Here is a 57,671-nt window from a genome sequence, read left to right on the forward strand (position 1 = left end):
AAAAATAAAACAATAAAAACCCTTAGTTTGTGTACGATTATTTTCATAAAGTAAAAATCATTCATTTTCTTAAAAGTCTATTTTAACTTATGTTATTCATTATAAAAAATTCAAAGCCAAACAAAGGAATAAAAGTTATCAATAACTATAAAATAAAGTCGGTAAACTGCATTTATTTCTGTTATATGGTGTTCAAAAAAGAAATGCGAATTTTTTGATTAAAAAAACTAATTTTGTTTCTATCTTAATTTTTCGAAAAACTCCAGCAATTGAAATAAAATACAACCCATGAAGGAAGTTTTCACAATTAAAGAAGCCGTCCAAAAGATAGAATATTTTTGTTCCTATCAAGAACGATGTCACGAGGAAGTGGTTGCTAAATTGCGCATAATGAAAATGGATTCGGACGAAATCGACCAAATAATGGTGCACCTCATTGCGTCCAATTTTCTAAACGAGGAACGTTTTGCAAGCAGTTTTGCTAGAGGAAAACACCGCATCAAACATTGGGGAAAAATCAGGATTAGTAACGAATTGAAGTTTAAAAAAATTTCTCAAACACTTATAAATAGTGCACTCAGAAAAATCACTCCAGAGGAATATTTGGAGACTTTTCACACATTGTCCGAAAGACATTGGGATTCCATTCGAGAGACGAATATTATAAAAAAGCGTAAAAAATTTTGTGACTATATGCTGCGCCGAGGTTTTGAAAGCAATATTGTTTATGATAAAGTGAAGGAACTGGAAGCATTGGCACACGGATGAGACGAATTACTATAGCAAAACACGGATAAAAACGAGTTTTATGTTATAAGCATATCAGGCATAAAAGTCATTTAAGGATTGAAGAGTTTGGAATAATCCATGAAAATCCCTTCTAAGAGTCAAGTATTTTATCCTTGAAGAACATTTTTAATTAATACTGATTTTTTTAGTGCTTTCGCCAAGATTTGTTTTGACTTTTACAATATAAATTTCCGAAGGTAGGTTGTTTATGGGAATTTGAATATTGGTTTGTTCCTTGTCTTTTACCACCCAATTCGCAATTTTTTGTCCTGTTATGTTGTAAAGTATCACCGTATTTACGGTTGCATCTTTAACATAATTTCGGATGATTACTGTTTTTAACTTATTTGAGTATAGAACATTAATTTTATCGATTGTTTGCAATTCTTGTAAACTCAATGTTTTGGCAGTATATCTCAACACAAAACGATCGTTAAAAGTTCCAGCAACAGTACTAAAAGTATAATTTCCGTGCTTTAAATCAAATGTTGTATTGGTCAACTTGTCTTCTACAAACACCGCTTGATTGGTCATTAAACCATCGAATTGATCTATGCTTATTGTAAATTTACCGTTGATAGTAGTACGATATCCTAAAGAGACTTCGTCATTTTCATCAAAAGGCAAAGCACGTGCTTGAATGGTTAAATTCTTATTCATGTTCACGCTATAAAAATCTAGGAAATCGTTTCCGTCATAGCTTTCACCATCAAAACGACTGTCATAATCATTGGTAGCATCTGTGATATAACCAACCAAGGTTTGTTTGAATGCGCCTTGATCATTAGACATATTCAACCAAACTCGATGTTTTTCTGTGGTAGAAATTGTTTTTGTTTTAGGCTTTTTAGATTTAAAAAAATTAGAATTGTTATTTGGAATTCCCAAACCATCTACTCGCATTTCATTAGTAAAAGCGACAGTTCCACCTGCAGCAGTACTAGTGGTAAAAAAACTTTGACCAGCAGCAATTTTGCCAGTTGGTTGAACTCCTGCACTAACCGCAACAGTTCCTCCTTTTACAAAAGTCACCCCGTTAATTACAACTCCTCCCGTAAGATTATAAACAGCATAATCGTTAGAAGTATAAGCTAATTTGCCTGAACCCGCAGTTGTTAATCCTGTAAATGGATCAATTGCAATTAAGTCTCTATCTTGAATCGCTGTGTTGTGTGTCCAGAAATAAAGCGTTCCATCTATTGCTGCTGCATTTGCAGACAAAAAAGTATCTGCATCTATTGCAGATGGATACGGATTTCCAATAAGATTTGATGTTTCTCCACCCGCGACTGTAATAGATTGATTCCCGTTATTAGGCACTCCTACAAAAATCCCAGATTTAGCAGGCAAAGGAGCTCCAGTAAAAATATACCCTTTCCCAATAGTCATCGTAGTAGATGATGGATTTTCTTTAACCCAATCATTTGCTCCTGGATCAAAAGTGTAAAACTTATTTGAATTTGCAGTAGGCGAAACGCCAAGTAAATTTTGTCCAGCTACAGGTGTTGACCAATAGGTATAATCTAATTCTCCACCTGAGTAATTACGTTTGTAAGTTATGCTACCTGTGTTTGATCCAGTATATGAGGTTTGCACCAAACTGGCATTATTCTCGAAAGTTAAAGTACCCGGCGTGTTTACGGTAAGTTTTCCTCCTAATTTTAAATAATTTCCTATCGGAAAATTTACTATTCCCGAATTTACCGTGCAAGCACATGCTGTAACATCTGCTGCTTCAGCATAATCTCCTGTGAATATTATATTTTGGTTGCTGTCTGTTGGATTGCCCACTGGCGACCAAGCCAATCCATTCCAAGTTTTAGTCACTAATCCTGATATTACTATACCTGTTAAAGTGGAAGATGTTCCACAAGAGTTCGTAAAATAAGCGCTGTAGGTACCTACTGACAATCCTGAAAACACTCCAGTAGCATTTGTAACTGATGCAACTGCTGGACTCGTTCCAGTAAGGGTATAGCTGGTAGCTCCAGAGACAGGGGTTGCTGTTATTGTTCCTGGTGTTGTACAAGTAGGTTGTGTTTGTGTAGTTACAAGCGCAGGTCTAGTATTTATTGCAACATTTATAAAACCGGTTGTATTTTCAAAATAAGTATTATCTACATATTGAGGGTCAGGATCTGGTCCAGATGAACCCCAACTGCCATCCTCTCTACCCAAACAACCCAGGGTAAGTGTGCCGATAAAGTACTGTATATTTGTAAACAAACTTGCCGAAGCTGTTCCTCTTATTGTCAAATTCGAGGAAATAGTTACATCAGCAGGGACGGTTTTTATTCCCGACCCTTCTAATACCAAATTAGTATAATTATAAGAACCCACAGCTTGATTTCCATCATTCGTATAATGCACTACTCCTAACGCAGGAATTATTGTTCCTCCTGTAATTGTACCATTTTCAATTTTTAATTCTCCTCCGGCGCCGGTGAACTCAATAGCATTTCTTTCGCTTGAACCGCTCATTGTTACGGAATTAAAAACGAATATAGCTCCAGTAGAAACTGTTATTTTAGAATCTATACTATCATCACCTGTATCTGACATATTTATGGAACCACAACTTAAAAATCCAGTTCCTACATTAATAGTTCTATTTGCTCCAGAGCGAACACTTATTTGATTATTAACAGTCACGGAATTAAACCCACTTATAGAGAGACTGCTACTAACTGGCCCATTAGAAAATATCATTTCTACGATTCGATTTGCGCCTGTTACCGTTCTATCACCAGTAATATGATGTGAATTTTCAATGTAAACAGCATAAGGTGATGAAAATCTACCAGGATAACCCTCAAGAGTTGTAGGCTCAACCCAAGCGCTTCCATTCCATCGTTCCCAAGTTGTTAAAACACTCCATAATCCACTTGCTTTTGTTCTGTAATCTCCTATCTTAGGATTTACGGTTAAGATTCCGCTTGCGTAAGTAATAGTATAATTAGAAGTTGAAAAAGTTCCTCCTGTGGCTGCCGATGGAAAAGTTATATAGCTTCCAATATCCCCAATGTATCCAGATGTACCCATTGTAATACTCCCTAAAGTCTCCCCGTTTTGTAAACCACTAGAAGTAAAATCTGTTGAGCCTATGCCAATTGTATAAACGTCTTTGTAGACTATCGTGGTAGTATTAGCGGTTATGGTCAACGGAGCTTTGGCAATTGTAAAGGCTGTTGCGGAGGAACTTCCCGCATTATAATTAGAATCCGATGTTATTGATGCAGTTATCGTATAGTTACCTGCAAGAATTGGTCTTGCTGCACTTGGTCCATAAGTTGGTATTACTCCTGAATAACTATAAGTGACTGTCCCTGTGGAGCCAGTTGTTACCGCATTTGGCCCTTGAGCCAAACCATTATAAATGTATATTCCTATTGTGGGTGATACTGTTGGCGCTGCTTTATTAATTGTAAAAGCCGTTGCTGATGAACTGGCTGCATTATAATTAATATCCGAAGCAACGGTAACTGTAACTGTATAGTCACCCGCAAGAGTTGGTCTTGTAGCACTCAGACCATAAGACAAGCTAACTCCTACATAACTAAACGTTTTAGTTCCTGTTGAAGCAGTAGTTGCCGTATTTGGTCCTTGAGCTGAACTATTATAAGTATAAGTTCCTACAATGGCTGTTATCGTAGGTGTAGCTTTATCGACTGTAAAGGGTATTGCAAGATAGGCAAAACCTGTCCCTTCTGGTACTTTTGCAAGAGCTAGGTAAGTGGCACTTACATTGATAGGACCAAGTGCTTGAGTTCCTGAAATACCACCACCAGAATAGGCATAAGTAATAGTTTCAATTGAACTAAATGTTGGTGATTTTCTTGTGCCATCATAGGTATAATTGTAAGGCGCGCTTCCAGTAACCGTTACTGCTGTTGAAGCTCCAGCAATAATACTTATATCGTCTATTCGTGCAGCATTGTTTGGATTAGTGCCTATTGCTCTTGCATTTTTAAAAACATTTAATATTAAATTGGCTTGAGGTGCAACAAAAGTGAAAGTATATTTTACATAACCATCTGCAGCTGCTGTTGGGGTAATATTAAATTGTAGACTAGGAGTAAGTTGGGTTCCGCTTCCTCCTGTATTATCTCTTATTGAAACATTAATACCATCGGTGCTACTCGGTAAAGTAGCATTAGTGAACTGAGCATAAAGCGTTAGAGTATAGGTTGTACCTGCAACAGCTGTAAAAGATTGACGAAATGGAACAAAATCATTAGGCAAAAGCAAGTTATTACTCCCTGATCGGGAATTAATTGCGTTAATTGCTGGAAAAGGTGCAGAAGTGTTAGGCGTAGACCAAGGGCTTGAAACTGTTGATAAATTTCCTAAAGCTAGTCCTTCAAATCCTCCATTTAAAAGAAGATCTTGTCCAAACGTAATTGACGATAGCGCTAAAAACGCTAAAAGGTATAATTTTTTAATAATCATTAAGGTTAAGTTAGTTTTAATTGAGTATTCCCTTTATTTACGATTTGTAATTCAATTACAAAAAGGAATAATCAATACATTTTATTATCATTTTTTCTAATAAAACAGGTTTAAAATACTTGGGGGTATTATTTTTGGTTTTGGTTTTAAAATATTATTTTACAGTTTGATTTAAAATTTTAAAAAAAAATAATCAATCGATTTTCTTTAAATTTTTATTCATTGTGATATTTATAAAATTAAATAATTTGAAAAATATTAAAAATGTCAAATCAACCAATTTATAGGTGCAAATCAATCTAAACAAGTAAATAAGTTTGTTTTGGGTTAATTATTGTTAGAAATTACAGTGCTTCAACAACAGCTCCGTTTTTTTGGTTGTATATTAGTTTGAGGAAATAGTGCAAACACGAATCCGTCTTACACATAAAGAAATCACCCAAAAAGAATATTTGGAGCTATTTCAAACATTGAAAATAAGTCATTGAAAATTCATTCGAGAAACGAATGTCTTAAAAAAAAATTCTGATTATATGCTGCGCCAAGGTTTTGAAAGCAATCTGGTCTATGATAAAGTGAAGGTCTAGTAATCTTCGAGTTCCCGAATTCTCGGGACATACTGACACTAAGGTATGGCACACGGATTTTTTTATTTTATCCATATAAGGCATAAAAGGTCTTTTAAGTTGGGAAGCTCGGGATTATCAATTTAAATCCGTTCGAACCTATGGCTAAAAACAGTGCTCTTTGTCTATAATTTGTGGACTTCGTTGTTAAACACTTAATAAAACACTCACCGCATTTCCGCCAAAACCAACTGAATTGACCAATATTTTTTTTATACCTCTTTCAGGGTTCAAAACCCTGACAGAGTTCAGATATGGAACACCAATAAATTTCTGATGTTGCATCATCAAAACCCCCAGTTCTATACTCAACATCCCCGAAGCACCAAAAGTGTGGCCAATTTTCCATTTGTTAGTAGTCAACATGGGCAAAGCGTCTTTAAAAACTTTTTGAATCGCTTTATACTCGGTTAAATCTCCTGATTTAGTTCCTGGAGCGTGCATTACAATGACATCAACTTCAGATAAATCAGTGTTTTGCAAAGCCATTTTCATTGATTTTTGGAAACAGGTCGCTTCTGCCGAAATGGATATGTTGTGTTCCAAAATTTCAGTAGCATAGCCAATACCTTCGATGTAAGCGAGAGCATTTTCCTTTTTGCCAATTTCCAAGCAACAAACAGCTGCACCTTCGCCAAGAATCATTGTGTTTTGTTTTTTATCTAAATCTAAAGCGCGACAAGGATAATCTTCGAGCTCCCGAAGTCTCGGGACGGCCTGACTTTCAATATTAGAATAAATTTTCAAGGCACGCATTTGGGCAATTGTAAAATCGGTTAATGGCGCTTCACTGCCACCAACCAAGAATTTATCGGTCATTCCTGCACGAAGCCAAGCTACACCATTTAACAAGGCGTGCAAAGCAGTAGAACAAGTGATGGAATGCGAAATTTCTGGTCCTGAACTTTGCAAATCGTGGGCAACCCAAGAAGAAATATTTCCCAAAGTAGTAGTTGGTGATGCCAAGGTTTGTGCCTTGCCTGTTTCTAAGTATTCGCGATAGTGCTTTTCGAATAAATCAGTAGCGCCACGAGAAGAACCAATGTTGATTCCGAAAACATCATTTGAAGTCCAACCTGCATTTTGTATGGCTTTTCGCGAAGCCACCATTGCAAATAAAACGGTTTTGTCCAGAAATTTGTATTTACTATCCGATTGTTTTAATGCCTCGATTATTTCAGTTGAATCAGTATCCAGTTTGGCAACTAGAGTCTTTTTATGATCCAAAAAATGTTCCGTAATACAATGATTGTTGTTTTGATACTTTTCCCAAATGGTTTTTGAATCATTCCCTAATGGGGAAATAGACGCTATAGATGTTATGGAGATAATTTGTGACAAGACTTTTATTTTAATGCAAAGGTCGTAAAAAATGGCAACTATTTAACCACGAAGAACACAAAGAAGGCGCAAGGTTCACAAAGTTTTATTTGAAAATAAAAATCAGATAACACGGATTATATTTTTAACTATATAAAATCATTTGAGTAGAATTTAAAATCTGTATAAATCCGTTTAATTAGTGGCATCTGTGGCTAAATAATAGTGACCTTTGTGCCTTCTTTGTCAACTTGGCGGTTATATTTTAAACTATTTCCAATGCTTTTTCGACTACTTCATATACTTTTTGCAATTGCTCGTCCGAGATAATATAGGGTGGCAATACATAAACTATATTGCCAACAGGTCTAATAATTATTCCGTTTTCAATAAAGAAATCATAGAGTTTATTGCGCAACGTTCCATAATAACTAGCATCACTTTCGGTTTGAATTTCCAAGGCGAAAATTACTCCCAACACTCGTGTTGTGGTAACTTTTGGATGGGATTCAATGTGTTTTTGAAACTCTAAATGACTTTTGTTTACTCGAGCGATATTCTCTTGCATTTCGTTGGTTTGTAACAACTCCAAACTTGCCAAAGCTGCTGCGCAACCCGTTGGATTTGCCGTAAAAGTATGTCCGTGAAACAACGCTTTATTGATGTCGTCATCGTAAAAAGCATTAAATATTTCTTGGGTAAATGTTGTAATCGCCATTGGGATTGTGCCTCCAGTCAGGGCTTTAGACAAACACATCATATCAGGCTTTTCGGTTAGATAATTACAAGCAAAAGTCTTGCCCGTTTTTCCAAAACCCGTCATTACTTCATCAGCAATCGTGAGTACATTATTTTTCTGGCAGATTTTAATTAATTTATCTAATGAATCCGCTTCATACATCACCATTCCTGCAGCGCCTTGAACCAAAGGTTCGAAAATAAAACCCGCACAATTATGGCTTTTTAGGACTTTCGCCAAAGCATCAAAACTAATTTGTTCCTGTCCTTTTATGGGAACTGGAATCCGAATGACATCAATCAACATCCCTTGAAAAGCTTCTGTAAAAAAAGAGATTCCGCTAGTTGCCATTGCTGCAAAAGTATCTCCGTGAAAAGCATTTTCGAAAGCAATTATCGTTGTTTTCTTTTCTCCTTTATTGAAAAAATACTGCAAAGCTACTTTGATAGCCACTTCAACAGCGGTGGAACCATTGTCGGAGAAAAATATTTTCTGTTGGTTTTTGGGTAAAATTTCCATCAGCTTTTCGGATAAAAGCACTGCAGGTTCGTGTGTAAATCCTCCAAAAAGTACGTGCTCTAAAGTGGTTAATTGCTTATAAATTGCATCGGCAATAAACTTATTAGAATGTCCATAAGGATTCACCCACCAAGAAGCGATGGCGTCAATATATTCTTTGCCGTTTTCGTCCCATAGCAAAGCTCCATCTCCTCTTTTTATTGCAATAGCCGGTTTTGAAGTTTTGTGTTGGGTATAAGGATGCCAAATATTTTTTTGGTCTTTTTCGGGTAGGTTCATTTGATAAAGAATATAGAAATTAGAGTATAGAAAAAAGACTATACACAACTATTTTCGACAAAGATAGGAAAGTCTATTCTCATTATTCTATATTCTATTGTCCTATAAACTCAATAGATTCTCACGAAACAAATCAGCATATTCTTTTATTACATTTTGATCAAAATAGGGTTCTTCTACAATTTTTCCAATGCATTTTAATCCTGTTTTATTCAGAATTATGGACTCGGTAGCTTGGTTTTCGTTTCCGCTAAAAATGATACCAGCAACGTTTAATCTTCTGCTTTTTAAGACTTCAATAGTCAATAAAGTGTGATTTATACTTCCTAAATAATGTCTGGAAACGACAATTACTTTATAATCGGGTTGTATTAAATCAATAATACAATCGGTGTCATTCAACGGTACAAAAACGCCTCCTGCTCCTTCAATTACAAGATGATTGTCAGTTTTGGGTTCGATAATTAGCTTTAAATCAATGGTAATTCCGTCTAATTGAGCCGCATAATGTGGACTCGCTGGTGTGTTCAGTTTATAGCTGTTTTCGTGAATGAAAGTTTTATCATTTGAAATATAACTTTTAATTTTATGAATATCCGAATTGTCCAAATCGCCTGCTTGAATGGGTTTCCAATAATCAGCTTGGAGTGCTTCGACAATGATAGAAGAAGCAATGGTTTTGCCAACGTCGGTAGATATTCCTGTGATGAATAGTTTCATAGATTATATTTCTGTAAAAGTAAAAAACCCATCTCAAAGATGGGCTTAAAATTTATTCTTCTTTTAACTCGTCAATTACTTTTTTAACTTGTTTAGCGTATTTTCCATATAACGACTGAACCCACAACTCTGTAAAAAAGGCAATTAATAATAATATAGCAATAAGGATGATAAGTAATATAATCAATTTACTATGTTGTATCTCACCATTAATTAACTGTGAAAGTTTTGGGGTTTTATAAGATACATAACCAATGAAATATAGTATAAAAAAAGGAAGAAGAGAGAAAGTAAATGTTTTATACAACTCCATATTTAACCTTATGTCAAAATAGGTTTCATATAAACTATCCTTTGTATTAAGAACAGTTTTGTTTAATCTATTATAGAATAAAAATAATTTTCCTAAATAATAAATACTTATGGCAACCATAATTGCATAAATCAAATAATATGGGGCAATCATGTTTGCTGGAAACCTTTCTACTAATGGAAGAAACCCAAATAGTGTCATTGCTATTGTCTGTATAACAAGTTCAAAACGTAAATTTTTTCTAACCTTATCAATAGGCATATTTGCCGATTTTAATTTGTCTAAATTGGTTGGAAGTACAACATTTTCAGATTTGTTGTCATTCCAAGCGGATTGTATATCATTAAAGTCCATATCCTTGTTTTTTTATAATTTCTTTTAATTTTTCTTTTGCTCTATTTAATTTGACTCTAGCGTTAACCTCAGAAATACCTAAATTTTCTGCAGTTTCTTTGTGTGAAAGTCCTTCCAACTGATAAAATATAATTGCTTTGTCAATCTTGTCCAACTGTTGAATCGCTTTGTAAAAATGATTCAACTGGACTTCTTTTATTTCAGAATCAGACTCTTCATCTCGAATATTAGTTGATGATAATTCGTATTTGTCAACTTTTCTTTTTTCTTTTTTCAAAAAAACGATGGAAGTATTTATAGCAACTCTGTACATCCATGTGGAAAATTGACTTTCGTTTCTAAAACTATCGTAAGCTTTCCAAAGCTGAAAGACAATTTCTTGAAACAAATCTTGCTGATCGTCTGCATTGTCCATGTACATTTTGGAAACCTTATACAGTATTCCTTTATGTTTTTCGATTCGGGTTAAAAATTCTTGTTCTTTTGTGTTCAAAACTTTTAATCTAATATTGGTTTTACAGTATAACCCGCTTTTCTTAATAAATTAATTACACCCATATTACCGGGTAAATGACCCGCACCTACTGCAAAAAACATACTTTTCTGATTCATCATTTCTGGCATAAGTTTTAACCAATTTGCATTTCTATTATCCAACATAAGTTCTTGAGACGCCTTATTCATAAATTTTTTATCTGTAACCATTTCGTATAAATTATTTATATTTTCTTGATTATAAATCTTAACCATTTCTGAAAAATAACTAGGATTATATTCAGACAACTGATTTAAAAAATCCTTGAAATTAAAAGATTTTTCAAAAGCATCCATTTGATCTTGGACTTTTTCTAAACCCAAAATTTGATTTTTTTTCTTCATAGCCATTTTCATAAATTCAAATTCATATACTTTTAGTGGGCAATTTAATGATTTCATCATAACAGTACTCATAATTGAAAGAAAAGTAGCGTTTTCAAATTGTGCAGCATTACTTCCAATAGTTGAAACTAAAAAATCGTTTAATTTTTTATATTCTTCTTTAGTTAATGTTTTGGATAATTGTTCGTCTGCTACCGTCATTTTTTGCATAGCTTTCAATTCATTTAAATCATCAAAATCTAATTCTAAAGCCAATTCTTCTGTTTTTTCAAAGGCTATTTTTACTTTTTCTTTAATTACGAAATCTTTGTCACACATCATATGCAAAGTGCCATATAAATAAGAAGATTTTTCTAATCCGTTTCCTGAAATTTCCCAAAGTAAAGAATTGTCAATTTTTGTTTCTTGAGAATTACTAATTTGTGTTGAAAATAAAAAAGTAATAATTGCTGCTGCTGATTTTAATAAATTTGTCATAATGTTGATTTTTTGATTGATGATTGATTGATTTTTATAGGTATTGTTGATTTTTTCTTGATAAAGAGATTGCCAATAAACAGCAACCAATAATTAAAATAATTGCGTTGTCTGGTTTATTGAAAATAAATTCTCTAGATAAACTATAACTTATTCCAATTGCTGATAAAAAAATGATTAAATTATTCATTTGTTTTTCTGAGTTTGTTTTTAAATTTTTCATAATAATTAAAAAATTTTGATTGATGATTGAAAATAATTTTTGATTAATGATTAAAACTCTAATTAATTTGATTCATTATTATGTTTTAATTTTGAAGTAACTCCCACCGAAAGCAAACAAATCATAATTACAAGCAATTCTATGTTTGATTTGTTATAAAAAATTTGACTAACTAAAGCATAACTAATTCCCATTGCTGCAATAAAAATGCTTGCATAATCTGCTTTTGATTTTTGTGAATCTGTTCTTGAAGATGTTTTCATATTGTTTTGTTATTTTTATTACGGCTCGTAAGTAAAAATAAAACAGAAACGTTACAAAAATTTTTGAAATATTTTATAAAAGTGAGTAAATACAATACATTATGGCCGAAATTTCTTCCTGACTATTATAACTATGCAAACATATTCGCAATCGTTCCTGACCTTCTGGAACGGTTGGCGACAGAATAGCTTTGACATTAAAGCCTTTTTCCTGAAGTTTACTCGCTATGGATTTTACGTTTTGGTTTCCAGGAATTATAGCACTTTGAATGGCTGATTTGCTTCGGACAAAAAGTGGTTTCAATCCCAAAATGTTTTTTTCTTGATTGAAGTGGATGATGTTTTCCCGTAAAGAATTGATGGCGTTTTTTTCTGTTTCCAAATGCTGATATCCCACTAAAATTGCGGCGACAGAATGTGGCGAAAGTCCCGTGGTATAAATAAAACTTCGGGCAAAATTGATAAGAAAATCGCACAATTCCTGACTTCCTACAATTGCTGCTCCGTGACATCCTAATCCTTTACCGAAAGTCATAATTCGGGCAAAAACTTGGTTTTGCAAACCCAACATTTGAACTAATCCTTCTCCTGTTGAACCGAAAACACCTAGCGAATGTGCCTCGTCTACCACTAAATAGCAGCCGTATTTTTCAGAAACGGCAATCAATTCCTCCATATTTGGGCAATCGCCATCCATCGAAAAGACACTTTCGGTGACGATATAAATGGAAGTTGGAAGTTGGAAGTTGGAAGTGTTTACCAAATTGCCCCTGTTGTCCCCATTGAAATTACCAATCAATCGTTCCAAGTCCTCAAAATCGTTGTGTTTAAACTTATACGACTTGGTATTAGAAAGCTGAATTCCGTCGCGAATAGAAGCGTGACACAATTCATCATACAAAATCAAATCTCTTTTTTGAGGAATTGAACTAAAAAACCCTACGTTGGCATCGTAACCCGAATTGAAAATCAACGCGCATTCCGTTTGATGAAATTTGGCAATATAATTTTCTGCTTCTTGATAAACTTTATGATTTCCTGAAATTAATCTAGAACCAGTAGCTCCGTTTTCAAGAATGTTATTTTCAGTTAAATAGTGATGCGTTTGTTCGAAAATAGTTTTGTTTTTAGAAAAACCTATATAATCATTGGAAGCGAAATCGATTAAATTATTAGGTAACGACAATTTACGGAGCGCATTGTTTAGCATGCGAGTTTCGAGTTTTTCTAATAAATTTTCGGGGAGATTTTTCATACGACACAAAAATAAGCATCTTTTTTGGTTTAATTAATTTAACTTTTTTTGATAATTTAATCCTTTAAAAACCCTCAAAAAAATCGAAATCGATTTCGATTTTATATTTTGTTAAAAAAATGTTAAAAAAAATAGGTTGCTCGTTAAGCCTTTCAAATCTTTTCTAACTTTCGAAACTTATGAAACGTATTGCATCCCTTTTTCTTGTAGTTGTACTGTTTTACAACATGCTCGGGTATTACTTAATTTTTGCTCAAAAAAAAGAGCAAGAATGGGTTGCGTCTAATCAAAAGAACAACGTTTCAACCTACAAAGTATTAAAATTAAATGCTTCTTTATATACATTTACCGAAGATACCGATTTTGAATATGTAAATGAGAATGTTGAAATTAACAACAAAATCTATCACATTTTTAAGAAAAGAATTCAGAACAATATCTTAAGTCTTTATTATTTACAAAACGCACATCAAGACAAAGTAGATAAGCAATTAATAGAAATTGTTGACAGTCAATTATTTGATACTTCGTCTACTAAAGAAATGCCTGTAAAAAAATTATTGAAATCTTTTATCAAAGATTACGTTGTGCATGAAGTAACAACAGTACCTATTCCTTCTAAAAATTATATTCATAAAGTAGCATTTACAACAACTATTACTCCCATTCGAGAAGGCTACTGTTCCTTATCCTATTCCCCACCAGATTTCGTTTAAATCTATATTCTATTACACAATTTATCTGCAATAATTTGCGCGTTTTTGTTTGTAAATATAATTTACAAACAAAAATTGTGGTGCAAACCAGTTGGTTTCTATTAAACAACTCATTGTAATAGATTTAAATATTCTATCCCTATTAGAGGTATATTTTAAAATCAACATCACTGTTATTTTAATATAATAAGTGCTGTATTAAACCTATCGTTTTAGTTTAACTACTTAAAAAAACCAAGTATAATTAAAGCAAAAATTCAAAATAATTATAATCTAAACTTTCTATAAAATGAAGAAAATTTATATAAACTGCCTCATTCTATTACCCTTATTTATGTGCGCACAAACTGAAATTGACGGTATTATGATGAGTAAAAATAATTTTTGTGTAGGTGCTGTATACCAAAACAGTAGTTGGAGCGAATACTGGGAAGGCAGTTTCAAAAGAGAAAACTTAAATTTAGGTACAGTCTCCACAAAATCTGTTGCGGTTATGGGAAATTATGGAGTTTCAGACAAATTAAATCTAATTCTAAGTTTGCCTTATGTACAAACAAATGCATCTGCCGGAACTTTAAAAGGTCAAAAAGGAATACAAGATTTTTCTGTAACCTTAAAATACATGCCTTTGGAAAAAACCATTGGAAAATCGACCTACTCAGTTTATGCTTTAGGTGGCTTTTCGACACCTGTTTCAGATTATACAGCAGATTACTTGCCTTTAAGCCTTGGTTTAAAGAGCAAAACTGCCACTTTAAGATTGATGGGTGATTATCAAAGAGGAAACTTTTTTTCAACTATTTCGGGAGCTTACCTAAAAAGAGCCAATATTACAATCGAAAGAAACTCCTATTTGATTAATGATGTACATTATATTTCTAATGAAGTCGATATGCCCGATGTTATTTCGGTAAACTTTAGAGCAGGTTATCGTTCTAATAGATTAATTGCCGAATTTGTAATAGACAACTGGGTAACACAAACTGGAGGGTTTGACATCACCAAGAACAACATGCCCTTTCCTAGCAACGCGATGAACGCACTAAAATATGGCGTAAATTCTAAATATACGTTCAAAAAAATACCTGAATTATCCCTCGTTGGTGGTTACAATTATGTCGCAGAAGGTAGAAATGTTGGAAAATCAAACACTGTTTATGGTGGGATATTTTATATAATTAATTTTAAAAAAACAAGTACCAAAGATGAAAACTAAAATAAATAAAATAGCCCTAGCAAGTATTCTCACATTGATTCTTGCCTTTGGATATTCGTGTAGTGATGAAATTACCGAAAGAAACGAACAATTTCAAGCATTGAATCCTACAAATACGGATGAATTCGCTGGAACTTGGAAAACTTATTTACTAACCGCTCCAAATGAATTCTCATTGGATGCTCCAATTGCCACAAATACTCCTGCATTTACAAGAGAAATCAATGAAATAAAAAGTTACCAAGCCAGTATAACGTCAGCTCAAAAAAGCATCATAAAATATTGGAGTGTTGGCGGTGTATTGCGTTGGAATGAAATCATGCGAACATTAGTAGCAAAACACAATCGTCCGCCGTATCAAAACGCAGATGGAACTTATCCTGCGCCATCTGGAGCAAATCCTTTTGCAAATCCACAATTTCCGTTTTCAAATCCTCCCTACGCTGCTCGAGCTTTTGCATACGTTTCTGCAGCCCAAGCCGATGCTTTAATTGCAGCTTGGCATTATAAAAAATTATACAATAGAGCAGCTCCATTTACAGTAGACGCTAACATACAAGTTTTAATTCCAAAAAGCACATTGCCTTCTTATCCTTGCGAAGATGGTGTTTTGTCTGGTGTTACTGTTGAATTATTAAAATTATTATTCCCAACCGAAATTGCTTACATAGACACAAAAGCAGATGAAGAAAAATTATATCGCATTATAAGTGGTGCAAATGTTCGGAGTGACGTTGAAGCCGGAATTATATTGGGCAGAAAAATTGCGGCAAAATTTATTGCCCAAGCAGCTTCTGATGGTGCAGGTGCTGCCATTGGAACACCTGCGCTCTGGGCACAATTAGAAACACAAACTGCTGCAACAGGAGAAACTCCTTGGAAATCCTTAGATGTTCCTGCAAGACCGCCAATGTTGCCTTTGTTTGGAAAAGTAAAATCGTTTTTAATGACTCCAGCAATGGTGGTTGCTAATCGCCCGACACCACCGCCTTCAACAAAATCTATTGAGTTTGCTAAAGAATTAGCAGAAATTAAAAAATTCAGTCAAGACAATTCCAAGAAAAATATGGAAATTGTAACTTTTTGGGCAGACGGAGTAGGAACTTATACACCTCCAGGTCACTGGAATGCTATTGCAACCGAAGCTTTTGTTGTCGAGAACTATAGTGAAGTACGCTGGGCTAGAAATATGGCCTTGTTAAATATCGCTATGATGGATGCGGCAATTAGTTGTTGGGATGCGAAGTATACTTACTTTAATCCGAGACCATCTCAAGTTGATCCATCTATAAAAACGACAACTGGAGTTCCAAATTTCCCCGCCTATGTCTCTGGACATTCAACCTTTAGTGGCGCAGCTGCTGTAGTATTATCTCATATCATTCCAGCAAAATCTACAGGCTTCAAAGCTATGGCAAAACAAGCCTCGGATTCAAGAATCTTTGGTGCAATTCATTATAGAAGTGATTGCGAAAAAGGTCTTATATTGGGTGAAACCGTTGGCGGATTTGCTGTTTCAAGAGCACTAATAGATGGTGCAGAATAAAAAATAATTCTAGGTTACTATATTAAATTATTGGTTATTATTCAACTCAAAAACCTAACAGGAATTATAAAACCTGTTGGGTTTTTTTTATTGAATCGAGGTAATTTACTATTTTTGAAAATTAATTATTATGAAAAATGACAGTTATCCAATATAAAAGAGCCTCAAACTTAGCAGAACTAGAGCAAATTATAGCGCTTCAAAAAAGCAACTTCTCTATAAGTATTAGCCCTGAAGAAAAGCTAAAAGAAGGTTTTGTCACAGTACAACACACTATCGAATTATTAGAAAAAATGAATCATGCTAGTGCACACATTATTGCAATAATCGACAATAAAGTTGTAGGATATGCTTTAGTCATGCTTCCTAGTTTTCAAAATGAAATAGAAGTGCTTGTTCCCCTATTCGAGAGAATAAAGGTCTTAATTCCTAACGAAGAAAATTATGTCGTTATGGGACAAATATGTGTGGCAAAAGAATTTCGAAATCAAGGACTATTTCGAGGATTATATGATTTTTATAAAACTGAGTTTCAAAATAAATTTGATTACTTAGTAACCGAAGTCGATGCTATGAACACCCGTTCTATGCAAGCCCATGAAGCGATAGGATTTAAAACTAAAGAAAGTTATCTAGAGAATGGTAAGCTTTGGTCTATTATATTTTGGGATTGGAAATAAAAAAAACGTCAAGCTTTACTTGACGTTTTTGATATAAAAAAAGAATTTTTTAGTCTGCTAAAACAATTACTTTATTGTCTTTCATTTCAATTGTTCCAGATTCAATAGCGAGTGAGTAATTTTGGTCGTTTATCTTGGTAAACAAATTTTCCGACTCTTTGCTAAACTTAAAACTGTTTGCTGTAATCTTCAATTTCCCTTTTTTGAGCAACGAAACTATTGGTGCGTGATTATTCAATATTTGAAAATCTCCAACTACTCCTGGAAGATAGATTGAAGTGATTTCGCCTGAAAATAATTTTGCTTCTGGTGATACTATTTCTAATAACATATTTTTAAAGTTAGAAGTTTGAAGTTAGAAGTGGGAAGTAAAGTTAAACAACTTATAACTTCCCACTTCTAACTTCTAACTTAATTAAGCTTCTGCCAACATTTTTTCTCCTGCTTCGATAGCATCTTCAATGGTTCCTTTAAGGTTGAAAGCTGCTTCTGGCAAGTGATCTAATTCTCCATCAATGATCATATTGAATCCTTTGATAGTATCTTTAATATCCACTAAAACTCCTTTTAATCCTGTAAATTGTTCTGCAACGTGAAACGGTTGAGACAGGAAACGTTGAACTCTACGAGCTCTTGAAACTGATAGTTTATCTTCTTCAGATAATTCTTCCATACCAAGAATTGCGATAATATCTTGCAATTGCTTGTATTTCTGAAGAATTTCTTTTACTCTTTGTGCACAGTCATAATGCTCATCACCAAGAATTTGTGGAGTCAAAATTCTAGAAGTAGAATCCAATGGATCTACTGCTGGATAAATACCTAGTTCAGCAATTTTACGAGACAATACAGTAGTTGCATCAAGGTGAGCAAATGTTGTTGCTGGAGCTGGATCGGTTAAATCATCCGCAGGAACGTAAACCGCTTGTACCGATGTAATAGATCCTTTGTTTGTTGAGGTAATTCTTTCTTGCATTGCACCCATTTCGGTTGCTAATGTTGGTTGGTAACCCACCGCCGATGGCATACGACCTAAAAGTGCCGAAACCTCTGAACCTGCTTGAGTAAAACGGAAGATATTATCAACGAAGAACAATACATCTTTTCCTTGATCTGAACCTGCACCATCACGGAAATATTCTGCGATAGAAAGTCCAGAAAGTGCTACACGAGCTCTTGCTCCTGGTGGCTCATTCATTTGTCCAAAAACGAAAGTAGCCTTAGACTCTCTCATTCCTGGCATATCAACTTTAGACAAATCCCATCCTCCATTTTCCATAGAGTGCATGAATTCTTCCCCGTATTTTATAATTCCTGACTCTAACATCTCACGAAGTAAGTCATTTCCTTCACGTGTTCTTTCTCCTACTCCTGCGAATACTGAAAGTCCACCGTGACCTTTTGCAATATTGTTAATCAACTCCTGAATCAATACTGTTTTACCAACACCTGCACCACCAAACAATCCAATTTTTCCTCCTTTTGAGTAAGGCTCAATCAAATCGATTACTTTAATACCCGTGAATAAAACTTCCGAAGAAGTTGATAAATCTTCAAATTTTGGAGCTTGACGGTGAATAGACATTCCGTTGTCTCCATCTTTTGGCAAGTTTCCTAAGCCGTCAATGGCATCACCAATTACATTAAACAAACGTCCGTAAACGTCTGCTCCAATTGGCATTTTTATTGGGTTTCCTGTTCCAACCACTTCATAACCTCTGCTCAAACCGTCAGTTGAATCCATTGATATGGTTCGAACGGTGTTTTCTCCAATGTGAGATTGTACTTCAAGAACTAATAAAGTTCCGTCTTTTTTAGTGATTTCTAATGAATCATAAATTTTTGGAAGTTCAACATCTTTACCGTTGAAAACTACATCGACAACTGGTCCGATGATTTGGGCAACTTTTCCTATTACTTTTGACATTGCTTATGTATTTATTAAATAGCTAATTTGGTTTATGAAATAGAAACAAGCCGAACGAAATGCTTAGACTTGTTTTTCAGAGTGCAAAGATAATTTTTTAAAATATAAATATCAATATTTTTTTATAAAAAATTAGCCCAATTTTGAAGTGCCTTCTACAATTTTGAAATTATATAATACAGCTTGGTTTTAAAACAAAAAACCAACACGAAATACATGTTGGTTTTTTTGAAAATATTGTTTTTAAACTCTTAAAGAGCTCTAGGGAATAAAATTCTATAATCGTAAAGACTTACTCCTTTTAAATTAGATTTATAAGTAGTGTTTATTGCCTCAATAAATTTGTTAGCAAATAATGCATAACCTCTTGGCGAAACATGAACTCCATCTAACGAAAAACCGCCGCCTGTTACAAATTTATCGGTTACATTATACCCATTTGCTGATATTCCTCCATTTGCCAATTGAATCATTAAAGCGTTTATGTCAACAAAAGCAAGGCCTTTGTCCATTGCTTTAGCTTTAATTTTAACATTATAGGCATCTGTGGCTGTTTTCAGTAATACTATTTCTCTGAATGTTAATGTTGCATTGTCTTCCATTGGGAATGTTACCCCAATAGTACTATTTGTAGGTGGATAACCCGCTTTGTTCGTTCCAATCGAACCAGCTTGAGACAAAACAATATAATCTCTTGTTGCTGTAGCATTACTGGCATGTCTCGCTTTTCCGTACAATGCTCCTAGGAAACCAGCAGTTGCTGCAGGATAATTGAATGGTGCACCTTGAAATGCTGTAGTATATAACGTTGTTGCATCATAGGTTTGCATTTCGTCAGAAATTAGTAGCGGATTTGTTGAACTAGCGGTCAATGTCTGGAACCGTGCCGGTTGCCCTGCAGCTGCTAACATGCTATTCATAGCCCCAAATAATGGGTTCAATTGTGCGATTTGCGCAGCAACTAAAGGTACCGGATTTGTAGGAACGGTTGTAAAATGAGGAATCGTGTATACATAAGGAATATTTCCTGTAACTCCTTTTGCTCCTGCTGACGTAAGTGTATTTACTAAAGCATCATACGTAGCGTCAAAGCCTACACCTGCAACACCTGCTGATGGTGTGATTGGATCTGTACCATCTCCACCTGATAAAGCATACCCTAAAACATCATTGCCACCAATCCATAATGAAAAGAAAGTTGGTGTTTGAGCCATGGCGTAACCCAATACTGATGTGGTTGCGTTTGTAGCAAAACGAGCATAATAAGGGCTTGCAGTTCCTAACGCAAGTCCTGCAAAGCTACCATAACTTGGAGATAACAAATGGAAACTTTTTGCTCCTGGTACACCAGCATTATTATATGGTCCAGCGGCAGCTACTGCTGGATTAAGAATCTCTGTTGTTGGCGTTCCTGGAACTGGTACTGGACCAACTCCGTTGAAGTACAATCTTGGTCCCATAAATTGAGTTCCGTTTATTTTAAACCCACCAATGTTATCTGCCATGAATGGAATTTTAAATTCGCCTCCACCAACTAAAGCAAATTGTTGTGCCATTATATTGACAAAAGATCCTTTTTGCCCTTCTATAAACAAAGCACTGTCAGAATATCCAGCGGTGTAAGAATCACCTACAGCTACGAATTTAGTAAAATTAGCTTCTCCAGCCGTTAGTGGTAAACCGTCAGATGAGTTTTCGACAATAGTTTCTTCATCGTTATTATTACAAGCTATAAAGGTTACTGAAACCAGAAATAGCATTTTGAAATTTTTTATCATGATTTTATATTTTTATATTTTTTTATTTTGGATTAATGGTCCAAGAAACAAAATATTGTTGCCCAATAAGTCCAGCTCCAAGTACTTGTCCGTATTCTTTTCCTCCAATGTTTGTTGCTCCTATTTTTACAGTTGAGTTGAGTTTTGAAACACCAAAATTAATTTGAGCATCAACCACTGTAGCAGACTCTATCATTCCATCTACCATTGTGGATTGCCATAAATATTCACTATTCCAACGTCCGCTAATATTGAATCCAAAATTTTTGAATAAACTATCGTTTCCAAAAGATACTTTTGCTTTATGCTTTGGTGTGTTGAAACCTGCTTCAAAATCTGTTGCTTGAGTTTGGTCAAAATCAAATTGTGCATAATTGTAATTTGCACTTAATTCAAAGTTTTTATACACTTTTTTGCTAAGGCCTAATCCAAATCCCAAAGATTTTATTTCAAGGTCTGTATTAGTGTACAATTGGAAAGCTCTTACATTTCCGTTTGCAAGTGCATGTACAGTTTGTGTACCTAAATCTGTTGGTGCACCGGCAGCGTTTGGAGCATCTTGAGCTACTCCGTAAAGTGGAGCTATTACAGTAACGTTTCCAATAAAATCATTATAAATGTTGTAATATCCGTTGATGTCTAATGCGAAACCGTGAACTAATCCTCTGTATCCTAAGTCAATTGCTTTAACCGTTTCTGGTTTTACTAATGGAGCAATCGATTTTTTTAACAACAGTGCTCCTGCAATTGGATTTGTCGCAGCTAATGCTGCAAAAGCATCTACAGACGATTTTGTATAAGAATTATAATACGCATTAGTACCTGTAACTACAACTGTAGATCCACCTGCAAAAAATTGTCCTGTAGGGGTTAAAATATTTCTTGTTTCTTTATATCGTTCTAAGTTATCTGGTGCCGCTCCAACTAAAACTGCTCTACCAACATTGAATCCGATATATTGATCTTGAGTTGTTGGGTTTCTGAAACCTGTTTGAAATGAGGTTCTAAAAACATGTTGTTTTTTTTCATCAATTGCCAAAACTGCTGATATTCTTGGAGAATAATTGCCTTCGAAATTTTTCGCTTTGTCATAACGAATAGATCCAACAAGTTTTAATTTTTCGTCGAATAATTTTTTCTGAACTTGGGTATAAACACCATACTCATTATAATTTATAGGCGAATCTTTATCCGTATATATTCTACCGCTAGAATTTAATTGGTATACTCTATAAGAACCACCAACTTGAATTTCTGCTGGTTTAAATATGTCTTTTAAATTATAATTAGCATCTGAGTGATAAATTCTTGAATTATCTACTAGTTTTGCTCCAGTTAAATTATCTGGATCTGCAATTACTTTAGCTAAAGCTGCTTTAAACTCTGGAGTTCCAGCTGCAAATCGTATTCCTCTTGGTTCTGATGGATTTAAAGGATTCGTGTTTGGAATAAGAGTTAAACCTGTTGGGGATATATTGTAATCCGCAAAATTTCTTGCAAATGCATGCGCTTGTGCTGGAGTTGCTCCTAATAGCAAGGTAGATCTGGCATAAGCCGTTCCGTAATCTGTGAACCAGTTTGTGTTTCCTTTCCAAGTAGCATTAAGATTTACAGCAGCAAATGTCATATCATACGATTTACCACCATCTTCAGTAGTAGTATATCCTCTAACAAAGAAATTTTTACCTTTAATTTCTAATTTATGCTGCTCCATAAAGAAATTGTTCAAATTGTAACGGTTCGCTCCTTGATAAATAGAGTTACCAAATCCAAATTTACTTTGCCAAATAACTTCAATATCTTTAAAATTAGTTGACTTTGCCCATGGTTTAAAATGAAGTGAAAAGTCAATTTTTGTGTTTCTAACAATGCTTTCTGACAATTCCGTTTCATTATATCCAGTTCTTGAAACTAAATCAGTTGGTAACGTTGGCGCTGCAATTACCGATGCTGCTTCGTCGCCATAAACGTTTATACCATCGTAGCCATAATGAGTTCTTGTTCTTCCTGCAACTGTTCTATCGTTGTAGTTTGTGGCATACCAGTCAGTTCCGCTCAAGAAACTAAAATTAGCTTTTGCTGCAAAATAGGGAGAGAATGCTTTTGCAATTCGTACACCATAATCCTTGAAGTCATTTACTCCAGCTGCTTGCTGGCTTGTTTGTCCATACTTCATATAGGCTGTTACGCCTTGGCTGGTAAAAGGACTTTTACTGGTCATAAACAATATACCATTAAATGCATTTGCACCGTATAATGCTGATGATGCTCCAGGAAGTAACTCTACACTTTGGACATCTATTTCCGAAATTCCAATTAAATTTCCTAAAACGAAATTCAACAAAGGAGATGCATTATCCATTCCGTCAACCAATTGCATAAATCGGGTATTGGCAACAGTTGCAAAACCACGTGTATTAATTGACTTGAATGATAAACTACTGGTGTTCATTTGAACTTCTTTTAAGTTTTCAAGTCCATCATAAAAAGTAGCAGACGCTGATTTTTTGATGTCCTTAATCCCCATTCTTTCAATAGTAACAGGAGATTCTTTGATTCGTTCTGGAGTTCTCGATGCCGAAACTACGATTTCATTAAGTTTTGTTTCTTCATCGGCTAACTTTACCGCAAGTTTTTGATCAGTTGAAGTTACACTTAAACTTTGTGTTTCAAAGCCTATACTTGAAACTTCGATTGTAAAGGGTGGTTTTTTTGATGAATTTAAAGTAAATTTTCCATCGGAATCCGTTGCCGTTCCATTTGATTCTCCGGTTACTCTGACATTGGCGCCAGGAATAGGCTGATTGTTACTGTTTGTAACGGTACCTGAAATTGTATTTTGAGCAAAAGTAATGCTGCAAAAAAACAAAGACAAAATAAGTAAGTACACTTTCATTGGGTTAAATTTTGTTGGTTTAGGAATCGAATGTACTAATAATTTTGTTATTAATAAAAAAACGTGAAAAAAAATTCATAATTAGCACATATATTAAAACTATACAAAACAATTCCTATTATAGTTTATTAAATTTTTAATAGAAATTTAGTTAAAGTGTGAAATAATACTATGCATACATATAAAATAATGCGAAAAATGGAATAAATATTAAAAAAAGCGTTTTCAATATTTTATAAAAAAAAAAGCATCTTACAAGATTTTGTAAAATGCTTTTTGAGAATTTAAGTGCTATTTATTCTACCGTTACCGACTTTGCTAAATTACGAGGTTGATCAACATTACATCCTCTCATAACCGCAATATGATACGACAAAAGTTGCAACGGAATTGTTGTAATAAGTGGTGATAATGCATCCGAAGTTTCGGGAATTTCAATAACATAATCAGCTAATTCACGAACTTGAGTATCGCCTTTAGTTACTACTGCAATGATTTTTCCGCTTCGGGATTTAATTTCCTGAATGTTACTTACAATTTTGTCATAATGTCCTTGCTTAGGAGCAATAACTACTACTGGCATTTGAGCATCTATTAATGCTATTGGTCCGTGTTTCATTTCTGCTGCAGGATAACCTTCGGCATGAATATAGGAGATTTCTTTTAGCTTTAATGCACCTTCGAGTGCTACAGGAAAATTATAACCCCGTCCTAAATACAAACAATTAGGTGCGTCTTTGAAAATAGCCGCAATTTCTTTAGCTCTATTATTAGTTTCTAATGCTTCTTTTACTTTTTCAGGAATTATTTCTAATTCTTGTAAATATTGATGAAAATTAGCGTGTGATAGCGTTCCTTTGGCTTTAGCCAAACGCAAAGCAATCATCGTTAAAACAGTAATTTGTGTAGTAAAAGCTTTGGTCGATGCCACACCAATTTCTGGCCCAGCATGTGTATATGCTCCAGCATGTGTTTCGCGAGAAATGGATGAACCCACTACGTTACAAACTCCAAAAACAAAAGCACCATTTTCTTTAGCTAGTTTTATTGCAGCCATGGTATCTGCAGTTTCTCCAGATTGAGAAATAGCGATTACGATGTCTTTTTTATTTATAATTGGATTTCTATATCTAAACTCAGATGCGTATTCAACCTCAACTGGGATTCTGGCAAACTCTTCGAAAATATATTCTGCAACTAGTCCTGCGTGCCATGAAGTACCACAAGCTACAATAATGATTCTTTCGGCGTTTATGAATTTCTCTAAGTTATCTTCAACACCTGACATTTGTATTAAACCTTCGTTAGCGTGAAGTCTTCCACGATAGGTGTCTTTAATAACGCTAGGTTGCTCGTAAATTTCTTTGAGCATGAAGTGTTCGTAACCTCCTTTTTCTATTTGCTCTAAGTTCATTTGAAGCTCTTGTATATAAGGATCAACTAATGAATCGTCTTTAATTTTACGAATTTTCATTGGTTTGTGTAACCTTATATTTGCCATTTCGCCGTCTTCTAGATAAATGGCATTCGAAGTATATTCTATAAATGGCGAAGCATCTGAAGCAATAAAATATTCTGCTTCTCCAACACCTATTGCTAATGGACTTCCTAGACGTGCTGCCACAATTTCGTTTGGGGTTTTCTTGTCAAATACTGCAATCGCATAAGCTCCAACAACTTGATTCAATGCAAGTTGAACTGCTTTACCCAATTTTAATTTTTCTTTAATTTGAATTTCTTCAATAAGATTTACTAAGACTTCGGTATCTGTATCAGAATGAAATACGTAGCCTCTTTTTATTAATTCCTCTTTTAAAGGTGCGTAGTTTTCGATAATTCCGTTATGGATTATTGCTAAATCACCCGAATTAGAAAGATGTGGATGTGAGTTTACATCATTAGGAACTCCGTGAGTTGCCCATCGTGTGTGGCCAATTCCTATGGTTCCGTTTGTGGTGATTTCTTTAGAAGCTCTTAATTCGAGATCCGAAACCTTTCCTTTTGTTTTTGACAATTTGAGTTCTTTACCATCAAATAGCATAACTCCTGCACTATCATATCCTCTATATTCAAGTCTTTTTAGTCCTTTTATAATTATAGGGTATGCTTCTCTGTGTCCAATATATCCAACAATTCCACACATAATTTTGGTTTAATTAGGTTTCGTATAATAAATTTCAAGTTTTAGTCTTTTGTCTAATGGCACTGTTGATTTGCTTCCGTAAAGTATCGTTCCTAGTGGATTCATTACTGATGCTTTGGGTGTTTGAAAATAATAATTTGGTTTAATTGTGTTGTCTTGTAGAGGTGTTTTCCATTTATTAGAAGCGATTGTACCAATATCTTCGGTTACAACAAGTCCTAGTTTAATATTTGTTGAATCTGCATTTTTTACAAGGCCTCTAATTTGATCTGTAATTCTAATTTTATAAGTTAAACCTCTTTTTGTTGTTGCGTCTAAATTAATGTTTCCGTCAAAAACAAGTTTTGCTTTTTTTGTTGTTATGCCCGACGATCCATCTGTATAAAAATCGACTATTGGCCGGTTGTTATTTAAATCAAATAAATAAATGCGTTGTGGTTCGTAGATATTGTCTGTAGCGTTAACCATACTTGCAGCGTCAATATGAAAAACTAAATTGGCTTCGTTGATTAGCCACTTATTATTTCTCAAATCGTCTAATTCATCCGAAACTCCGTTTGCACCAATTGTTGCAACTCCATTTGAGTCATAACCTCTAACGTCTTGCGCTCCAAAAAGGCTAATTACTGCCATAGAACCAACTCCACCTTTTAAATATAACTTTTCATCACCCAGTGTTTTATCGGCAGAACTCAACGCTGAAGTATACGCTGGATTAGCGTTACTGTTTTGTAACAAGCTTACGGTGTTTCCGGTCATGTTAAGTATAATGGCTTTTTCAGCTCTGGAAATTGTTGTTACTCCCCCAGTTGTAGTAGATAAATCTTCTTTGTATTTAATTGTGATTTTTCCTTTTTTAAAGTCTAGCATGGCAAGGCTTCCGGAATTACTTCCAGAATTTTCAACCTTGAAATACAATCCTCTAAAATATTCTTTAAAAGCCTCGGCGTTTGTAAGTTTTCCGGCTGCAGCTTGGATTATTTTTGTGTTAAAAAAAGTTTTATTTAAACTCAATCGCATTCTTGGTGCTAAATAAGTAGTAGTCACTTTTCCTTCTGCATCTGTAGTAATTTCTGTGTGTTGCAATGGGCTAAACGCAAACTCATTATTCTCAGAAACACTAGCATTGTCGTTTAAACGTGATCCAATTTTAAAATTATCGAAATCAGTGTTTTGGTCTGTAAAATATTTTTGTGGGTTTAAGAATCCACCAATAGGATCTACATCTCGCATAAAATACCCAGACTCATACACACTTAATTTTATAGCAGGAAGTTTTGGAGTCTTAGGGAGATAAATAGAATCCAACTCATATGAATTCCCACCAGCTGTAATTGCAGTTATTTTTGGATCTACAAAATAGGGCACTTCTAAATATACAGCGTCAATAATAGGATTAGCTCCAATTGTAGGATTGTAAGAATCCATGCTTAATTGTGTTGCAAAACTTGCAATGGTTTTGCCAAAAGCGGGGTTTTCATAAATACCAAGTGGATTTACAACAAGATTATCAGATTGAAGAGCGCCTATTTCTTGATTGTATGCTGTTACACTATAGGTAGTACTATTAAAATCAAAGTTGTTTTCGCCTATTAAATCGGCACCTATTTCATTAAAATCTTTATCACAAGAAGCGAAAAAGGCAATTGTTGCAACTAATAAAATTTGCTTAAAAAAAGAATTATTGTACATGTTAAATAGAAAAAATTTAATTTATAGAACTACATTTTTATAGAAAGTAGTATACGCTTCTGCGAATTTTTCTTTCGGTGTGAAAGGTAAAAAAGGTTTTCCCGAAGATTCTATAAATTTTGTTAAACTTGAAGACACGTTTTCCGAAGCTATAATAACCGCGTCAGAATGCTTTATAGTAGCTTTTATAATGTTTTCGTAATCAGGGTTTTCTAGGTCTAGAATTGCTTCGTGTGGAATTCCATCAAACTTAACTTTATTAATCATTTCAACATCTAAACTCCCTTCAAAAGACTGTCCGTAAACTGATGTGACGATTTTGGTTTGAGAAAACAAAGCTTCGTTTTTGTAAAAATGCTTCATGTAAATGGGCAACATTGCCGCTAACCAACCGTGAACATGAATAATATCGGGCACCCAATTCAGTTTTTTTACGGTTTCAACAACTCCTTTTGCGAAAAAAATAGCGCGTTCATCGTTGTCAGAATACAACACACCTTCCTCGTCAGTGAAAGTAGCTTTACGTTTAAAATATTCATCGTTATCAATAAAATAAACTTGAATCCGTTCCTTAGGAATTGATGCCACTTTTATAATCAATGGCATATCTAAATCGTTCACTACTAAGTTCATCCCCGAAAGCCGAATTACTTCGTGCAATTGATGCCTTCTTTCGTTTATATTACCATAGCGAGGCATAAAAATTCTTATTTGTCCTCCTTGGTTGTTAATCATTTTTGGGACATCATAAGACATCAAAGAAACCTCATTTTCAGCTAGATAAGGTACCACTTCAGATGATACATATAATATTTTCTTATCTTCCATATTTTAATTTACTTATTTATTGGCAATAAAAACCATGCAAAATTACAAAAATTTATGCAGTTATTGCCTAAAATATTATGTTTGTATTTAATTTCAACAAAACCACTATGCCTGTTTTCTACAGAAAAGCTACATTCAACACGTATTTAAATTCGATTAAATCCCAGAATTCTACTCTAGGATTTATTCCAACTATGGGTGCTTTACATTTAGGGCACTTGTCCTTGATGCAACAATCATTGTCCGAAAATAAGTTTACAGTTGTTAGCATTTTTGTGAATCCTACACAATTTAATAACCCAGTTGACCTCGCTAAATACCCAAGAACATTGGAATCAGATTTAGAAAAAATTTCTAATTTGAATGACCAAATTATAGTTTATGCACCTTCAGTTGAAGATCTTTATGACGGCAATCCTATATCGCAGTCTTTTGATTTTGATGGACTAGAAAATCAAATGGAAGGAAAGTTTAGGCCCGGTCATTTTGATGGGGTTGGAACGATTGTTAAACGATTGTTTGAAGTTGTCAATCCTACAAATGCCTATTTTGGCGAAAAAGATTTTCAACAATTACAAATTGTAAAAAAAATGGTTCAAAAAAACCACTTAAATGTTAACGTAATTGGCTGTCCCATTTATAGAGAGTCTAATAATTTAGCCATGAGTTCTAGAAACGAACTTTTAACTGTTCAAGAAAGGCACGATGCATCTATAATTTACAGCACCTTAATTACTTCAAAGGAAAAGTTTAAAACAAAAAGCGCCCAAACAGTTGAGCTTTGGGCGAAAAAAAACTTTGAAAAAGACAAAACCTTCAAATTAGAATACTTTCAAATTGCAGACGAAGCAACACTTTTGCCTTGTTTAATTAAAAATAAAAATAAAAAATACCGTGCATTCATAGCGGTATTTGTCAATAATATCAGATTAATAGATACCATATTATTAAATTAATACTTCAAATTTTGCTTTATATTAAAAGCAAATAAAGTATTATATTGCTGCTCTTTTAGCCTATGTTTTTAATTTCAAAAACCCAATGATTATGAAACAGTTATTTCTATTTTTATTTTTTTCAACAACTGTTTTTTCACAAAAAACGATAGAATTATTTGATTCCTATAAATTAGGCGAAAAACGAGAAATTACCATTGGCTTACCCGAATCTTATGAAAAAAATCCAAGTAAGAAATACCCCATTATTATTTTGCTCGATGGTGATTATTTATTTGATCCGTTTTTTGGTGCATTAAATTATGGTGCCTATTGGGAAGATTTACCCGAAACAATCGTAGTTGGGATTAGCCAGAATCAAAACGACGAAAGATACGACGATTGCACTTATGATGAAAAAAGTGGTTATCCGTCTGAGAAAGGAATACAATTTTTCGAATTTATTGGTGCAGAAATCCTTCCCTATATGGAAAAAAAATACCGCGTTGCCCCATTTAGAATTATTGCTGGACATGATACAACAGCTGGGTTTTTAAACTTTTTTTTATACAAAGATGCTCCCATTTTTAATGGTTATATTTCCTTGAGTCCAGAGCTTCCTATAGAAATGGAAACCCGCGTTCCAGAATATTTAGCAAAACTCAAAAATCCAATTTTTTATTATCAATCTTCTGCAGAAAGCGATTCAAAAGATATTAATGAACCTATAAAAAAACTAGACGAAAATATTAAACTTGTAGTTAATCCGTTGTTAAATTACAAATACGACAACTTCAAAGATGCTTCACATTATTCCTTAGTTTTACAATCTATTCCTAATGTTTTATATCAATTTTTTGATGTTTTTAAACCTATTTCTACAGCTGAATTTACAAACAAAATAGTACTACTTCAAAGTGGATTTGTAGATTATTTAACGAATAAGTATGATGTGATTTCTAAAACATTGGGATTAAAAATACCCGTTAGAATAAATGATTTCAAAGCCATTGAAGCCGCAATTCTAAAAAATAAAGCCTACCAAGAACTAGATAAATTGTCGGATATTGCAAGAAAAAATTATCCAAAATCAATGCTTGCCGATTATGAATTGGGTTTGATGTACGAAAAATTGGGCGACTACAAAAAAGCAACAAAATCATATCAAAATGCTTCGCAATTAGAAGAAATTGGTGATTTGACGAAAACCATGATGCTTGATAAATTTGACGACATGAAAAGCCAACTTAAAAAATAATAATGTCAAAAGTAAAGACAACTTTTTTCTGCCAAAACTGTGGTGCTCAATATGCCAAATGGCAAGGACAATGCAACTCCTGTAAAGAATGGAATACCATTGCTGAAGAAATCATCCAAAAAGAAGAAAAATCAAGTTGGAAACCCACAAATTCTGATTCCAAAAGAGTGGCTAAACCAATGCGAATAAACGAAATCGATTCCGCACAAGAAATCCGTATGGACACTACCGATGGCGAATTAAATCGCGTATTGGGCGGCGGAATTGTACCCGGTTCACTAATCCTTCTTGGTGGCGAACCAGGCATTGGAAAAAGCACCTTGTTGTTACAAATTTCCTTAAAACTTCCTTACAAAACATTATACGTTTCTGGAGAAGAAAGCCAAAAACAAATAAAAATGCGCGCCGAAAGAATTACACCAAACGGTGATAACTGTTACATTCTAACCGAAACCAAAACCCAAAATATCTTTAAACAAATTCAAGAAATTGAACCCGAAATTGTTATAATCGACTCGATTCAAACACTTCATACCGATTATATCGAATCAACTCCAGGAAGCATTTCGCAAATTCGAGAAACCACTGCTGAACTAATAAAATTTGCCAAAGAAACGAATATTCCAGTAATTTTAATTGGTCATATTACCAAAGACGGAAGCATCGCTGGTCCAAAAATTCTGGAACACATGGTCGACACCGTTTTGCAATTTGAAGGCGATAGAAATCACGTATATCGTATTTTGCGTTCGCTTAAAAATCGTTTTGGATCCACCTCCGAAATTGGAATTTACGAAATGCTGGGAACAGGATTACGAGAGGTTTCAAACCCATCAGAAATATTAATTTCGCACAAAGACGAAGGATTATCAGGAACCGCAATAGCTTCAACACTCGAAGGTATGCGACCGCTCATGATCGAAATTCAAGCCTTGGTTTCGACCGCAGTTTATGGAACTCCGCAACGCAGCACTACAGGTTATAATGCCAAGCGACTCAATATGATTCTGGCAGTTCTTGAAAAAAGAGCTGGTTTCAGGTTGGGTGCCAAAGACGTTTTCTTGAACATTACAGGAGGAATATCAGTAGATGATCCCGCAATTGACTTAGCCGTTGTCGCAGCAATTTTATCCTCGAATGAAGATATTCCTGTAAACAAAGATTTTTGCTTTGCTGGCGAAGTAGGATTATCTGGAGAAATTCGCCCTGTGAATCGTGTAGACCAACGTATTCAGGAAGCAGAGAAATTAGGATTTTCTACCATTTTTGTATCCAAATATAATAAAATAGCTTTGAAAAATTCAGTAATCAAAATTCAACTCGTGGCAAAAATAGAAGATGTTGTAGCGCAATTGTTTGGCTAGATATTTGTAAGATAAAAATCAAGAATTTCAAAGTTATTTTCCAATCAACATCCAATTAATTTGCACGCTATGAAAAAATTCATCGCCTTATTTATTTTCTTGGTTTCAGCATCGTCCTTTGCTCAAAAACCTATTTTCGCTTCTGCTAAAGTAAAAGCGGTAACGGTATATTCTAATGCTGCCGAAATTTCGCAAACAACATCCGCAATGCTTCCAAAAGGAACGAGCGAAATTGTGATTAAAAATGTTTCTGATGTTTTAAATGAAAACACCGTTAGAATTGGTGCGCCATCAACCGTTACGGTTCTTTCGGTGCAATTTTCGGATGATTATATTTCAGAATATGATTTAGACGAAAGCAATCCCGCCATAAAAAAAGTGCGTGACAGCATTAATTGGGTAAAAAAGGAAATCCAAAAAGTAGGAATCGAAAAAACTTCGCAATCTAAAACCATCGAACTTTTAGATAAAAACCAACAAGTTTCTGGGGTAAATTCAGGTTTAAACGTGATTGATTTGATGAAATTCGTTGATTATTACAAACTCAAACACATTGAAATCAGCAATGCCATAATCACATTAGAAGAAAAAGAGAAGAAACTCAACAAACAATTAGCCAATTTAAATACGAAACTCGAAACCAATACCAAAAGCGAAGATGAAATCTCCGACGGAAAACTAATTCTCCAAGTAATGAATGAAGTTGCGGGCAATGTAGATTTTGAAATTAATTATTTAACTCCTGAAGCTTCTTGGAAACCCTTTTATGATTTGCGAACAAACAGCGTTGCTGAACCAATGAATATGATGTACAAAGCCGAAGTGGTTCAAGATACAGGCATTGATTGGAAAAAAGTAAAACTGACCTTGTCTTCTGGAAACCCTAATCAGAACAATCAAGCACCACTTTTGAGCTCGTGGTTTTTGAAATATCAAGAAAATTACGGTTCTGGTTTTATGGAACAGAGTTCGGTTCAAAACAAATTACAAGGAAGAGTTGCTGGAGTTAACATTGATAAATATAAAGCAGAAGATGATAAGCAATTACAAGAAATTGTGATTAGAGGAGTTGGTTCAAATATTAACGAAAATCAACTCAATATTTCTTTCGATATTGACATTCCGTATGACATTTTATCCAATGGGAAAGCACACAGCGTAGCACTCAAAGAAATAAAAATTCCAGCAACATACAAATATTATGCTGCGCCAAGAGTCGAAAAAGAAGCTTTCTTATTAGCTGAAATCGTTGATTATTCTAAGTACAATTTACTCAAAGGCGAAGCCAATATTATTTTTGAAGGAATGTATGTGGGCAAAACGCAAATCAATCCAACTCAAACCGCAGACACGCTCAATTTGAGTATGGGAAGAGACAAAAAAATTGCCATAAAACGCGAAAAAGTTGCTGATAAATCGGGCATAAAATTTTTGTCTTCCAAGAAAGAACAAACTTTTACCTATGATATTACCGTTCGCAACAACAAGAAAGAAACGGTTCAATTACTATTAAAAGACCAATATCCATTAAGTCCAGACAAGGAAATCGAAATTGAATTACTACAAAGTGATGGCGCAAAAGTAAATGTAGAAACTGGAATTCTCACTTGGGATTTAGATTTAAAATCCGCCGAGATCAAAAAAATAAGAATCAGTTATCGAGTGAAATATCCAAAAGATAAGGTGATTGATAATTTGTAGAGCTTGTCATTGCTTCTCCCAATGTTCAATGGCATTAATTAAGAAATAAGCACTACAATTTTGTCAATCTGACGCAGGAAGAATCTTATCTTATTACTCAAGTTTGTTGAGATTCTTCCTGCGTCAGAATGACAAATAAATCCCTAAATTAATCACGTTTTACGGCGCAGGATCAGGAATTATCGCCTGAACTTCATTAATAACTTTTAAAATATCATCCGATAAAACCACATCAATAGTAGCGGAGTTTTCCTTTAATTGTTCCATTGTAGTAGCGCCAATAATAGTGCTGGTTACAAAAGCTTGTTGCGTTACAAAAGCTAAAGAAAGTTCCGTTAAAGTCAAACCGTTTTTATGCGCTATTTCCTGATACAATCGAGTGGCTTCAACACTTTGTGGACTGTTATAACGGTTGTATTGCGGAAAAATATTAATTCGAGCATGAGGCAAATTTTCTCCTGATAAATATTTTCCTGATAAAACTCCAAAACCCATTGGCGAATACGCTAATAAACCCACATTTTCTCTGATGCAAACCTCGGATGATCCGTTTTCAAAAAGGCGATTCAATAACGAATACGGGTTTTGAACGGTTTTTATTCTTGGCAAATTTTGGTATTTACTTTCTTCCAGAAAACGCATAATTCCCCATGGTGTTTCGTTCGAAAGCCCAATATGGTTTATTTTCCCTTGTTTGATGAAATCTTCCAAAGTTTCAAGAACGCCGTGAATGTTGTCTTCCCAAGCATCATCTTGCACTTTAAAACCGCGTTGTCCAAAATAATTGGTTTTACGTTCCGGCCAATGCAGTTGATAGACATCAATATAATCAGTTTGAAGTCGTTGCAAACTTTGATCTAATGCAAACTGAATGCTTGCTGGCGAAAAATCCATTTTGTCCCGCATGTAAGTAAACGTTGGGCTTGGTCCTGCAATTTTTGATGCCAAAATAATTTCCTCACGTTTGCCTGTTTTTTTAAACCATGTTCCTATAATTTTTTCGGTACTACCATACGTTTCTTGGCGAGCAGGAACCGAATACATTTCGGCAGTGTCAAAAAAATTGATGCCTTTTTCGAGGGCATAATCCATTTGAGCATGACCTTCGGCCTCAGTATTTTGCTCTCCAAAAGTCATTGTTCCAAGGCATATTTTACTGATTTTTATATCGGTATTGGGTAAAGTGGTGTATTTCATTTTAGATATTGTAATTCTGAATTATTTTTTAAAAAACAAAGGTGAAATTAGTTAATTGCTTTTGCATCGAAGTTACCAAAAAATTTAGAAACGTTTAAACTAAAAAAAATCAACTCCAAAATTTGTCATTGATTTGCTCTCGAACGGGCGAAGCAATGATAAAATAGAAGCTGAAATAACTATTTATTCAATCTCCTTCAACATCTCGGCAATAGCATCCAATCTTGGCGTTAAGATAATTTCGATTCTACGATTTTTTGCTTTTCCTTCGGCTGAAGCATTGCTAGCTAATGGAGAGAATTCACTTCGTCCGGCTGCGGTAAGATTTTGCTTGTTTATACTTTTATTTTCACTCATAATTGCAACAATTGCAGTTGCTCTTTTAGTCGATAAATCCCAGTTATCGGCAATTGGTCCTGAACCACCAAAAGGATCATCGTCTGTATGTCCTTCAATCAAAACCGAAATATCTGGATTGTCACCCAATACTTTTCCTACTTCTACAACCGCTTTTTTACCTTCGGTTCCTACAGCCCAACTTCCCGAATTAAAAAGCAATTTGTTCTCCATAGAAACATACACTTTTCCGTTTTTTTGTTCAACGGTCAGACCTTTGCCCTCAAATCCATTCAAAGCATTGGAGAGTGTTTCTTTTAGTTTTCGCATGCTTTCTTCTTTTGCAGCGATTAAACCTTCGAGTTCATTTAATCTTTGATTGTTTTTATCAAGTTTTTCTTGTTCGAGTGCCAATGCTTTTGCTTTAGCTTCGAGCTGGTCAAGCAACTCTCTGTTTTTAGCCAAATTTGCTTTTAAAGCATCGCTACTGTTTTTTTCCAATGCATTGTATGATTCTTGTAAAACATTGAATTTTTTTTCAGCAATACCATATTCTGCTTGCCATTTATCGCGTTCCGTTTTGGTTTTACTCAAGTCTGATTTTAAAGCATCTCTATCTAACTCGAGTTGCATTTTTGCTTTTAATAAGTCGGCATTTTCATCAGCAATACTGCGATTTTCTTTTTTTAAATCGGTGTATTTGCTTTCTAAATCATTGTAAATCTTTTTTGAAACGCAAGAAGTTGTGAGTGCCAAAACTAATAAGCCGAGTGAAATTTTTTTAATCATTTTATTTTTTTTATTTATTTGAAATTGATTTTTGCTATTGAAATTGCCAATCTTTATTCTATTTCCACTAACACCGGACAATGGTCAGAATGCATAGCATCTGGCAGTATAACGGCTCTTTTAAGTTTATGTTTCAAGCTGTCACTAACTAAATTATAATCAATGCGCCAACCTTTATTATTTCCTCTTGCCCCAGCGCGATAACTCCACCAAGAATACTGATGCGGTTCACTGTTGAAATGTCTAAAACTATCTACAAAACCGGATTTCATAAACCCATCAAGCCAAGCTCTTTCTTCGGGTAAAAATCCAGAAACGTTTTTGTTTCGAACAGGATCATGAATGTCAATTGCTTCGTGACAAATGTTGTAATCGCCACAAATGATAAGGTTTGGCGTTTGTTTCTTGAGTTCGTTAATGTAATTTTGGAAATCATCCATATACATAAACTTGTGGTCCAATCGATCCATATTTGTCCCTGACGGCAAGTACAAACTCATTACAGAAACTTCGTCAAAATCTGCCCGAAGGTTTCTTCCTTCAAAATCCATGTGGTGAATTCCGGTTCCATAAACCACTTTATTGGGTTTAGTTTTCGAAAGAATGGCAACACCGCTATAGCCTTTTTTTGTCGCAGAAAAGTAATATTGAAAGGGATAACCTGCCTTGGTAATGTCATCAACGGGAATTTGTTCTTCGGTAGCTTTAATCTCCTGAAGGCAAATTACATCAGGATTAGCTTGTTGTAACCAATCTATAAATCCTTTTGAAATTGCGGCACGAATGCCATTAACGTTATAAGAAATGATTTTCATTGTGTTGAATTTTGAATTTCAAATGTAATAAAAAAGTGTAAAGTTTGATTAAGAAAAAAACAAGAAAATGGAGTTTTTTGCTATCTTTGTTTCTTGCTCAAAACAAACATACATGGGTTTAGTAACCGCCAAAGAAGTTGCAAAAGCAATAAACGCTGATAAATACGGATTTTTAGGTACATTTTCGGGCTGGTTGCTCATGAAAGTACTTAAAATATCTACACTGAATAAAATGTACGACCGAAATAAACATCTTAAGGATGTCGAATTTTTGAATGGCATTTTAGAAGATTTAGAAATAAAATTTGAAATCCCCGAAGAAGATTTTAAACGTCTACCAAAAGAAGGTGCATATATTACGATTTCAAATCATCCTTTGGGCGGAATAGATGGTGTTTTACTTTTGAAATTAATGCTAGAAAGAGAACCTGATTTTAAAATTATTGCTAATTTCTTGTTGCATAGAATTGAGCCTCTCAAAAAATACATCATGCCCGTTAATCCTTTTGAAAATCATAAAGATGCTAAGTCTAGCGTGGTAGGAATCAAAGAAACTTTACGCCATTTGAGTGATGGAAAACCACTAGGAATGTTTCCTGCTGGAGAAGTTTCTACGTATAAAGACGGAAAATTAGTTGTAGATAGAGCTTGGGAAGAAGGCGCAATTAAAGTAATTAGAAAAGCTCAAGTTCCTGTAGTTCCTATTTATTTTCATGCTAAAAATAGTCGTCTGTTTTATTTATTATCAAAAATTGGAGGCACACTGCGCACCGCAAAATTACCCTCTGAAGTATTTAGTCAAAAACATCGAACGATAAATGTGCGTATCGGAAAACCTATTTCTGTTGCAGAACAAAACGAACACACTACAATTGAAGAATACTCTGAGTTTTTAAGACGTAAAACCTATATGTTGGCAAATCCTTTCGAAAAAGAAATGCCTTTTATAACCACACCAAACCTAAAACTTCCAAAAAACCCTAAAGAAATTGTTACCGCGGCAAATCAAGACAAAATGATTGCAGAGGTAAACGCAATAAGGAAAGCAGACTGTAGATTATTGCAAAGTAAAAACTATGAAGTTTTTTTTGCACAAGCAAAAGAAATGCCTAATATTTTGCATGAAATTGGCCGATTGCGTGAAATTACTTTTAGAGAAATAGGCGAAGGAACAAACGAATCAATAGATCTTGACAAATACGACAAGTATTACCACCACATGTTTTTGTGGGACGAAGATGCTAAAAAAATTGCTGGCGCTTATCGAATGGGTTTAGGTGCAGAAATTTATCCAAAATACGGAATGGATGGTTTTTATTTAAACAGTTTATTCCGTTTTGAACCCGAGTTGCATGACATGATGCACAAATCTATTGAAATGGGTCGTGCTTTTATTATTAGAGAATACCAACAAAAACCAATGCCGTTATTCCTGCTTTGGAAAGGAATAATTCATACCACATTGCGTTATCCTGAACATAAATTTTTACTTGGAGGTGTAAGCATTAGCAATCAATTTTCAGATTTCTCTAAATCGTTGATGATTGAGTTTATGAAATCTAATTTTTACGATCCTTATATTGCACAATACATTCATCCTAAAAAAGAATTTAAAGTTAAACTAAAAGACGCCGATAAAGATTTTGTATTTAATGAAGCCGAAGCTGATTTGGTTAAATTTGACAAAATTATTGACGAATTAGAACCAGGAAATTTGCGTTTACCTGTTTTAATAAAAAAATACATCAAGCAAAATGCACGTGTAGTTGCATTTAATGTTGACCCACTATTTAACAATGCTGTAGATGGATTGATGTACATACGAATATCAGACATTCCTGACAGCACCGTAAAACCTGTGATGGAGGAGTTTCAAGCGGAACTCGAACGAAAATTAACCGATAAAGAAGCGTAAAGAATTGTAACAAAAAAGTACCTTTTTAACGGTTTCGGGCTTGGCGAAGGTGACGATTTGGTTAGCCTAAACTTTCAGTAAATCACTGACCAAAAAAGCACAAAACAATGTGTAAAGTCAAGACCAAAACCCCAATTTTTGCAAACCGCTGTTAGGCGTTCGTCTTTATCTTTGTTTACTCAAATTTATGATTCTTTCTATTCGAGGTCTATTATAACGTTGAAGTAAAATAGGATAAAAATTTAATAAAATATTAAGTACTAGCAACCACAACGATTTGAGAATTCCAAATTTAAATGCAACTAAAAAATTGAAAAATAAAACTATAATTAAAATAATTAAATGTGCTAATTCAGATTGTTTTGTTTGATAATGCAAGTGTTTTAAAGATTTGATATTTTTTTCGATTGGGTTTGATTTTTTATTTAGTTTTTCCCAACCTATCCAAACCAATAATTTTCTGAAAAAATTTATCCCTATAAATTTATATATTTTTCCTTTTTGTTCCAAAGGTTTATGATTAAAATAATTAGAAGTATTTTTTCCTTTTAGTATTTGTATAAAACCGCCTACACCTGTCATCAAAATAAAGTTAAGATTAAATGCAAATAAAAATCCTTGAACTCCAATAAATCGAACAACGATATATATTACAATAAATGTAATTGGTAAAATAAAAATTAATAGTAATAATTTTGTTAATTTCATGGTTTCATTTTTGCCAAGATGACGCACAACTTATGGCTTGTGGCTTATTTTACATCTTAAAACCACCCTTTTTTCCCAACTTGATAGGTTTCGTAAAATTCCTGATCGGATTTTGTGAGGTAAATTACACCTTCAATTAAACCCAAAATACTGGTTACCGTTCCGCAAGTACAAATACTAATTACCAACCATATTATTCCTTCTTGAGTATAGCCCAAAAGAAATTTATGAATCCCAAAAGCTCCCAAAAGTATTGCTAGAATTCCAGCAGGGAGTTTTTTGTTTTCTTGGTAATTTGGTTGTGGATTATTCCATGCTTCGTGTTTTGTGTTTTCCATAGCTGGTTAATTTTGGATAAAATTTAATTTTTTAGATTTTATATGTTGGAAATTTTAATTAAATTCTACTATTTGTGAACTCATTTTTGGATCATCTCCATACTGATTTTCTCCTCTTTGCCCTGAGCATACTAAAAGATACGTCATCAAAAGGAAGTTGAAAAAAGGAAGAAAAATCAGAAGGGAAAAACTCCATTTCATTCCTAAATCTTTAAGTCGTCTTATTGTAACCGCTTGCATTGGAACAAAAATTACTAGTTGAAAAATACACAAATTAAAAATTAAGTTAAGGTTGTTTTTAGTAACCCAATACAGTAGACAAATAACTAAAACTACCATGAAATATATTAAAATGTAATAGCCGTATTCACTACGAGATGCACGACCAGAAAAATTTGCATATTTGTTATTATACCTGTCTAACATATCAAAATGGTTTAATTATTTACGTAAAAATATAAAAATTATTGAAATGCCTTATCAATTGGTTCCCAAAGTTCGATTTTATTCCCTTCAATATCCAGAATCCAGCCAAATTTTCCGTAATCATAAGACTCCATTTCGCCTACAATTGTTACACCTTCTTGCTTTAATTTTTTTAGCAAATTTTCTAAATCGTGTACTCTGAAATTTTGCATGAATTGTTTCGTGCTTGGTTCAAAATAATTTGAATCGTCTGCAAATGGTGACCATTGTGTAGAACAATCGTTGCCTTGCTTGTCTTTCCACCAAAAAGTAGCGCCATAGTCATCGGTTTTTAAACCTAAATGTTTGCCATACCAAGCCACCAATTCTTTTGAGTTTTTGGATTTAAAAAATACGCCACCTATTCCTATTACTCGTTTTTCTGGCGCTTCTTCTTTGGCCTGACCAAAATAGTTGGATTTGATTTTATCCACAATTACTTGCGCCAAACGTTCGTGACTTTCAAAAGTCCAACCGGCGATATGTGGAGACAGAATTACATTCTTTGCCTGTAATAAATATTGAAAAGCTTCGGGAAGTTCCCTCGACTGCCCTCGGGATGACACAAAAAGAGTTTCGAAAGACAATTTTTCATATTCCAAAACGTCTAAACCTGCTCCGAGAATCTTACCTGATTGCATTGCTTTGACTAAATCCGCCGTAACAATATTTTTTCCTCTAGAGGTATTTAGTATCCAAAACGATTTGGCGAAAGCATTGATAAAATCAGCATCAATCATTTTATCTGTTTCTGGCGTCCAAGGAATATGCAAGCTCAAAACATCTGTTTTTTGCTGTAATTCTGCGAGCGAAACTTGCTTTGCATTGGCATCGCCCACATTTTCCTGAATGTCGTAACACAAAACTTCTACCTCAAAACCACGCAATTTTTTGGCAAAAGATTTTCCCATATTTCCGTAGCCAATAATGCCAACAGTCTTCCCGTCTAGTTCGTGACCACGATTACTTTCTCGGTTCCAATGACCTGATTTTATTTCGGTATCCGCTTGATTCAAATTATTAAATAACGATAAAATCATTCCCAAAGTGTGTTCGCCAACCGCGTTGCAATTGCCTTCTGGTGCTGCAATGAGTTGAATATTTTTGGTTAAAGCATACTCACAATCAATGCTTTCTAAACCAGCACCAACTCGTGCAATGAATTGCAAATTCGTGGCTTTATCCAGAAAAGTTTGATCTATTTTGAATCGGCTGCGGATGACAATTCCTTGATATTCGTGAATTTTAGCTTCGATTGCTTCTTTGGAAGAAGTGAAATCTTCGTGATTTATAAATCCTGCCTGCTGCAATTGTTCCCAAAGCAGTGGATGATTACTATCGATATGAAGGATTTTGATGTCCATAAAAAGTGTTTCAATATTTGACATACCAAATTAACAAAAAAATTACTGTTTATCGTTTTGTCAAAAGGATTTAGTGTTGCAATTGTGTAAGTTTGTATAAAATATGGACACGGATAAACGCTGATTCGCTTCGCAAAAACACAGATTAAAAGGATTTTAAAAATCTGTTCATTTGCATTTAATCTAAAAAAAATCAGTTTTTTTTCAGCGTCTTTGCGAAGCAAATCCGTTTCATCAGCGTCCCTTTTTAGGTCAAAAAAATTAAAAATGAAATTAACAAAAACCTTTAAATCCTTTTTCGAAAGCGAAAAAGCAGGCGGTTTACTATTGCTTTTTGCAACCCTTCTTTCGCTAGGATTGGCAAACTCCTCGATTCAAACGGACTATATTCAATTTTGGAATACAGAAATAGGGCATCATTCTATCACACATTGGATAAATGATGGACTAATGGCTATTTTCTTTCTTTTGATAGGTTTAGAGCTAGAGCGCGAAATTTACAAAGGCGAATTGTCGAGTATGAAAAATGCTGCGCTTCCTATTTTTGGAGCTTTGGGCGGAATGATTGTTCCTGCAGGTTTGTTTTTATTGTTGAATTTTGGAACAACAACCCAAAACGGTGCCGGAATTCCTATGGCGACAGACATTGCTTTTGCCATTGGTGTTTTGTCGCTTCTTGGAAATCGCGTTCCTACCTCGCTCAAAATATTTCTTACCGCGCTTGCTGTAATGGATGATTTGGGCGCTATTATTGTTATTGCGGTGTTTTATACAAAAACCATTGCTTTTATTAATTTAGGGATTGCTTTGAGTGTTTTTGGTTTACTGCTTATCCTCAATAGAATGAGAGTTCGCAACTTAATTCCGTACTTAATTGGTGGTGTTTTTATGTGGTATTTCATGCTCAATTCTGGTATTCATGCTACAATAACTGGCGTTTTGCTGGCTTTTGCCATTCCGTTTGGAGATGGAAGTAAAAGTACCGCTTCTTATACATTACAACACTTTTTGCACAAACCAGTAGCTTTTTTTATACTGCCTTTGTTCGCCATTGCTAATACTTGTATTGCTATAAATTTAGATTGGAGCGAAGGATTATCCCACTCCAATTCACTGGGAATTCTATTGGGACTTGTCATTGGAAAACCATTAGGAATAGGGATTTTCTGCTTACTTGGTGTAAGTTTAGGGCTTTGTGTACTTCCCAAAGATTTGAAATGGGGAAACATTATTGGCGCTGGAATGTTAGGCGGAATTGGTTTTACGATGTCAATTTTTATAACACTTCTTGCTTTTGATAATGCTGAAGTGATTACCAATTCGAAAATTGCCATTCTAATTGCTTCGTTTGTTGCAGGAACGATGGGATTTGTTTGGTTGAAATTTTCTTTGAAACAAAAATAAAGCAAAATATAATCACTCTAAAGCAGCCATTTTAAACCATATAAGACAAATAAGGTCATTGAAGTTGGGCTTTTTAGAAATTTTTTTAATTAAAAAAGGGAATTTAGCCATAAACTAAATTCCCTTTTTAATTATATATAGAAAAAATTTTATCCTTTAATTTGTTTCAACGACGTTTTTATTCCTTTGATTAATGAAGAGCTAAATCCGTTGTGTTCCATTTCGTTAAGTCCTACAATTGTGCAACCTTGAGGAGTTGTTACTCTATCTATCAATTGTTCTGGATGTACTTTTTCTTCGAGAAGCATTTGAGCTGCACCTTTTACGGTTTGAGCTGCAATGGCTAGTGCGGTTTGGGAATCAAAACCAATTTCGATTCCAGCTTGCATCGAAGCGCGAATATAACGCAACGCATAAGCGGTTCCGCAAGCACCAAGAACAGTGGCTGCATCCATTAGTTTTTCGTCAATTATTGGAGCTGTTCCTAAATCTTGAAAAAGAGAAATTACGTTTTGAGCAGCATTTTTATTTTTATCATGAAAAGCAATACAAGTGGCTGATTCGCCAAATTGTGCTGCAATATTGGGCATAATCCGAACGGCATGATTGGCATCGCCAATTTTATTTTGAAGCGTTTCTATGTCTAATCCACTTACTGCCGAAGCAATTGTTTTATTAGAAATTAATGGCAGAATTTCGTTTAAAACAACATCAACTTGATACGGTTTTATGGTCAGAATGATAACATCTGCATCAACTATTTGATGGGTGTTATCTGCTGAAACTGTGATACCTGATTTTTCGAGATAAAGAATACTGGCCGTGTTTCTTCGGGTTATGGTAACTTGGTTGTTTTGAGAAAATTTTGCTATTCCTAGTGCAATAGCAACTCCTAGATTTCCTCCTCCAATAATATGTACTTTCATTTTTATAGTTTTATTAAAATCCTAAAATCAATTTTGCAATAGAGAAATAAATAAGAATACCGCAAATATCATTGCTAGTGGTAATAAATGGTCCCGTTGCTAAAGCAGGATCAATGCCCATTTTATCCAATAACAACGGAATAAATGTACCAATAAGTGAAGCAATAATAATTACTGATATTAATGAAATGGCAACAATCACTGCAATAATAATTTCAACATTCAAAAGAAAATGACTTCCAAAAAATAATATTGCTGCTAAAATTAACCCATTTAACAAACTCAATGATATCTCTTTTATTAATCTATTGAACAACGAACCGCTCAAAGTATCGTTTGCTAAACCTTGAACAATAATTGCCGAAGATTGTACACCTACATTGCCTGCCATTGCCGCAATTAGAGGTGTGAAAAAGAATAAATAGCCATATTGTTGCATTGCTCCTTCAAATAAACCCAACACTTTTACAGAAATAAAACCCCCTAAAAGTGCTAAAACCAACCATGGTAATCGTGCTTTTGTGTGTTCAATTATACTATCATCGGCTTCAACATCTTGCGAAATACCTGCTGCTAACTGGTAATCTTGATCCGCTTCGTCTTTGATTACATCCACAATATCATCGATAGTAATTCGGCCAACTAATCGTCCGAGTTCGTCAATAACAGGAATGGCTTCTAAATCGTATTTCTGCATGATTCTAGCCACTTCGATATCTTCGGCATCGACCATAACCGAATTTAATTTCCGAATATAAACCTCACTAATTGGGGTTTTTGCTGATGTTGTCAATAAATCTTTTAGGGATAATCGCCCTAGTAATTTGTCTTGTTCATCTACAACATATATAGAATGTACCCTTGAAATATTTTCGGCTTGAATGCGCATTTCTTTTATACAAGTCAGAACGTTCCAGTTTTCATAGACTTTTACCAATTCTTTGTGCATGATTCCACCTGCAGTATCTTCGTTGTAGCGCAATAAATCAACAATGTCTTTTGCGTGCTCAACATCAATAAGTTCCGATATTACTTCTTGTTTTTTGCTCTGGGAAAGTTCCGCAATAATATCGGCAGCATCGTTCGTTTCTAATTCATCAAGCTCTTCGGCAATCTCCTTTGGCGAAAGCCTGCTAAGTATTTTTTCCCGTAAATCATCCTCTAATTCTAGAAGGATTTCGGCTGTTTTTTCACTATCTAAAACCTTAAAAATGTAGGTAGCTTCGTCAAAATCTAGCTCGTCAAGAATTTCGGCAATATCAGCATGGTGCAAGTCATTTAATAAAACACCCAATTGTTGGTCGTCTTTACTTTGAATGAATTGTTCTAATTGTTGAATTAGTTCCTTGCTGATTTTAAACTCCATCGGCTTCTATTTTTTGTGTCAATTCTATAAACTGTTGTACATTGAGTTGTTCTGGCCGAAGGTTAAAAACTGCGTCTTCTCTCAAACTGTCGGACAAATTTAACGTTTTTAAACTATTACGCAAGGTCTTTCTGCGTTGCTGAAAAGCGGTTTTTACCACTGTAAAAAATAATTTTTCGCCACAAGGCAAGCTATAATCTGCTTTTCGGCGCAAACGCAACACGCCCGATTTAACTTTTGGTGGCGGAATAAAAACGGTTTCATCTACCGTAAATAAATATTCCGCATCATAAAAGGCTTGCACTAAAACCGAAAGGATTCCATACGCTTTGGTTCCTTTTTTCTCGCAAATGCGTTCAGCGACTTCTTTCTGAAACATGCCTGCAAATTCGGGAATTTGATTGCGATATTCTAAAGTTCTAAAGACAATTTGGGTCGAAATATTGTACGGAAAATTACCAATTATGGCAAATTGTTTCCCTTCGAAAATTTCGTTGATGTTGTATTTCAAAAAATCTTTGGAGATGATTTTGTCTTTCAGTTTTGGATAATTCTCGTCTAAATACGTCACCGATTCCGTGTCGATTTCGATTACATAAGTATTGATTTCTTTATCCAAAAGGTATTTGGTCAAAACTCCCATTCCTGGTCCTATTTCTAAAACATCATCGTAGCCATGAAGATTCAAGGTATCGGCGATTGCTTGAGCGATACTTTCGTCTTTCAAGAAGTGTTGTCCGAGGTGTTTTTTGGCTTTTACTTTTTCCATTACGCTGTTTTGTCTTTCCCGCGTAAGCGGGAAGTTTTTTGTTTTGGTTTCCCACCTACGTGGGAAAGACAGAACTTAGTTTGTGTACCTTTTGTCATTCCCGCGCAAACGGTAGTTTATTTTTCTTCCCTCAAATCCTTGGGTTTACTGTCTTTCCCGCGCAGGCGGGAATCTATTTAGTTATACCAATCCTCTGAAAGGTCATTCCACTCTTTATTTTCTTCTTCAATTAAATTGATTTTCCACTGACGATTCCACTTTTTTAGGCGTTTTTCTCTCAAAATAGCATCGTTTATGTATTGAAAAGATTCAAAATAAACCAGCATATTTATATTATACTTTGAAGTAAATCCTTCGTTTGCTTTTTGTTTATGCTCAAGAACTCTTCTTTCTAAATCATTTGTAACTCCAATATACAAAGTTCCATTTTTTTGGCTTGCTAAAATGTAAATGTAATATTGGTGTTGTGTTTTATACATTTTTATTTGTTTTGTTTCCCGCCTGCGCGGGAAAGACATTGCATGCGAAAATATTTTTTTAGTTTCCCGCCTGCGCGGGAAAGACAGTGCATACGAAAATATTTTTTTAGTTTCCCTCCTGCGAGGGAAAGACAGCTCTTAGAAAAACTAATGTTTGTTCATCAATTTTAACTCAGTTCTGAATCCAATTCGTTTGGTTTCCCGCCTGCGCTGGAAAGACAGCTCTTAGAAAAACTAATGTTTGTTCATCAATTTTAACTCGGTTCTGAATCCAATTCGTTTGGTTTCCCGCCTGCGTGGGAAAGACAGAATTTAAATCGTGTTTCCCTTGTCATTCCCGCGTAGGCGGGAATACGCTTATCACTTCCAATTCCGTTCTAAATGCTAACATTTTATCTCCAAAAAGTTGCTGACTTTCTGCTCTTAATTCAGGTGCGTTTTCTTTATAATATTTTTCTAAAGTGGCTTTGCTGTCGGTCATAAATTGCACAGAATAGGTTGTTCCTCCCATTTCTTCTTCAATTAAAACCTTGACTAATCGTGCCGAAGAAAATTTTCCTGTGGCTAACATGTCTCCTATATGTTTGGTTTGCATCCAATTAAGCCATTGGTCGTGAACGCTTTCGTGTATGTTTATGGTAATATTGTAAATAATCATTTTTAAAAGTATTAAGATTTAGAGAATTAAGTAGTACGATTTTTTGAGAATTAATTTATCCTTTCTATGAAACATTTTAATTTAAATCTATTATCTATCCGTCTATCATCTCTATGTCTATTTAAAGATTCTTATCGCCACGCAATTCCCTGAATTTCTTTCGAGCTTCAACAAAATAAATGCTGTCTTGGTGGTTAAAAATTAGTTGTTCGTAAAGCGATTTTGCTTTTTCGGGATGTTGTAATTTATTATAAATTTCTGCCGAAAAATACAACGCTTCGTCTATGTAAATTCCGTCGCTATGATTTGTTATGATTTCTTGATATTGGGGTAAAGCCAAAGTATATTCGCCTTGTTTTTCGTAAATTTTCCCCAATCGCAACAAAGTTACCGCTTCTATGTGCTTCGCCTGTTCGGGCATAGCCCTCGAGTCTTGTCCTTTGAAGCTTTTCAAAATCGATTGAAACTGCAGCATAGCTTCTTGATTTCGGTTTTGATATAATAGATAATCGCCTTTTGCAAATTGTTTCAAAGCAACTTGAGTCGAATCTTCAACGGTATTATCATTGATTAACAGGAAATATTCCAGCGCATCATTTGCAATCAATTGTGTACTCGCCGATTTTAATTCCTTGAATTGTTTCAATGCCCAAACAAAATCGGTTTTGAAATAACTGGTTTTAGCGGCTTTCAAACTCGCTTCGTGAGCCACAACATCATTTTTTAAATCCAATTCAATCTGCGAATAATAAATCAAGGCTTGGTTGAATTTTTCTTCATAAAGCAATATATCTGCCAGTTCCATTTTGGCTTGAGCCGTTTCGTAATCGTTCAATTCTAACTCCAAAGCATGCTTTACGATTGCTTTTCCGTCTTCCGGTTTTTTTAGATTGAAAGCTACAAAATGGGCTTGAATAAGCTGCAAAGATAACGTAAATGGACTAATTTCATACAGCTTCAACAAGCCGTCTAATTCCAGATTGATGGCAGAATACTCTTTTTCTTGTGCGGTTGCAATTTTCATTTTAATCAAAAAGGTGTTGGCTTGAACAAGCAATTCTAGATCTTTGGTGTTTTCTAAAACAAATCCCAGTATTTCCTTTGCCGCTGCAGGATTGTCTTCCTCAATGGCCAGTTGTCCAAGGTTTACAATATTTGACAGCGATTCTGGGTCGCGTTTATAAATGGCTTTTTCCTGAATAAAAGCTTTCCCAAACTCTTTTTGCTGAATATAAAACCAACTCAAATACCGATTCCAAAACACATCTTGGTTTTTTTGAGTTCTTACGATCAAGGTTTTTCGTAAGGTTTCGTTAAAGTTGGTATCGCCTTCATCGGTCATAAAACGGGCGAGTTGATTTTGAATCAAAATTGAATTTTGAGGATTATAAAACGCTTCGTCTAGGAAAGTTGTAATCATCATTTCGGTGTTGCCCAATTGTCCGTAAAGCAACGCCATTTGATAATTGAAATTAAAATTGGGTTGCAATGCTGTTGCGGTTTGATACGATTTTAAGGCATATTCCAAAAGCGCTTTTCTCTCGAAAGAATTGGCAATTCCGTAAACTTCATTTGGGTTTTTCTTGATTCTTTCTATTGCCTCGTCGTAGTACTTTTTGGCGGAAGCCTCATTCTTTTGCAACTGAAAATTATAACCCAATTCGACCAAAAGAGTACCTTGTTTGTAGGTGCTCAATCGGGCTTGAATGGCTTTTTCGGCCAAGTCAAACTGCTGCAATTGCTGGTAACACTCTATCGTTTTTTGGAAATACTGGTAGTTTTGCGGTGATGCTTTTAACAATTCTTCGAAACTGATTTTAGCTTTCTCGAAATCGCCTTTTTCGAAATAATACTGCGCTAATTGCTCGTTTTGCGAGAAACAAACCAATGAAAAAAACAGAGTTATATGTAGAAAAAGTTTTTTCATTGATTGGTTTAATTGAAGTCGAAGTTTTATTTTTTTATAGTCAATTCTTTTATAGTTAACTTATTTTCTGTTTTTAAATTGGTTTTCTCATATTCAAATTGCCTTTCAATTATTTCAATCGTTGAATCTATTGAACCACCATAGGAAAACCCAAGAGAGTAGTCACTTGGATTATAATCTATTTCGACTTTTAATTTTCCGAAAACCTCTGGTTTAATAATGTCTCTTTTTAGGGATATAGGGTAATACCAAGTGATTTCTTGTTGGTTTTTCCATAAAGGAAAATTTTTCACAAGCACTTCTTCGTTCTCTAAGTCATTAATTGTTGGTTTGTAACTTTTATTAAACCTTGTGGTTGCAATAAGACATAATCCCAATTCTGTGTTTTTAATTGCTTCCAAAACAACAGCTCCTCCATAATTTCCGTTTTTAAGTTTAAAAGTCAAACAGTCTCCTTTTTCAAAAACAGGTTTACGAATTATTTTTTTTTTTCTTGACTTTGCTTTTGCTCTTTCAATTTGAATATCAGCTAAAAATTTATCGAGAACTATTTTTCGCTTTTTTATGTCTTTTTCATCAGCGTCAAGCTGTTTCCATACTTCAATGTCTGCTCCTGTTTCTATTATTTTTTTTACCCTTTCAAAAATCTCTTTATCAAGTAACTTACATTCCCATTGTGCTTTTGCTAAAGCAAACCAGAAATTATTACAGTCGTCTACATCATTTATCGTTTCTTGGTTGTCGGAAATTAGTTTTTGAGAAATTTCCGCAACATCAAATCCTTCATTATAGAGATTGAAAAAATCTCCATAAATATCGGCAAAAGTATCATTAGATGATATTGCTGTTCCCCAAGCTCCCATATATTTTACAAATTAATTAATAATATCAAACCCGCAATAGCTTCGCAAAACCTCAGGAATTACAATGCCGTCCGCAGTTTGGTAATTTTCTAAAATTCCTGCTAGAACTCTTGGCAAAGCCAATGAACTTCCGTTTAGAGTATGTGCTAATTGGTTTTTTCCGTCTTTGTCTTTGAAACGCAATTTCAAACGATTCGCCTGAAAAGTCTCGAAATTAGAAACCGAACTGATTTCCAACCAACGTTCTTGCGCCGTAGAATACACTTCAAAATCATACGTCAAAGCCGATGTGAATCCCATATCGCCACCACAAAGACGCAAAATTCTATACGGTAATTTCAATTCTTGGAGAATACTTTTTACGTGTTCTACCATTCCTTCTAGAGCTTCGTAGGATTTGTCGGGATGTTCCACTCTCACAATTTCGACTTTGTCAAATTGGTGCAAACGGTTCAATCCACGAACGTGAGCGCCGTAAGAACCTGCTTCACGACGGAAACAAGGCGTGTACGCTGTGGTCAAAATTGGCAATTCGTTTTCGTTCAAAATTACATCCCGAAACAAATTGGTTACCGGAACTTCTGCTGTTGGAATCAAGTACAAATCATCGGTTTTGTCGTGGTACATTTGGCCTTCTTTGTCTGGTAATTGCCCCGTTCCGTATGCCGAAGCTTCGTTGACCATATGCGGAACCTGAACTTCATTGTAGCCAGCAGCCGTGTTTTTATCCAAAAAATAATTGATTAAGGCACGTTGCAACTTGGCTCCTTTCCCTTTGTAAACTGGAAATCCTGCACCCGTGATTTTGTTTCCTAATTCGAAATCAATGATGTCGTATTTTTTTACCAAATCCCAATGCGGTTGTGCACCTTCGTGCAAAACAGGGATTTCGCCTTCCTCGAAAACGTTCAAATTGTCTTCCGGGGTTTTTCCTTCGGGAACAATAGCAGCTGGAAGATTGGGTAAAGTGTATAATTTTTCCAACAAATCGGCAGCCAATTGATCGGCAGTTTCGGCCAATGCTTTGCTTTTTTCTTTGTTTAATACGGTTTTTTCTTTGAGAATGGCGGCTTTTGCTTTTTCGCCTCCTTTCATCAATTCGCCAATGGCTGCAGACAATTTATTAGATTCGGACAAAATTCCATCCAACTCCACTTGTGTGGCGCGACGTTTTTCATCCAGTTGTACCACTTCTTGAACAACACTCGTGGCATCCATATTTCTTTTTGCCAAAGCGGTGATTACTTTCTCCTGATTCTCTCTAATAAATGCAATTTGTAACATATCCTGATTTTTTAAACACTAACTTTTATAATAACGGTAGCAAATTTAAGGAAAAATATTCTGGTTAAGCAGAATTTCTAGCCCTGATTACTTCACTTGATTTCTATTTTCAGAGGAGTTCAGTGAACTTCGTTTGAAGCGGAAATCCTTTTTCTAAACCCTGTCAGGGTTTTCAACCCTGACAGGGTTGAAAAAGATTGCAGCGGATAGCAGGAAATAGCTCCAGATTGCCACGTTCCTCGCAATGACAATAAATAATTACTTATTTTTGCAACAAATTAAACTGAGCTATGTTACAAAATCCAAAAAGATATACCATTACGGCGGCATTGCCTTATACAAACGGACCGATTCACATTGGGCATTTGGCGGGTGTTTACGTGCCTTCGGATATTTATTCTCGTTATTTACGATTGCAAGGAAGAGACGTTTTGTTTGTTTGCGGAAGCGACGAACACGGCGTGGCGATTTCAATGAAAGCTAAAAAAGAAGGCATTACACCACAGGAAGTAATCGATAAATATGATGGAATTATCCGCAAATCGTTCTCGGATTTTGGAATTTCGTTTGATAATTATTCCAGAACTTCGGCTAAGATTCATCACGATACCGCTTCGGAATTTTTCAGAACGCTATATGACAAAGGCGATTTTATAGAGGAAGTGACCGAGCAATTGTATGATGCGAAAGCGGACCAATTTCTAGCAGATCGTTTTGTTGTAGGAACTTGCCCAAAATGTGGCAACGAAGAAGCGTATGGCGACCAATGCGAAAAATGTGGTTCGACCTTGAACGCTACAGATTTGATTAATCCAAAATCGACCATTACGGGAGAAACGCCAATTATGAAAAAGACGAAACACTGGTTTTTGCCTTTGGATCGTTACGAAGATTTTCTGAAAGAATGGATTCTCGTTGGACATAAAAATGACTGGAAACCTAATGTTTACGGACAAGTAAAATCGTGGATTGATGGTGGACTGGAACCTCGCGCTGTAACTCGTGACCTCGATTGGGGAATTGATGTTCCTGTTGAAGGTGCGGAAGGGAAAAAATTATACGTTTGGTTTGACGCACCGATTGGCTACATTTCATCTACAAAAGAATGGGCTTTACGCGAAGGAAAAGATTGGGAACCGTATTGGAAAGATCAGGATACAAAATTGGTTCACTTTATAGGTAAAGACAATATTGTTTTTCATTGCATCATTTTTCCTGCGATGTTGAAAGCGGAAGGAAGTTATATTTTACCGGATAATGTACCTGCAAACGAGTTCTTGAATTTGGAAGGAAATAAATTATCCACGTCTAAAAACTGGGCGGTTTGGTTGCACGAATATTTGGAAGAATTCCCGAATCAGCAAGATGTTTTGCGTTATGCTTTGACATCGAATGCACCCGAAACCAAAGACAATGATTTTACTTGGAAAGATTTTCAGGCGAGAAACAATAATGAATTGGCTGCGATTTTTGGGAATTTCATCAATCGTGTGGTGGTTTTGACTCATAAATATTATGACGGAATTGTTCCAAAGCCTAACGAGTTTTCGGAAGTGGATGAAGCCACTTTAACGGAATTAAAAGCCTATCCAGCCGTAATTTCGAGTTCGATAGAACGATATCGATTCCGTGAAGCTTTGAGTGAATTGATGAATGTTGCCCGATTGGGGAATAAATATCTTGCTGACGAAGAACCTTGGAAAATGATAAAAACCAATCCAGCTCGTGTGCAAACCCAAATGTATGTGGCGTTGCAAATTGCTGCTGCTTTGCGTGTTTTGTGCGAACCGTTTTTGCCTTTTACGGCAGAAAAATTGAATATTATTTTAAAAAATGACGAAAAATTAAATTGGAATGATGTTTCGACAAATTCGGATTTGTTGCCTGCGGGACACAAAATAGGCGAAGGCGAAATATTATTTGCACAAATAGACGACGAACAAATTCAAAAACAAATAGACAAATTGGAAGCTACAAAAAAATCAAATGAGGTTGCTTCGTTCCTCGCAATGCCGCAAAAAGAATTGATTCAGTTTGATGATTTTGCCAAAATGGATATTCGTGTAGGAACGATTCTAGAAGCCGAAAAAATGCCTAAAGCCAACAAATTGTTGATTCTAAAAGTTGATACCGGAATTGATGTTCGCACGATTGTTTCAGGAATTGCCGAGAGTTTCAAGCCCGAAGAGATCATTGGAAAACGCGTAACGATTTTGGTGAATCTAGCTCCAAGAAACCTTCGTGGCGTGGAAAGTCAAGGAATGATTTTGATGACCAATAATGCCGAAGGAAAACTGGTTTTTGTAAATCCTGATGCGGATGGTGTTGCGAATGGGGAGACGATAAATTAAAAAAAAATAACCGCAATTTTGTAAAGACGTTGCAGTGAATTACCTCAACAATTCGAATGAACATTTAAAGAGACGTTGCAAATGGATAATGGTAGAGACGTTGCACTGCAACGTCTCTACCGAAAACAAATATAATATGACAAACAAATTCCAAAATAAATATCGTATTCCTTCTGCACGATTAAAAAATTGGGATTATGGAACTAATGGTGCATATTTTATAACAATTTGTACCGGAAATCGGGAACATTTTTTTGGTGAAATTGTGTCGGTAAATGATGAGAATGAAATGCAGTTTAATGAAATTGGAGGGTTGGCAAATGAATTTTGGGCGGAAATACCTAAACATTTTCCGTTTGTTGAATTAGGAAATTATCAGGTTATGCCCAATCATGTTCACGGAATATTGATAATCGATAAAAATAATGTTGTTGATGACGTTGTAGAGACGTTGCCCTTAGAGACGTTGCAATGCAACGTCTCTACCCAAAACGAATTCATGTCAAAAATCTCCCCTAAATCAGGAACGATTTCAACCATTATTCGTTCCTTTAAATCTGCGGTAACTAAAAACGCCCATCATATTCATGCTGATTTTGAATGGCAAGAACGTTTTCACGATCACATAATCCGAAATTCAAAATCGTTTGATAACATACAAAATTATATAGAAACTAATCCAGAAAACTGGCGAGAAGATAAATTTTATAGCTAAATTCGTAATTATTTTTTATTTTAAAATCATATTAAACCAACTATTTATGTTCAAAAAAATTATTACTCTAGTCTTATTTTTAATTGGTTTTATTTCCTTTTCTCAAGAAATAGTTAGTTCATTTCCTTTGGATTTTAAAGGTAATCGAGATGTTTTTCAAATTGTGAATGATTCTACCAAAGTAACTACATTTTTTATTTGTGATAAAGAAAAAATAAAAGCAATTCGTCTCAATAAAGAGATGCAGGTTGTTGATTCTTTATCAACAAATAGAATAAATCATGAAGTTTATGTTGGAATGATTGGGAATAATGGCGACGATCAAAATCCTAATTTATTCTGGTCATCTCCAAACCGCAAAGAAATACTGGTTCAAAGATTTAATTTTGAAATCCATAAAGTTACAACCCAAAATTATGTTTTATCTTTAAAAGATGAAAGATCTTTACAAAGTTTTTCTCAAAATGGCAGGTTTTACCTTTTAACTGTACTAAAAAATAGCGACAAATTGAAGCTGTACGTATTTGATGCTAATGGAAAGTTAGAAGAAAAAATAATTGATTTGGCGGGATTCAAATTTTATAAATCCGATTATCAAAAAACAACATTGTATGGGTTTTTATCTGAAAGCTTATTTGCTTCTAATTCCTCTTTTTCTTTACAAAAAATTAGCTCTGAAAATCCAACTTCACTTGTTAAAAGTTCAATGAAAAGGAAATGTTATTTGAATGGTAATACTCTTGTTATGACATTTGACACAAACATAGATTATACTCAATTAATAACCCTGAATTTAGAAGCATACACGGCGACAGAAAAATTTATAAAGAAACCTTATCTTTATTCTATAGACCCAACATTCTTAACCTCAAATTCATTTTTAATAGACAACAAACTATATCAAATAAAATCCTCGTCGAGTCAAATAATCTTAACACTAAAAAATTTAGACGATAATTTATTAAAGACCTACGCCGCTTCAGACAGGACTCCAAGTATAGATTTTAAAAATACCGAAATTATCCAAGAAGATGGTAATGCGTCAAAAAAACGAATTTTAGAAACTTCAGCACAATTCATTAGAAAAATGAATAACTTAAATGCTGGAATATCCTGTTACAAACTAAATGATAATTATTTAATAACTTTAGGTAGCGTTTCTGAAGAAGCTCCAAGTGGTTCTGCTATGCTAATTGGCGGAATGTTTGGAGTTGCAGGTGTTTTAATTGCAGCCGCAATTTCAAGTCCAACTATGGAAAGTTTTAATTCTTATGCCAACCGAAGAGTCGTTTACATTAATTGTTTGTTTGACAAAGAAGCAAATCATATAAATGGAGAAATACAACCATTAGCGTTTGATAAAATACGGATATTTGCCGATAAGAATGCGGATATTTCTTCTCAAACTTTATTTAAAATGGATGGTTCTTACTATTTAGGCTATCACGACAAAAACACAAAAGAATACACCATTCGTAAATTTGAAGATTAACCTATGACCCTAAAAGTAATTGCTTTCGACGCTGATGATACTTTATTTATCAACGAAACTTATTTTGATGAAACGGAGAAAAAATTCTGTGGTTTGATGGAAGATTATCTTTCGCATCAAGGTATTTCTCAGGAACTTTTTAGGGTTGAAATCGACAATTTGAAAATCTACGGTTACGGTATAAAAGCCTACACACTGTCGATGATTGAGGCTGCGATGAAAATTTCGAACAATACCATTCCTGTTGAAGTTGTCGAAAAAATCATTGAATACGGTAAAGAATTACTTCAAAAACCAATCGTTTTATTAGACGGCGTAGCAGAAACGCTCGAGGCTTTGCATGGTAAATACAAACTTGTTGTTGCCACCAAAGGTGATTTGTTAGACCAACGTAGGAAACTCCACGATTCTGGCTTGGGACATTATTTTCACCATATCGAGGTGATGTCTGACAAGCAAGAAAAAGATTATTTGGATTTGTTAAAACGTCTAGATGTAAAACCGTCGGCCTTTTTTATGATTGGAAATTCTTTAAAATCAGATGTATTACCCGTATTGAAAATTGGCGGTTTTGCAGCACATATTCCGTTTCACACGACTTGGGCACACGAAAGAATTGATCACGAAGTGGTGCACAATAATTTTACTACTTTAGAAAAAATTAATGATGTTTTGCAAATTTTATTGAAATAAAATCAATGATTTAATCCATTAAACATTCAACATTCTGATTCACATATTTTTATATCTTTTTTTAACGCATAATTTATAGAATTAAAGCTAATACTTTCATAATTAACTGATTAAAATTTTTAATGGAACAACTCGATGTAGTTTTGTAGAGAATTTAAATTATGAAATTATGAAAAAAATCTTACTTACATTAGTTTTTGCATTCGCTTTAAACACATTAAGCGCCCAAAATGAATCAGTTGAAAAAAAAGCAATTGATTTTAATCAATGGTCCTTCGAATTAGCTGGTGGTTTTAATAAACCACAAAGACCTTTAACCTCTGGTTATTCAACTTCAATAATCAGTCCTTACACTCTTGAATTAGGAACTCGTTATATGTTTAACAACAAATTCGGTTTAAAAGCTGACTTTGGTTACAATAGTTTTACAGGTAATGACGAATCATTTGATTTTGACACTAAATATTACAGAGTAGACATACAAGGTGTTGCCAACTTAGGTAGAATGATGAATTTTGAAACTTGGACCAATACTTTTGGTTTATTGGGTCACGCAGGATTTGGTTTATCCTTCTTGGAAAGAAAAGATCCTACGTATGTAAAAGACAGAATGGGAAATTTTATGGTTGGTGTAACTGGTCATATCAAATTGTCTGACAGAATTGTCTTAACAGGAGATTTCACAACTATCACAAATGCAAAACAAAATGTAGCTTTTGATGGTTCAAGCGCTAATGACATTAGAGGTTTTAACGGAAGTCTTTTTACTGGAACTGTAGGTTTAACAGTTTACTTGGGTAAAAACGCAAAACATGCCGACTGGACTCTTGACAATCAAGATAAGTTTGATGCAATTGACGCAAGATTTATGGCAATTGAAAATAAAATGCTAGACACTGATAAAGATGGTGTAGCTGATTATTTAGATGAAG

Annotated in this window: 46 protein-coding genes and 1 pseudogene (1 of these 47 running past the window's edge); 16 read left to right on the forward strand and 31 right to left on the reverse strand. The window is 34.5% G+C overall.

Features of this window, described 5'->3' with window-relative positions:
* Positions 1-288: 288 nt before the first annotated feature.
* A complete protein-coding gene (locus tag RMO53_RS00055) occupies positions 289-768 on the forward strand; it encodes a regulatory protein RecX (RefSeq protein WP_310377265.1) in 480 nt (159 codons plus the stop codon).
* 147 nt (positions 769-915) lie between these two features.
* Here the strand turns inward: RMO53_RS00055 and RMO53_RS00060 are convergent, their stop codons facing one another.
* The 9 genes from RMO53_RS00060 to RMO53_RS00100 all read right to left on the reverse strand — a co-directional run bounded on the left by RMO53_RS00060 (position 916) and on the right by RMO53_RS00100 (position 13,205).
* On the reverse strand, positions 916-5,238 hold the full coding sequence (locus RMO53_RS00060) for a T9SS type A sorting domain-containing protein (protein WP_310377268.1): 4,323 nt from the start codon (positions 5,236-5,238) through the stop codon (positions 916-918).
* A gap of 773 nt (positions 5,239-6,011) precedes the next feature.
* Positions 6,012-7,205, reverse strand: coding sequence for a beta-ketoacyl synthase N-terminal-like domain-containing protein (locus RMO53_RS00065; protein WP_310377270.1), 1,194 nt, complete (start codon positions 7,203-7,205; stop codon positions 6,012-6,014).
* A 244-nt stretch (positions 7,206-7,449) separates the two neighbouring features.
* Complete coding sequence (bioA, locus tag RMO53_RS00070; protein ID WP_310377272.1) at positions 7,450-8,721, reverse strand: adenosylmethionine--8-amino-7-oxononanoate transaminase; 1,272 nt, start codon at positions 8,719-8,721, stop codon at positions 7,450-7,452.
* A 102-nt stretch (positions 8,722-8,823) separates the two neighbouring features.
* The gene (bioD, locus tag RMO53_RS00075) at positions 8,824-9,441 is read right to left on the reverse strand and encodes a dethiobiotin synthase (RefSeq protein ID WP_310377274.1); all 618 of its coding nucleotides are present in this window, start codon (positions 9,439-9,441) and stop codon (positions 8,824-8,826) included.
* 52 nt (positions 9,442-9,493) lie between these two features.
* Positions 9,494-10,108: a hypothetical protein gene (locus RMO53_RS00080; RefSeq protein ID WP_310377276.1), complete on the reverse strand. Its 615-nt coding sequence runs from the start codon at positions 10,106-10,108 to the stop codon at positions 9,494-9,496.
* Positions 10,098-10,601, reverse strand: coding sequence for an RNA polymerase sigma factor (locus RMO53_RS00085; protein ID WP_310377278.1), 504 nt, complete (start codon positions 10,599-10,601; stop codon positions 10,098-10,100). The genes RMO53_RS00080 and RMO53_RS00085 overlap by 11 nt, the downstream gene beginning before the upstream one ends.
* Positions 10,602-10,606: 5 nt before the next feature.
* Positions 10,607-11,464, reverse strand: a complete 858-nt coding sequence (locus tag RMO53_RS00090; RefSeq protein WP_310377280.1) for a TraB/GumN family protein — start codon at positions 11,462-11,464, stop codon at positions 10,607-10,609.
* A gap of 285 nt (positions 11,465-11,749) precedes the next feature.
* The gene (locus tag RMO53_RS00095; RefSeq protein WP_310377281.1) at positions 11,750-11,950 is read right to left on the reverse strand and encodes a hypothetical protein; all 201 of its coding nucleotides are present in this window, start codon (positions 11,948-11,950) and stop codon (positions 11,750-11,752) included.
* Between the two features lie 73 nt (positions 11,951-12,023).
* The gene (locus RMO53_RS00100) at positions 12,024-13,205 is read right to left on the reverse strand and encodes a pyridoxal phosphate-dependent aminotransferase family protein (protein ID WP_310377283.1); all 1,182 of its coding nucleotides are present in this window, start codon (positions 13,203-13,205) and stop codon (positions 12,024-12,026) included.
* Between the two features lie 179 nt (positions 13,206-13,384).
* Here RMO53_RS00100 and RMO53_RS00105 point away from each other — a divergent pair, with 179 nt between their 5' ends.
* The 4 genes from RMO53_RS00105 (at position 13,385) to RMO53_RS00120 (ending at position 17,363) form a co-directional block, all read left to right on the forward strand.
* A complete protein-coding gene (locus RMO53_RS00105) occupies positions 13,385-13,921 on the forward strand; it encodes a hypothetical protein (RefSeq protein WP_310377284.1) in 537 nt (178 codons plus the stop codon).
* 289 nt (positions 13,922-14,210) lie between these two features.
* On the forward strand, positions 14,211-15,137 hold the full coding sequence (locus RMO53_RS00110) for a hypothetical protein (RefSeq protein ID WP_310377285.1): 927 nt from the start codon (positions 14,211-14,213) through the stop codon (positions 15,135-15,137).
* Positions 15,127-16,683 (forward strand): phosphatase PAP2 family protein, encoded by a 1,557-nt coding sequence (locus tag RMO53_RS00115; RefSeq protein ID WP_310377287.1) that lies wholly within the window; start codon positions 15,127-15,129, stop codon positions 16,681-16,683. Before RMO53_RS00110 ends, RMO53_RS00115 begins: the two co-directional genes overlap by 11 nt.
* Positions 16,684-16,820: 137 nt before the next feature.
* Entirely contained in the window at positions 16,821-17,363 is a 543-nt protein-coding gene (locus RMO53_RS00120; RefSeq protein WP_310377288.1) for a GNAT family N-acetyltransferase, read from the forward strand.
* Between the two features lie 49 nt (positions 17,364-17,412).
* Here the strand turns inward: RMO53_RS00120 and RMO53_RS00125 are convergent, their stop codons facing one another.
* From RMO53_RS00125 to RMO53_RS00155, 7 genes are all read right to left on the reverse strand, one after another.
* Positions 17,413-17,694, reverse strand: coding sequence for a F0F1 ATP synthase subunit epsilon (locus RMO53_RS00125; protein ID WP_310377290.1), 282 nt, complete (start codon positions 17,692-17,694; stop codon positions 17,413-17,415).
* Between the two features lie 84 nt (positions 17,695-17,778).
* On the reverse strand, positions 17,779-19,290 hold the full coding sequence (gene atpD / locus RMO53_RS00130; protein ID WP_310377292.1) for a F0F1 ATP synthase subunit beta: 1,512 nt from the start codon (positions 19,288-19,290) through the stop codon (positions 17,779-17,781).
* A gap of 251 nt (positions 19,291-19,541) precedes the next feature.
* Positions 19,542-21,068, reverse strand: a complete 1,527-nt coding sequence (locus RMO53_RS00135; RefSeq protein ID WP_310377293.1) for a G-D-S-L family lipolytic protein — start codon at positions 21,066-21,068, stop codon at positions 19,542-19,544.
* Positions 21,069-21,090: 22 nt separating this feature from the next.
* A complete protein-coding gene (locus RMO53_RS00140; RefSeq protein ID WP_310377295.1) occupies positions 21,091-23,964 on the reverse strand; it encodes a TonB-dependent receptor domain-containing protein in 2,874 nt (957 codons plus the stop codon).
* Between the two features lie 295 nt (positions 23,965-24,259).
* Entirely contained in the window at positions 24,260-26,107 is a 1,848-nt protein-coding gene (glmS, locus tag RMO53_RS00145) for a glutamine--fructose-6-phosphate transaminase (isomerizing) (RefSeq protein ID WP_310377297.1), read from the reverse strand.
* Between the two features lie 9 nt (positions 26,108-26,116).
* A complete protein-coding gene (locus tag RMO53_RS00150; protein WP_310377299.1) occupies positions 26,117-27,799 on the reverse strand; it encodes a DUF4270 domain-containing protein in 1,683 nt (560 codons plus the stop codon).
* Positions 27,800-27,820: 21 nt separating this feature from the next.
* Complete coding sequence (locus tag RMO53_RS00155) at positions 27,821-28,627, reverse strand: glycogen/starch synthase (protein ID WP_310377301.1); 807 nt, start codon at positions 28,625-28,627, stop codon at positions 27,821-27,823.
* 77 nt (positions 28,628-28,704) lie between these two features.
* On the opposite strand from RMO53_RS00155, the gene panC reads away from it, so the two are divergent.
* The 4 genes from panC (at position 28,705) to RMO53_RS00175 (ending at position 33,885) form a co-directional block, all read left to right on the forward strand.
* The gene (gene panC / locus RMO53_RS00160) at positions 28,705-29,583 is read left to right on the forward strand and encodes a pantoate--beta-alanine ligase (RefSeq protein ID WP_310377302.1); all 879 of its coding nucleotides are present in this window, start codon (positions 28,705-28,707) and stop codon (positions 29,581-29,583) included.
* A gap of 91 nt (positions 29,584-29,674) precedes the next feature.
* Positions 29,675-30,820, forward strand: a complete 1,146-nt coding sequence (locus RMO53_RS00165) for an alpha/beta hydrolase-fold protein (RefSeq protein WP_310377305.1) — start codon at positions 29,675-29,677, stop codon at positions 30,818-30,820.
* 2 nt (positions 30,821-30,822) lie between these two features.
* Positions 30,823-32,184: a DNA repair protein RadA gene (gene radA, locus RMO53_RS00170; protein ID WP_310377307.1), complete on the forward strand. Its 1,362-nt coding sequence runs from the start codon at positions 30,823-30,825 to the stop codon at positions 32,182-32,184.
* Between the two features lie 69 nt (positions 32,185-32,253).
* Positions 32,254-33,885, forward strand: coding sequence for a DUF4139 domain-containing protein (locus RMO53_RS00175; RefSeq protein ID WP_310377309.1), 1,632 nt, complete (start codon positions 32,254-32,256; stop codon positions 33,883-33,885).
* Between the two features lie 159 nt (positions 33,886-34,044).
* Here RMO53_RS00175 and RMO53_RS00180 read toward each other — a convergent pair whose 3' ends face one another.
* From RMO53_RS00180 to RMO53_RS00190, 3 genes are all read right to left on the reverse strand, one after another.
* Positions 34,045-35,082 (reverse strand): aldo/keto reductase, encoded by a 1,038-nt coding sequence (locus tag RMO53_RS00180; RefSeq protein WP_310377311.1) that lies wholly within the window; start codon positions 35,080-35,082, stop codon positions 34,045-34,047.
* 183 nt (positions 35,083-35,265) lie between these two features.
* On the reverse strand, positions 35,266-36,207 hold the full coding sequence (locus RMO53_RS00185) for an OmpA family protein (RefSeq protein ID WP_310377313.1): 942 nt from the start codon (positions 36,205-36,207) through the stop codon (positions 35,266-35,268).
* Positions 36,208-36,260: 53 nt separating this feature from the next.
* A complete protein-coding gene (locus RMO53_RS00190; RefSeq protein WP_310377314.1) occupies positions 36,261-37,022 on the reverse strand; it encodes an exodeoxyribonuclease III in 762 nt (253 codons plus the stop codon).
* Positions 37,023-37,134: 112 nt separating this feature from the next.
* Here RMO53_RS00190 and RMO53_RS00195 point away from each other — a divergent pair, with 112 nt between their 5' ends.
* Positions 37,135-38,937: a lysophospholipid acyltransferase family protein gene (locus RMO53_RS00195; RefSeq protein WP_310377316.1), complete on the forward strand. Its 1,803-nt coding sequence runs from the start codon at positions 37,135-37,137 to the stop codon at positions 38,935-38,937.
* 165 nt (positions 38,938-39,102) lie between these two features.
* Here RMO53_RS00195 and RMO53_RS00200 read toward each other — a convergent pair whose 3' ends face one another.
* From RMO53_RS00200 to RMO53_RS00215, 4 genes and pseudogenes are all read right to left on the reverse strand, one after another.
* Complete coding sequence (locus tag RMO53_RS00200; RefSeq protein WP_310377318.1) at positions 39,103-39,645, reverse strand: hypothetical protein; 543 nt, start codon at positions 39,643-39,645, stop codon at positions 39,103-39,105.
* A 56-nt stretch (positions 39,646-39,701) separates the two neighbouring features.
* Positions 39,702-39,983 (reverse strand): TM2 domain-containing protein, encoded by a 282-nt coding sequence (locus RMO53_RS00205; RefSeq protein ID WP_310377320.1) that lies wholly within the window; start codon positions 39,981-39,983, stop codon positions 39,702-39,704.
* 54 nt (positions 39,984-40,037) lie between these two features.
* Complete coding sequence (locus RMO53_RS00210) at positions 40,038-40,409, reverse strand: DUF805 domain-containing protein (RefSeq protein ID WP_310377322.1); 372 nt, start codon at positions 40,407-40,409, stop codon at positions 40,038-40,040.
* A 449-nt stretch (positions 40,410-40,858) separates the two neighbouring features.
* A pseudogene (locus tag RMO53_RS00215) lies at positions 40,859-41,812 on the reverse strand (2-hydroxyacid dehydrogenase); the annotation flags it as partial.
* A gap of 267 nt (positions 41,813-42,079) precedes the next feature.
* On the opposite strand from RMO53_RS00215, the gene nhaA reads away from it, so the two are divergent.
* Complete coding sequence (nhaA, locus tag RMO53_RS00220) at positions 42,080-43,216, forward strand: Na+/H+ antiporter NhaA (protein ID WP_310377324.1); 1,137 nt, start codon at positions 42,080-42,082, stop codon at positions 43,214-43,216.
* Positions 43,217-43,365: 149 nt separating this feature from the next.
* Here the strand turns inward: nhaA and proC are convergent, their stop codons facing one another.
* The 8 genes from proC to serS form a co-directional block, all read right to left on the reverse strand.
* The gene (proC, locus tag RMO53_RS00225; protein ID WP_310377326.1) at positions 43,366-44,142 is read right to left on the reverse strand and encodes a pyrroline-5-carboxylate reductase; all 777 of its coding nucleotides are present in this window, start codon (positions 44,140-44,142) and stop codon (positions 43,366-43,368) included.
* 13 nt (positions 44,143-44,155) lie between these two features.
* Complete coding sequence (gene mgtE, locus RMO53_RS00230) at positions 44,156-45,508, reverse strand: magnesium transporter (protein ID WP_310377328.1); 1,353 nt, start codon at positions 45,506-45,508, stop codon at positions 44,156-44,158.
* Positions 45,498-46,277 (reverse strand): 16S rRNA (adenine(1518)-N(6)/adenine(1519)-N(6))-dimethyltransferase RsmA, encoded by a 780-nt coding sequence (gene rsmA, locus RMO53_RS00235; RefSeq protein WP_310377330.1) that lies wholly within the window; start codon positions 46,275-46,277, stop codon positions 45,498-45,500. Before rsmA ends, mgtE begins: the two co-directional genes overlap by 11 nt.
* A gap of 176 nt (positions 46,278-46,453) precedes the next feature.
* Positions 46,454-46,756: a GIY-YIG nuclease family protein gene (locus tag RMO53_RS00240; RefSeq protein ID WP_310377332.1), complete on the reverse strand. Its 303-nt coding sequence runs from the start codon at positions 46,754-46,756 to the stop codon at positions 46,454-46,456.
* A gap of 331 nt (positions 46,757-47,087) precedes the next feature.
* Entirely contained in the window at positions 47,088-47,414 is a 327-nt protein-coding gene (locus RMO53_RS00245) for a DUF4286 family protein (RefSeq protein WP_310377334.1), read from the reverse strand.
* 121 nt (positions 47,415-47,535) lie between these two features.
* Positions 47,536-49,341: a tetratricopeptide repeat protein gene (locus RMO53_RS00250; RefSeq protein ID WP_310377336.1), complete on the reverse strand. Its 1,806-nt coding sequence runs from the start codon at positions 49,339-49,341 to the stop codon at positions 47,536-47,538.
* A 26-nt stretch (positions 49,342-49,367) separates the two neighbouring features.
* Positions 49,368-50,204, reverse strand: coding sequence for a hypothetical protein (locus RMO53_RS00255; protein WP_310377338.1), 837 nt, complete (start codon positions 50,202-50,204; stop codon positions 49,368-49,370).
* 12 nt (positions 50,205-50,216) lie between these two features.
* Positions 50,217-51,488 (reverse strand): serine--tRNA ligase, encoded by a 1,272-nt coding sequence (gene serS, locus RMO53_RS00260; RefSeq protein ID WP_310377340.1) that lies wholly within the window; start codon positions 51,486-51,488, stop codon positions 50,217-50,219.
* 290 nt (positions 51,489-51,778) lie between these two features.
* On the opposite strand from serS, the gene metG reads away from it, so the two are divergent.
* The 5 genes from metG to RMO53_RS00285 form a co-directional block, all read left to right on the forward strand.
* Positions 51,779-53,839 carry a methionine--tRNA ligase gene (metG, locus tag RMO53_RS00265; RefSeq protein WP_310377342.1) on the forward strand — a complete coding sequence of 687 codons (2,061 nt, stop codon included), beginning with the start codon at positions 51,779-51,781 and terminating at the stop codon, positions 53,837-53,839.
* 136 nt (positions 53,840-53,975) lie between these two features.
* Complete coding sequence (locus tag RMO53_RS00270; protein WP_310377343.1) at positions 53,976-54,554, forward strand: transposase; 579 nt, start codon at positions 53,976-53,978, stop codon at positions 54,552-54,554.
* Positions 54,555-54,600: 46 nt separating this feature from the next.
* On the forward strand, positions 54,601-56,046 hold the full coding sequence (locus RMO53_RS00275; RefSeq protein WP_310377344.1) for a hypothetical protein: 1,446 nt from the start codon (positions 54,601-54,603) through the stop codon (positions 56,044-56,046).
* Between the two features lie 3 nt (positions 56,047-56,049).
* Positions 56,050-56,739, forward strand: coding sequence for an HAD family hydrolase (locus tag RMO53_RS00280; protein WP_310377345.1), 690 nt, complete (start codon positions 56,050-56,052; stop codon positions 56,737-56,739).
* Positions 56,740-56,908: 169 nt separating this feature from the next.
* Positions 56,909-57,671, forward strand: partial view of an OmpA family protein gene (locus RMO53_RS00285; protein WP_310377346.1) — the 5' portion only. The gene runs 497 nt beyond the window's last position; the window shows 763 of its 1,260 coding nt (coding positions 1-763); it begins with the start codon at positions 56,909-56,911; the stop codon falls past the right edge of the window.

Origin of the sequence: Flavobacterium sp. (assembly GCF_031409475.1) — a bacterium.
GTDB lineage: Bacteria > Bacteroidota > Bacteroidia > Flavobacteriales > Flavobacteriaceae > Flavobacterium.

Coding starts and splice junctions, on each gene's coding strand:
- RMO53_RS00055 (WP_310377265.1), top strand. CDS start 289: ATGAAGGAAGTTTTCACAATTAAAGAAGCCGTCCAAAAGATAGAATAT.
- RMO53_RS00060 (WP_310377268.1), bottom strand. CDS start 5,238: ATGATTATTAAAAAATTATACCTTTTAGCGTTTTTAGCGCTATCGTCA.
- bioA (WP_310377272.1), bottom strand. CDS start 8,721: ATGAACCTACCCGAAAAAGACCAAAAAAATATTTGGCATCCTTATACC.
- bioD (WP_310377274.1), bottom strand. CDS start 9,441: ATGAAACTATTCATCACAGGAATATCTACCGACGTTGGCAAAACCATT.
- RMO53_RS00080 (WP_310377276.1), bottom strand. CDS start 10,108: ATGGACTTTAATGATATACAATCCGCTTGGAATGACAACAAATCTGAA.
- RMO53_RS00090 (WP_310377280.1), bottom strand. CDS start 11,464: ATGACAAATTTATTAAAATCAGCAGCAGCAATTATTACTTTTTTATTT.
- RMO53_RS00095 (WP_310377281.1), bottom strand. CDS start 11,950: ATGAAAACATCTTCAAGAACAGATTCACAAAAATCAAAAGCAGATTAT.
- RMO53_RS00100 (WP_310377283.1), bottom strand. CDS start 13,205: ATGAAAAATCTCCCCGAAAATTTATTAGAAAAACTCGAAACTCGCATG.
- RMO53_RS00105 (WP_310377284.1), top strand. CDS start 13,385: ATGAAACGTATTGCATCCCTTTTTCTTGTAGTTGTACTGTTTTACAAC.
- RMO53_RS00110 (WP_310377285.1), top strand. CDS start 14,211: ATGAAGAAAATTTATATAAACTGCCTCATTCTATTACCCTTATTTATG.
- RMO53_RS00115 (WP_310377287.1), top strand. CDS start 15,127: ATGAAAACTAAAATAAATAAAATAGCCCTAGCAAGTATTCTCACATTG.
- RMO53_RS00120 (WP_310377288.1), top strand. CDS start 16,821: ATGACAGTTATCCAATATAAAAGAGCCTCAAACTTAGCAGAACTAGAG.
- RMO53_RS00125 (WP_310377290.1), bottom strand. CDS start 17,694: ATGTTATTAGAAATAGTATCACCAGAAGCAAAATTATTTTCAGGCGAA.
- atpD (WP_310377292.1), bottom strand. CDS start 19,290: ATGTCAAAAGTAATAGGAAAAGTTGCCCAAATCATCGGACCAGTTGTC.
- RMO53_RS00135 (WP_310377293.1), bottom strand. CDS start 21,068: ATGATAAAAAATTTCAAAATGCTATTTCTGGTTTCAGTAACCTTTATA.
- RMO53_RS00140 (WP_310377295.1), bottom strand. CDS start 23,964: ATGAAAGTGTACTTACTTATTTTGTCTTTGTTTTTTTGCAGCATTACT.
- glmS (WP_310377297.1), bottom strand. CDS start 26,107: ATGTGTGGAATTGTTGGATATATTGGACACAGAGAAGCATACCCTATA.
- RMO53_RS00150 (WP_310377299.1), bottom strand. CDS start 27,799: ATGTACAATAATTCTTTTTTTAAGCAAATTTTATTAGTTGCAACAATT.
- RMO53_RS00155 (WP_310377301.1), bottom strand. CDS start 28,627: ATGGAAGATAAGAAAATATTATATGTATCATCTGAAGTGGTACCTTAT.
- panC (WP_310377302.1), top strand. CDS start 28,705: ATGTTTGTATTTAATTTCAACAAAACCACTATGCCTGTTTTCTACAGA.
- RMO53_RS00165 (WP_310377305.1), top strand. CDS start 29,675: ATGAAACAGTTATTTCTATTTTTATTTTTTTCAACAACTGTTTTTTCA.
- radA (WP_310377307.1), top strand. CDS start 30,823: ATGTCAAAAGTAAAGACAACTTTTTTCTGCCAAAACTGTGGTGCTCAA.
- RMO53_RS00175 (WP_310377309.1), top strand. CDS start 32,254: ATGAAAAAATTCATCGCCTTATTTATTTTCTTGGTTTCAGCATCGTCC.
- RMO53_RS00180 (WP_310377311.1), bottom strand. CDS start 35,082: ATGAAATACACCACTTTACCCAATACCGATATAAAAATCAGTAAAATA.
- RMO53_RS00185 (WP_310377313.1), bottom strand. CDS start 36,207: ATGATTAAAAAAATTTCACTCGGCTTATTAGTTTTGGCACTCACAACT.
- RMO53_RS00190 (WP_310377314.1), bottom strand. CDS start 37,022: ATGAAAATCATTTCTTATAACGTTAATGGCATTCGTGCCGCAATTTCA.
- RMO53_RS00195 (WP_310377316.1), top strand. CDS start 37,135: ATGGGTTTAGTAACCGCCAAAGAAGTTGCAAAAGCAATAAACGCTGAT.
- RMO53_RS00200 (WP_310377318.1), bottom strand. CDS start 39,645: ATGAAATTAACAAAATTATTACTATTAATTTTTATTTTACCAATTACA.
- RMO53_RS00205 (WP_310377320.1), bottom strand. CDS start 39,983: ATGGAAAACACAAAACACGAAGCATGGAATAATCCACAACCAAATTAC.
- RMO53_RS00210 (WP_310377322.1), bottom strand. CDS start 40,409: ATGTTAGACAGGTATAATAACAAATATGCAAATTTTTCTGGTCGTGCA.
- nhaA (WP_310377324.1), top strand. CDS start 42,080: ATGAAATTAACAAAAACCTTTAAATCCTTTTTCGAAAGCGAAAAAGCA.
- proC (WP_310377326.1), bottom strand. CDS start 44,142: ATGAAAGTACATATTATTGGAGGAGGAAATCTAGGAGTTGCTATTGCA.
- mgtE (WP_310377328.1), bottom strand. CDS start 45,508: ATGGAGTTTAAAATCAGCAAGGAACTAATTCAACAATTAGAACAATTC.
- rsmA (WP_310377330.1), bottom strand. CDS start 46,277: ATGGAAAAAGTAAAAGCCAAAAAACACCTCGGACAACACTTCTTGAAA.
- RMO53_RS00240 (WP_310377332.1), bottom strand. CDS start 46,756: ATGTATAAAACACAACACCAATATTACATTTACATTTTAGCAAGCCAA.
- RMO53_RS00245 (WP_310377334.1), bottom strand. CDS start 47,414: ATGATTATTTACAATATTACCATAAACATACACGAAAGCGTTCACGAC.
- RMO53_RS00250 (WP_310377336.1), bottom strand. CDS start 49,341: ATGAAAAAACTTTTTCTACATATAACTCTGTTTTTTTCATTGGTTTGT.
- RMO53_RS00255 (WP_310377338.1), bottom strand. CDS start 50,204: ATGGGAGCTTGGGGAACAGCAATATCATCTAATGATACTTTTGCCGAT.
- serS (WP_310377340.1), bottom strand. CDS start 51,488: ATGTTACAAATTGCATTTATTAGAGAGAATCAGGAGAAAGTAATCACC.
- metG (WP_310377342.1), top strand. CDS start 51,779: ATGTTACAAAATCCAAAAAGATATACCATTACGGCGGCATTGCCTTAT.
- RMO53_RS00270 (WP_310377343.1), top strand. CDS start 53,976: ATGACAAACAAATTCCAAAATAAATATCGTATTCCTTCTGCACGATTA.
- RMO53_RS00275 (WP_310377344.1), top strand. CDS start 54,601: ATGTTCAAAAAAATTATTACTCTAGTCTTATTTTTAATTGGTTTTATT.
- RMO53_RS00280 (WP_310377345.1), top strand. CDS start 56,050: ATGACCCTAAAAGTAATTGCTTTCGACGCTGATGATACTTTATTTATC.